54 protein-coding genes and 4 tRNA genes (1 of these 58 running past the window's edge) are annotated in these 57,671 nt (G+C 43.0%); 32 read left to right on the top strand and 26 right to left on the bottom strand.

Annotation, left to right across the window (positions count from 1 at the left end; all coding sequences use genetic code 11):
• Positions 1-257: the beginning of an ATP-binding protein gene (locus AC3WVG_RS00290; RefSeq protein WP_488796187.1), read on the bottom strand. Its footprint begins 1,456 nt before the window's first position; the window shows 257 of its 1,713 coding nt (coding positions 1-257); its start codon is at positions 255-257; the stop codon falls past the left edge of the window.
• Positions 258-931: 674 nt separating this feature from the next.
• Positions 932-1,007: transfer RNA gene (locus AC3WVG_RS00285), tRNA-Lys, on the bottom strand.
• A gap of 136 nt (positions 1,008-1,143) precedes the next feature.
• Here AC3WVG_RS00285 and AC3WVG_RS00280 point away from each other — a divergent pair.
• On the top strand, positions 1,144-2,985 hold the full coding sequence (locus tag AC3WVG_RS00280; protein ID WP_488796186.1) for a protein-disulfide reductase DsbD family protein: 1,842 nt from the start codon (positions 1,144-1,146) through the stop codon (positions 2,983-2,985).
• Positions 2,986-3,448: 463 nt separating this feature from the next.
• Here AC3WVG_RS00280 and AC3WVG_RS00275 read toward each other — a convergent pair whose 3' ends face one another.
• Positions 3,449-4,666 carry a M24 family metallopeptidase gene (locus AC3WVG_RS00275; RefSeq protein WP_488796185.1) on the bottom strand — a complete coding sequence of 406 codons (1,218 nt, stop codon included), beginning with the start codon at positions 4,664-4,666 and terminating at the stop codon, positions 3,449-3,451.
• A 14-nt stretch (positions 4,667-4,680) separates the two neighbouring features.
• Complete coding sequence (mqnC, locus tag AC3WVG_RS00270) at positions 4,681-5,706, bottom strand: cyclic dehypoxanthinyl futalosine synthase (RefSeq protein ID WP_488796184.1); 1,026 nt, start codon at positions 5,704-5,706, stop codon at positions 4,681-4,683.
• Between the two features lie 104 nt (positions 5,707-5,810).
• On the opposite strand from mqnC, the gene AC3WVG_RS00265 reads away from it, so the two are divergent.
• The 4 genes from AC3WVG_RS00265 to AC3WVG_RS00250 all read left to right on the top strand — a co-directional run bounded on the left by AC3WVG_RS00265 (position 5,811) and on the right by AC3WVG_RS00250 (position 8,397).
• Positions 5,811-6,236 carry a CoA-binding protein gene (locus AC3WVG_RS00265; protein ID WP_488796183.1) on the top strand — a complete coding sequence of 142 codons (426 nt, stop codon included), beginning with the start codon at positions 5,811-5,813 and terminating at the stop codon, positions 6,234-6,236.
• A gap of 82 nt (positions 6,237-6,318) precedes the next feature.
• Positions 6,319-6,780: a YkgJ family cysteine cluster protein gene (locus AC3WVG_RS00260; RefSeq protein WP_488796182.1), complete on the top strand. Its 462-nt coding sequence runs from the start codon at positions 6,319-6,321 to the stop codon at positions 6,778-6,780.
• 77 nt (positions 6,781-6,857) lie between these two features.
• Positions 6,858-7,604, top strand: a complete 747-nt coding sequence (locus AC3WVG_RS00255) for a DnaJ domain-containing protein (protein WP_488796181.1) — start codon at positions 6,858-6,860, stop codon at positions 7,602-7,604.
• A 37-nt stretch (positions 7,605-7,641) separates the two neighbouring features.
• Positions 7,642-8,397 carry a pseudouridine synthase gene (locus tag AC3WVG_RS00250; protein ID WP_488796180.1) on the top strand — a complete coding sequence of 252 codons (756 nt, stop codon included), beginning with the start codon at positions 7,642-7,644 and terminating at the stop codon, positions 8,395-8,397.
• A 22-nt stretch (positions 8,398-8,419) separates the two neighbouring features.
• Here AC3WVG_RS00250 and AC3WVG_RS00245 read toward each other — a convergent pair whose 3' ends face one another.
• Both AC3WVG_RS00245 and lolA read right to left on the bottom strand, forming a co-directional pair.
• A complete protein-coding gene (locus AC3WVG_RS00245) occupies positions 8,420-8,590 on the bottom strand; it encodes a hypothetical protein (RefSeq protein ID WP_488796179.1) in 171 nt (56 codons plus the stop codon).
• A 112-nt stretch (positions 8,591-8,702) separates the two neighbouring features.
• Positions 8,703-9,335, bottom strand: a complete 633-nt coding sequence (gene lolA, locus AC3WVG_RS00240) for an outer membrane lipoprotein periplasmic chaperone LolA (RefSeq protein WP_488796178.1) — start codon at positions 9,333-9,335, stop codon at positions 8,703-8,705.
• Between the two features lie 656 nt (positions 9,336-9,991).
• On the opposite strand from lolA, the gene AC3WVG_RS00235 reads away from it, so the two are divergent.
• From AC3WVG_RS00235 to AC3WVG_RS00190, 10 genes are all read left to right on the top strand, one after another.
• A complete protein-coding gene (locus AC3WVG_RS00235; protein ID WP_488796177.1) occupies positions 9,992-11,098 on the top strand; it encodes a DUF362 domain-containing protein in 1,107 nt (368 codons plus the stop codon).
• A 205-nt stretch (positions 11,099-11,303) separates the two neighbouring features.
• Positions 11,304-11,429, top strand: a complete 126-nt coding sequence (locus AC3WVG_RS00230) for a hypothetical protein (RefSeq protein WP_289510083.1) — start codon at positions 11,304-11,306, stop codon at positions 11,427-11,429.
• A 63-nt stretch (positions 11,430-11,492) separates the two neighbouring features.
• On the top strand, positions 11,493-11,804 hold the full coding sequence (locus AC3WVG_RS00225; RefSeq protein ID WP_488796176.1) for an FmdB family zinc ribbon protein: 312 nt from the start codon (positions 11,493-11,495) through the stop codon (positions 11,802-11,804).
• A gap of 65 nt (positions 11,805-11,869) precedes the next feature.
• Positions 11,870-13,165 carry an adenylosuccinate lyase gene (gene purB, locus AC3WVG_RS00220; RefSeq protein ID WP_488796175.1) on the top strand — a complete coding sequence of 432 codons (1,296 nt, stop codon included), beginning with the start codon at positions 11,870-11,872 and terminating at the stop codon, positions 13,163-13,165.
• Positions 13,166-13,285: 120 nt separating this feature from the next.
• Positions 13,286-13,852 (top strand): orotate phosphoribosyltransferase, encoded by a 567-nt coding sequence (gene pyrE / locus AC3WVG_RS00215; protein WP_488796174.1) that lies wholly within the window; start codon positions 13,286-13,288, stop codon positions 13,850-13,852.
• Entirely contained in the window at positions 13,836-14,444 is a 609-nt protein-coding gene (locus tag AC3WVG_RS00210) for a hypothetical protein (RefSeq protein WP_488796173.1), read from the top strand. Before pyrE ends, AC3WVG_RS00210 begins: the two co-directional genes overlap by 17 nt.
• 43 nt (positions 14,445-14,487) lie before the next feature.
• Complete coding sequence (locus AC3WVG_RS00205; protein WP_488796172.1) at positions 14,488-15,792, top strand: L,D-transpeptidase family protein; 1,305 nt, start codon at positions 14,488-14,490, stop codon at positions 15,790-15,792.
• Positions 15,780-16,475, top strand: coding sequence for a hypothetical protein (locus AC3WVG_RS00200; RefSeq protein ID WP_488796171.1), 696 nt, complete (start codon positions 15,780-15,782; stop codon positions 16,473-16,475). Before AC3WVG_RS00205 ends, AC3WVG_RS00200 begins: the two co-directional genes overlap by 13 nt.
• Positions 16,441-18,174, top strand: coding sequence for a M99 family carboxypeptidase catalytic domain-containing protein (locus tag AC3WVG_RS00195; protein ID WP_488796170.1), 1,734 nt, complete (start codon positions 16,441-16,443; stop codon positions 18,172-18,174). The genes AC3WVG_RS00200 and AC3WVG_RS00195 overlap by 35 nt, the downstream gene beginning before the upstream one ends.
• A 37-nt stretch (positions 18,175-18,211) precedes the next feature.
• Entirely contained in the window at positions 18,212-19,054 is an 843-nt protein-coding gene (locus AC3WVG_RS00190) for a sugar phosphate isomerase/epimerase family protein (protein ID WP_488796169.1), read from the top strand.
• Here AC3WVG_RS00190 and AC3WVG_RS00185 read toward each other — a convergent pair.
• The gene (locus tag AC3WVG_RS00185; RefSeq protein ID WP_488796168.1) at positions 19,034-19,972 is read right to left on the bottom strand and encodes an RluA family pseudouridine synthase; all 939 of its coding nucleotides are present in this window, start codon (positions 19,970-19,972) and stop codon (positions 19,034-19,036) included. The two genes, AC3WVG_RS00190 and AC3WVG_RS00185, sit on opposite strands and share 21 nt — an antisense overlap.
• A gap of 155 nt (positions 19,973-20,127) precedes the next feature.
• Positions 20,128-21,756 carry an FG-GAP-like repeat-containing protein gene (locus AC3WVG_RS00180; RefSeq protein ID WP_488796167.1) on the bottom strand — a complete coding sequence of 543 codons (1,629 nt, stop codon included), beginning with the start codon at positions 21,754-21,756 and terminating at the stop codon, positions 20,128-20,130.
• A 572-nt stretch (positions 21,757-22,328) separates the two neighbouring features.
• On the opposite strand from AC3WVG_RS00180, the gene AC3WVG_RS00175 reads away from it, so the two are divergent.
• The 3 genes from AC3WVG_RS00175 (at position 22,329) to AC3WVG_RS00165 (ending at position 25,809) form a co-directional block, all read left to right on the top strand.
• Positions 22,329-23,579: an NOL1/NOP2/SUN domain family protein gene (locus AC3WVG_RS00175; protein ID WP_488796166.1), complete on the top strand. Its 1,251-nt coding sequence runs from the start codon at positions 22,329-22,331 to the stop codon at positions 23,577-23,579.
• 116 nt (positions 23,580-23,695) lie between these two features.
• On the top strand, positions 23,696-24,463 hold the full coding sequence (locus AC3WVG_RS00170) for a class I fructose-bisphosphate aldolase (RefSeq protein WP_488796165.1): 768 nt from the start codon (positions 23,696-23,698) through the stop codon (positions 24,461-24,463).
• A 29-nt stretch (positions 24,464-24,492) separates the two neighbouring features.
• A complete protein-coding gene (locus AC3WVG_RS00165) occupies positions 24,493-25,809 on the top strand; it encodes a molybdopterin molybdotransferase MoeA (protein WP_488796164.1) in 1,317 nt (438 codons plus the stop codon).
• A gap of 369 nt (positions 25,810-26,178) precedes the next feature.
• Here AC3WVG_RS00165 and AC3WVG_RS00160 read toward each other — a convergent pair whose 3' ends face one another.
• From AC3WVG_RS00160 to AC3WVG_RS00105, 12 genes are all read right to left on the bottom strand, one after another.
• Positions 26,179-26,916, bottom strand: a complete 738-nt coding sequence (locus AC3WVG_RS00160; protein WP_488796163.1) for a class I SAM-dependent methyltransferase — start codon at positions 26,914-26,916, stop codon at positions 26,179-26,181.
• 1 nt (position 26,917) lies between these two features.
• A complete protein-coding gene (ilvD, locus tag AC3WVG_RS00155; protein ID WP_488796162.1) occupies positions 26,918-28,585 on the bottom strand; it encodes a dihydroxy-acid dehydratase in 1,668 nt (555 codons plus the stop codon).
• 231 nt (positions 28,586-28,816) lie between these two features.
• Positions 28,817-29,737 carry a UDP-3-O-acyl-N-acetylglucosamine deacetylase gene (gene lpxC, locus AC3WVG_RS00150; protein WP_488796161.1) on the bottom strand — a complete coding sequence of 307 codons (921 nt, stop codon included), beginning with the start codon at positions 29,735-29,737 and terminating at the stop codon, positions 28,817-28,819.
• 218 nt (positions 29,738-29,955) lie between these two features.
• Positions 29,956-30,795, bottom strand: coding sequence for a peptide chain release factor N(5)-glutamine methyltransferase (gene prmC / locus AC3WVG_RS00145; protein ID WP_488796160.1), 840 nt, complete (start codon positions 30,793-30,795; stop codon positions 29,956-29,958).
• Between the two features lie 3 nt (positions 30,796-30,798).
• Positions 30,799-31,869 carry a peptide chain release factor 1 gene (prfA, locus tag AC3WVG_RS00140; RefSeq protein ID WP_488796159.1) on the bottom strand — a complete coding sequence of 357 codons (1,071 nt, stop codon included), beginning with the start codon at positions 31,867-31,869 and terminating at the stop codon, positions 30,799-30,801.
• Positions 31,854-32,780 (bottom strand): DUF1385 domain-containing protein, encoded by a 927-nt coding sequence (locus AC3WVG_RS00135; RefSeq protein WP_488796158.1) that lies wholly within the window; start codon positions 32,778-32,780, stop codon positions 31,854-31,856. The genes prfA and AC3WVG_RS00135 overlap by 16 nt, the downstream gene beginning before the upstream one ends.
• Before the next feature lie 8 nt (positions 32,781-32,788).
• Positions 32,789-33,013 carry a 50S ribosomal protein L31 gene (rpmE, locus tag AC3WVG_RS00130; RefSeq protein WP_252380265.1) on the bottom strand — a complete coding sequence of 75 codons (225 nt, stop codon included), beginning with the start codon at positions 33,011-33,013 and terminating at the stop codon, positions 32,789-32,791.
• Between the two features lie 131 nt (positions 33,014-33,144).
• Positions 33,145-33,798: a redox-sensing transcriptional repressor Rex gene (locus AC3WVG_RS00125; RefSeq protein ID WP_488796157.1), complete on the bottom strand. Its 654-nt coding sequence runs from the start codon at positions 33,796-33,798 to the stop codon at positions 33,145-33,147.
• A gap of 80 nt (positions 33,799-33,878) precedes the next feature.
• Positions 33,879-34,202, bottom strand: coding sequence for an ATP synthase F0 subunit C (atpE, locus tag AC3WVG_RS00120; protein WP_488796156.1), 324 nt, complete (start codon positions 34,200-34,202; stop codon positions 33,879-33,881).
• Between the two features lie 174 nt (positions 34,203-34,376).
• Entirely contained in the window at positions 34,377-35,081 is a 705-nt protein-coding gene (gene atpB, locus AC3WVG_RS00115) for a F0F1 ATP synthase subunit A (RefSeq protein ID WP_488796155.1), read from the bottom strand.
• A gap of 3 nt (positions 35,082-35,084) precedes the next feature.
• On the bottom strand, positions 35,085-35,507 hold the full coding sequence (locus tag AC3WVG_RS00110; RefSeq protein ID WP_488796154.1) for an ATP synthase subunit I: 423 nt from the start codon (positions 35,505-35,507) through the stop codon (positions 35,085-35,087).
• Positions 35,488-35,739, bottom strand: a complete 252-nt coding sequence (locus AC3WVG_RS00105; RefSeq protein ID WP_252380260.1) for an AtpZ/AtpI family protein — start codon at positions 35,737-35,739, stop codon at positions 35,488-35,490. The genes AC3WVG_RS00110 and AC3WVG_RS00105 overlap by 20 nt, the downstream gene beginning before the upstream one ends.
• Positions 35,740-36,021: 282 nt before the next feature.
• Between AC3WVG_RS00105 and AC3WVG_RS00100 the strand changes: the two genes are divergently transcribed.
• The gene (locus AC3WVG_RS00100) at positions 36,022-38,421 is read left to right on the top strand and encodes a Lon protease family protein (protein ID WP_488796153.1); all 2,400 of its coding nucleotides are present in this window, start codon (positions 36,022-36,024) and stop codon (positions 38,419-38,421) included.
• Positions 38,422-38,435: 14 nt separating this feature from the next.
• On the opposite strand, the gene AC3WVG_RS00095 is transcribed toward AC3WVG_RS00100, so the two are convergent.
• Positions 38,436-39,755, bottom strand: a complete 1,320-nt coding sequence (locus tag AC3WVG_RS00095) for a TolC family protein (RefSeq protein ID WP_488796152.1) — start codon at positions 39,753-39,755, stop codon at positions 38,436-38,438.
• Between the two features lie 380 nt (positions 39,756-40,135).
• Here AC3WVG_RS00095 and AC3WVG_RS00090 point away from each other — a divergent pair.
• Positions 40,136-40,212: transfer RNA gene (locus tag AC3WVG_RS00090), tRNA-Arg, on the top strand.
• A gap of 574 nt (positions 40,213-40,786) precedes the next feature.
• Here AC3WVG_RS00090 and AC3WVG_RS00085 read toward each other — a convergent pair.
• On the bottom strand, positions 40,787-40,939 hold the full coding sequence (locus AC3WVG_RS00085) for a hypothetical protein (RefSeq protein WP_488796151.1): 153 nt from the start codon (positions 40,937-40,939) through the stop codon (positions 40,787-40,789).
• Between the two features lie 136 nt (positions 40,940-41,075).
• Here AC3WVG_RS00085 and AC3WVG_RS00080 point away from each other — a divergent pair, with 136 nt between their 5' ends.
• The 12 genes from AC3WVG_RS00080 to AC3WVG_RS00025 all read left to right on the top strand — a co-directional run bounded on the left by AC3WVG_RS00080 (position 41,076) and on the right by AC3WVG_RS00025 (position 55,006).
• Entirely contained in the window at positions 41,076-41,774 is a 699-nt protein-coding gene (locus tag AC3WVG_RS00080; RefSeq protein ID WP_488796150.1) for a MerR family transcriptional regulator, read from the top strand.
• Positions 41,775-42,852: 1,078 nt separating this feature from the next.
• The gene (locus tag AC3WVG_RS00075; RefSeq protein WP_488796149.1) at positions 42,853-44,781 is read left to right on the top strand and encodes a methyl-accepting chemotaxis protein; all 1,929 of its coding nucleotides are present in this window, start codon (positions 42,853-42,855) and stop codon (positions 44,779-44,781) included.
• A 14-nt stretch (positions 44,782-44,795) separates the two neighbouring features.
• Positions 44,796-46,427, top strand: coding sequence for a chemotaxis protein CheW (locus AC3WVG_RS00070; RefSeq protein WP_488796148.1), 1,632 nt, complete (start codon positions 44,796-44,798; stop codon positions 46,425-46,427).
• Positions 46,428-46,468: 41 nt separating this feature from the next.
• A complete protein-coding gene (locus tag AC3WVG_RS00065) occupies positions 46,469-47,518 on the top strand; it encodes a protein-glutamate methylesterase/protein-glutamine glutaminase (protein WP_488796147.1) in 1,050 nt (349 codons plus the stop codon).
• Between the two features lie 22 nt (positions 47,519-47,540).
• Positions 47,541-48,173, top strand: coding sequence for a HEAT repeat domain-containing protein (locus tag AC3WVG_RS00060; RefSeq protein ID WP_488796146.1), 633 nt, complete (start codon positions 47,541-47,543; stop codon positions 48,171-48,173).
• A gap of 2 nt (positions 48,174-48,175) precedes the next feature.
• On the top strand, positions 48,176-49,021 hold the full coding sequence (locus AC3WVG_RS00055) for a CheR family methyltransferase (protein WP_488796145.1): 846 nt from the start codon (positions 48,176-48,178) through the stop codon (positions 49,019-49,021).
• Between the two features lie 2 nt (positions 49,022-49,023).
• Positions 49,024-49,395, top strand: a complete 372-nt coding sequence (locus AC3WVG_RS00050; protein ID WP_488796144.1) for a response regulator — start codon at positions 49,024-49,026, stop codon at positions 49,393-49,395.
• On the top strand, positions 49,392-52,034 hold the full coding sequence (locus AC3WVG_RS00045; RefSeq protein WP_488796143.1) for a chemotaxis protein CheA: 2,643 nt from the start codon (positions 49,392-49,394) through the stop codon (positions 52,032-52,034). The genes AC3WVG_RS00050 and AC3WVG_RS00045 overlap by 4 nt, the downstream gene beginning before the upstream one ends.
• The gene (locus AC3WVG_RS00040) at positions 52,025-52,264 is read left to right on the top strand and encodes a hypothetical protein (protein ID WP_252380225.1); all 240 of its coding nucleotides are present in this window, start codon (positions 52,025-52,027) and stop codon (positions 52,262-52,264) included. The genes AC3WVG_RS00045 and AC3WVG_RS00040 overlap by 10 nt, the downstream gene beginning before the upstream one ends.
• Before the next feature lie 2 nt (positions 52,265-52,266).
• Positions 52,267-53,040: a ParA family protein gene (locus AC3WVG_RS00035; RefSeq protein ID WP_488796142.1), complete on the top strand. Its 774-nt coding sequence runs from the start codon at positions 52,267-52,269 to the stop codon at positions 53,038-53,040.
• Positions 53,041-53,064: 24 nt separating this feature from the next.
• Positions 53,065-53,436: a response regulator gene (locus AC3WVG_RS00030; protein ID WP_488796141.1), complete on the top strand. Its 372-nt coding sequence runs from the start codon at positions 53,065-53,067 to the stop codon at positions 53,434-53,436.
• 67 nt (positions 53,437-53,503) lie between these two features.
• Positions 53,504-55,006 carry a methyl-accepting chemotaxis protein gene (locus tag AC3WVG_RS00025; protein ID WP_488796140.1) on the top strand — a complete coding sequence of 501 codons (1,503 nt, stop codon included), beginning with the start codon at positions 53,504-53,506 and terminating at the stop codon, positions 55,004-55,006.
• On the opposite strand, the gene bioD is transcribed toward AC3WVG_RS00025, so the two are convergent.
• The 4 genes from bioD to AC3WVG_RS00005 all read right to left on the bottom strand — a co-directional run bounded on the left by bioD (position 55,003) and on the right by AC3WVG_RS00005 (position 57,474).
• The gene (gene bioD, locus AC3WVG_RS00020) at positions 55,003-55,656 is read right to left on the bottom strand and encodes a dethiobiotin synthase (RefSeq protein WP_488796139.1); all 654 of its coding nucleotides are present in this window, start codon (positions 55,654-55,656) and stop codon (positions 55,003-55,005) included. The genes AC3WVG_RS00025 and bioD overlap by 4 nt on opposite strands.
• Positions 55,640-56,947, bottom strand: a complete 1,308-nt coding sequence (bioA, locus tag AC3WVG_RS00015) for an adenosylmethionine--8-amino-7-oxononanoate transaminase (protein WP_488796138.1) — start codon at positions 56,945-56,947, stop codon at positions 55,640-55,642. Before bioA ends, bioD begins: the two co-directional genes overlap by 17 nt.
• 183 nt (positions 56,948-57,130) lie before the next feature.
• Positions 57,131-57,220, bottom strand: a tRNA-Ser gene (locus tag AC3WVG_RS00010).
• A 159-nt stretch (positions 57,221-57,379) separates the two neighbouring features.
• Positions 57,380-57,474 (bottom strand) — tRNA-Ser (locus AC3WVG_RS00005).
• Positions 57,475-57,671 lie beyond the last annotated feature (197 nt).

Genomic DNA, 57,671 nt, shown 5'->3' with positions numbered 1-57,671 from the left:
AGACGATTAATATCCACTTCAGGAGGCACACCCAAGATGGCTTTTTTACGTCCTATAGCTTTATCATTGACACCAAAGACTACTGTGCCTCCACCGCCATTGGCCATGCAAATGGCCATCTCAATAGTCATAGATATAGCATCCGCCATGCTGCGAGCATTCCACTCCTTGAAATCAAGGTCCTGATCTTCCAGAGCATCAGCAGGCTGATGTTCGAGTTTATCCAATAATGAACGGATTTCAGAAAGTTCGCGCATAATTACTCCAAGACGCTCCTTACCGTCCCTGGTTCAGGGCCTCTGATGAGTTTATCTATGTATTCATCAAAACATTTTTTCATTTCTGAAAGTGTTGCAGTGCACCCGCCTTTAAGGGGATACAACCAGAATCAGACGGTGGTAAAGCCCACGAGACAGGCCAATTTTCGCATGACCTGATCCTACAAAGGCTCCGCCATGTTTTGGACTCTTTGTTTTATGCTTGATAACAAATTATTATTTTGTAATGCTTCTATAAAAATATATAATAACAAATTGTAGATTATTTTACAAATTTGCTAACCGAGGATAAATTTAAAATCAATAAAACTTGGATGATGGCACAGAGCAAAATTGTTAAACAAAAAATATAAACACAGGCACGATGCATCGTGCCCCTTACCTCATGGCATGTCATCAAATTAACAATAAAATCTGGAAAATCTTTGGCCTACATCCAAATGATGCTCAAAGACAAATCAGCCACTACGACTTCAACTTATTTGAGATCGCTTAGAGGCCTTAAAGCCAAGCAGGAATGTTATAGGATAATCAGGAGTGGAAGGTTGATGAGGTGGCCAATGGAAAATAGGAATAAAAAAACGACTCCCTTTTGGCGTGCTAAAGAGAGTCGTTTAAAAAATGGTGAGTCACGCAATTTAAAGTCATGGAAATGGTGGGCCACCAAGGAATCGAACCTTGAACCTCCGGATTAAGAGTCCGCTGCTCTGCCAATTGAGCTAGTGGCCCATTTGTCAAACACTTGACTTGCTCAACGGATGGCATAAATAGACCTCTCCTTTTTTTTTGTCAAGAAAAATTATATGTAAAAGCGGATACATCAAACTCGATCGTAAAATATCAACATTCCGATAAATTTTTATTTATGAAAACAATACTCAAATTTTTCATTTTTTTTATCATCATCCCTTTCTTTTCTGTCCCTTCTGCCTATGGACAGAGCTATCCCCTGGACACCAAGTGGGAAGTGTATACCCTCGATGATACCGGGACTGATTTTCAAGCTCTGGCCATTTTATGGCTTAAGCCCAAAGAAGGATGGCACACTTACGCCCATACTCCGACTTCTCTTGGCCAACCCACAACTGTTACGGCAACACTCTCTCCCGCTGCTGCCGCTAATGCCCGACTCCAGCTTCCTGTCTTTTACCCTCCCGGTCAAAAACAGAAAGATATTTTTGACCCCGAAATAGAAGTCCAGGTCTATGAGGGCCCAACGCCTATTTTTATCCCTTTGCAGGCCATTCCAGGACAAGACCAGACCATCTCTGCTCACATTCGTCTTCTTTTGTGTTCCGACAAGAGTTGCTATCCTGTTGATACGAATCTTGAACTAAAGTTCACTGCGCATATTCTAAACAATCTTAAACCAGCCCAAAACCAAACCTGGTGGGATCAATGGCTAAAATCCATCTCGCAATCTTCCGGCATTCAACATTCAACATTCAACATTCAACATTATAATTTCTCACCCCGCTCATTTACCCCGGGGCTGGAAGTAACCAATTTGAGCAGGGCCGCCTTACTGGCCATGTTAGCCGGGCTAATTTTAAATTTCATGCCCTGTGTCCTGCCTGTGATCAGTCTAAAACTTCGGGGGATGTTGCCCAGAGAAACAGAAGGCAAAAGCTTAAGGCAAAAAAAAAGAGCTTTTAGAATCCACAACTTCTTCTTTGCCCTGGGTATGCTCATTTATTTCTCAGCTCTGGCCCTGATTATCTCTTTAACAGGCATGGCCTGGGGGCAAATTTTTCAAGATACCAGGGTCGTCTTAGTCTTGAGCCTGGTTGTTTTCGCGTTATCCTTAAGTCTATTTGAAGTTTATGACCTGCCAATTATAGACCTCAAACACAAAAGCACCGCAATCAAGCATCCGCATACGGAGGCCTTATTTACAGGCATCCTGGCCACACTCCTGGCTACTCCGTGTAGCGGCCCGTTTCTAGGCGGAGTACTGGCCTGGACCCTCACCCAGCCTCAGGATATCATCGCGCTGGTCCTCTTTTGTATCGGCCTGGGAATGGCCAGCCCGTACCTGGTTATGACACTTTTCCCGGGACTGGTTCGCATCTTTCCCAAACCCGGACCTTGGACCCTTTATTTGGAAAAAATCTTGGGTTTTTTGCTTATGGCTACCTGCATTTACCTGATCAGTCTTTTGCCTGACAGCCTGGTATTTCCCGCCTTGATCATGTTTTGGGTAATCGGTTTTGGGGCCTGGATGTGGGGAAAATGGACAAACTTAAACCAGAGCAGGCTGAAGAGATGGTCCATTCGCCTCCTGGCCATTGGACTGATCTTTTCCGCTGGTTTCTTTTTATTTATAGAGCCCAAAAGTCCAGATCCATGGGAAAATTTTGAGAGTCAAAACTTTTCTCGTCTTCTTGGACAGGAAAATTTTATTTTAGACTTTACTGCTGATTGGTGCTCCAATTGTAAATTTCTGGAAAAGACAGTACTTACGCCCGGTTTTTTAAATGACCTCAAAGTAAAACATGGCCTGCGATTGATACGCGTTGACTTAACTCGTGCCAATCCGTCCGGCCAGAATCTGCTTAAAGCCCTGGGTAGTCATAGCATCCCGACTCTGGCCATTTTTACTAAAGAAAATCCTCAAAGCCCGCTAATAATCCGTGATCTTTTTACTAGAAGCCAACTGGAAAAGGCTATTAAACAGGCGCTTGCAAATGCAGTCTCAGAGCCATAAAAGCTGATAGGAGTCTGTAGGCCAAACCCCATTTTGACTACCAGATTAGAAATCCTGGTTTCTTGAAAGCATTGCAAAGGACTGAGTAACAATCTTGACGAAGGTTATTGAACAATTTTTTTGCAGTTCAAACTTTGAGATTGCTTCGCTGCCCTCGCAATGACAGGAGCGAGATCGTCATTGCGAGGGCAGCGAAGCTGTACGTGGCAATCTCACCCATTGAGTTAAAATCGCTCAACTTAGGTATAATTAAAAGTCTATTCGTTTATCCAAAATACCCAATTATGCTCTGACCGCAAGCAAACTATAGATGAGATGTGTCCAAGTCTTTGTTAGCATTGTCCTCTTGAGTAGTGTTTGGCCACAGACTCTTATCTGTTGAGTTGGCTGGATTTCTATATACGCGCATCAATAAAATATATCTCTAATAACTTTTTAGTTCACTTTAGTCACTCATAACGAGCTAAACCAGTACCGGATTATATTCCTGGCCCGTTAAACACCTGCCTCCATTTGCGGTTACTAAAAAGGTATTTTCCACGCCTACCATGCCTACGCCAGGCAAGCCGATTTTAGGCTCCAGGGCCAAGACCATATTTTCTTCCAGAGGCTCATCAAATCCTTTGGCAATAACCGGATATTCATCAATGGCCAGTCCAATTCCATGCCCGACGAAGTTAACTTTATTTTCTCCCAGGGCCATAAAACCCTCGCTAAAGCTGCTCTTTTCAGCCATGGCAAAAACCTGTTCGTACAATTCGGACGGGACTGCCCCTGGCTTTAAATTCTCAGCCAAAAATGCCTGCACCTCTACACAAAACTTATGAGCGTCCACCACTTTTGAGCCTGGCTTCCAATTTTCAGAGAAATACACTTGCGTCTTATCAGTTTGATAGCCTTCCAGACAAAAACCCACATCTACCACTAACGGCTCGTTATCCTGCCAGGTCTTACCGGCATAGCCCATGTGCGAAACAGCAGGATGCTGACCCCTTAAGCCAACGGGGCCATTAAACACGCTTGGATAATTCGCATTATCACCAGCAGCTACATGCCCCAAAAATATCTCTTCCCCAAAATTCTGCATGCGCATCATGCCATGATGGCCGAGGGCAAAAAAGATTTCCCAAACCTTTATGGCTATTTCCCTTTCATTCATTCCCGGCCTTATTTTCTGAGGCAAAAGATGGTAAAGGGCCTGGTTGTGTCTTTGTCCTGCCAGGTCCATTTTTCTTATTTCCCATTCTGTTTTCAGAGCCCTGGTCCTGGCAATAAGCTGATCAATAGCCACAAAGTTGCGCTGAACAACTCTATTTTGCAAACTATCTGCCAGTGCCCAGGAAATACCTGTCTTTTCTACACCTATAACCTTCGGTAAAGACTGGCCAAAATCACGCAGAATACCCTCTACCTGGCCATAAGACTTAAACGGAACAATATTTTTGAGAGGAGACTCAAGTTTTGCCCGCTGTAGTCCCCGCCGGCACATAAGTATGGGCTCGCCCTCAAAAGGAATGAAGAGCAGGCCATTTCCCCAGGTACCGGTAAAATAATAGATGTTTATGCGGGAAAAAATAAATACGCCCTGACATTCAGGGCACTCCTCTTTCCACAGCCCGCGCAACCTCTTTAAGCGGCGGGCAATTTCCTTTTCTTCCATTTTCTCAAGTGGGTCAAACAACCTTATCCTCCTTATTATTTACATAAAGTATAATCCATCTTCCGCCTTCTCGGCTCAAAACCGGCACTTGAAATAAGCTTACGCAAATCCTCTTCAGGCAATCTGAAATGTACCCCTGTAGCAGCTACGACATTTTCTTCGATCATCGTTGAACCAAAATCATTAGCTCCCCAAAAAAGAGCAAGCTGCCCCACTTTTGGTCCCTGGGTGACCCAGGAAGCTTGAATATTGGGAATATTATCCAAAAAAATCCGGCTAAGAGCCAAAAATTTTAAATATTCAACCGATGAAACTTCAGATGTGGAAATTTTTGTATTTCTCGGTTGAAAGGTCCATGGAATAAATGCGGTAAATCCTCCGGTCCTATCTTGCAACTCGCGAATCTTTTCCAGGTGCTCAAGGCGCTCTTCCAGTGTCTCGATATGGCCGAACATCATGGTAGCCGTTGTTTTTAAACCCAGTTTATGCGCTTCTTCCATAACTTTAAGCCACTGACTGGCAGAGTATTTATTGGGTGAAACCTCTTTTCTCACTCTATCCACAAGGATTTCTGCCCCGCCTCCGGGTATAGAATCGAGTCCTGCCTCCTTGAGCTCGGCTATAATTCCGGCTATTGGCACCCCTTCTTTCTCGGCCAGAAAAATAATCTCCGGCGGAGAAAAACCATGCACAGCCACCTGAGGAAAGTTGGTCTTTAAAAAGTTGAGCAAGGATTTATAGTAATCAAGCCCCAGATCAGGATTCATTCCACCTTGCAGGAGGATCTGATAACCTCCTAAGTTTACTGTTTCCTGTACCTTTTGAGCCAATTGGTCAAAGCTTAGTACATACCCATCCCTATGCCCTGGTGGACGATAAAAGGCGCAAAATTTACACTCGGAAACGCAGATATTGGTATAATTTATATTGCGGTCTACAATATATGTGACTATCATCTCCGGATGAAGTTTTAGACGAACGGAATGAGCCATTTGGCCCAAATGAAAAAAATCCATTTCTTGCCAGAGCGTTCTGGCTTCTGACACACTTATTCTTTGCATGTGACACTCCGTACATCTCGCTTTTTGCGAGGATTAAATCCTTTTTTTAATATATTACGGCTCAATATTTTTCACTAGCATCAATACAAAAGAGGTTCGACTAAATGTTAAATATCGTAGATTACCAAGAAGTGAAAAAAGCTTTAAGCCAAGTCAAGACAATAGCCATAATCGGGGCTAAAGACAAATCTGGCCAACCAGTAGACGGTGTGGGACGCTATTTAATTCAAGCTGGCTTTACTGTCTATCCGGTACACCCAAAAAGGCAAAATGTATGGGGTCTTCCTACCTATACCAGTATCCTGGACATCCCTGACCAAGTTGATTTGGTCAATGTTTTTCGCGCCCCGAAATTTTGCCCTGACCATGCACGGGAGGTTTTACAGCTCAAAAAACTTCCATTAATCTTCTGGCTACAACTGGGCATCGTCTCTGAAGAAAGCCGAAAGATTCTACAAGATAAACCTGTCTTGTTTATCCAGGACAAGTGCTTGATGGTCGAGCATAAGCGACTCTTTGGTGATAGGTAAAGTGAGGCCATTTGTTGAGTTTGGTATGATTGCTTAACCTCGAAAATCAGAAAAAAATTAAACTTACAACAAGGTCAACAACATGTCAGAAAAACTCGCCTTTACCTGCCAAATGTGCGGACAATGTTGTCAGGGCCAGGGTGGCATTGTGGTAACGAACGAAGAGCAACAAGCCATAGCCAATTTTTTAAACCTGACTGTGGGAGAGTTTAGAAATCGATATATTTACACCAGAGCAGACAAAGACTTTATTCGCACCAATGAACAACGATTTTGCATCTTTTTTAAAAAGAGTTCCGGATGTTTGATTCATCCGGTCAAGCCCAAAGTATGTCAGGCATGGCCATTTTTCAGAGGCAATTTGGTTGACAAGACCAGCTGGGAAATGGCTAAAGAGTATTGTCCAGGGATATGCCATGATGTCAGTTTTGAAGAGTTCGTCCATCAAGGCCTTGCTTATCTACAAAAAAACGGCCTCATATCTAAAAAAGACAACCGGGAGGCCAATGCCCTGAAAGTTCAGGATGTTCAACAAAAAATATAAACTCATAGAGGGTTAATCCTTCTATTAACATCGCCTGTGCGGGACCAGCCTTGAGAGCCTAATTCCAAATTTTAAACATGAATACGAGTAAGTACTATGAAATTCTTGGCCTGAGACCAGGAGCAAGCCTGACAGAGATCAAAAAAGCTTACAGGTCCCTGGCCTTTAAATATCACCCAGACTTGAATAAAAATGATCCCAGGGCCGGACAAAAATTTCAGCAGATAAATACTGCTTACGTCATTTTAAGGCAAAGTCTTGAATCTTCAGCAGGCAGGAGCCAGGGTTTTACTACTCCTAAACCAGAAAAAAACACCCAAAAAACATTCTCAACAACGAAAAATCAATCCCGGGCAAAACATACGCGCGATAAATCCCACCGCCAAAAATTTTACGCCCGACAGGAGGAGATTTTAAAAGAGATCTTAAATGATCCCTTTGCCAGACAGGTTTTTGAGGATATTTTTCAAAAAATAAAAAAGCGAGCTTCTGATGCCCCTGTACTCAAACAAAGAAGATTAAAAATTGAGTGGGGAAAATTTAACCTGGACCTGGATCTATCCCAGGGGCCAATCAAAACAATAAAAAAATGGCTGCGCAGACAACTCGATGACGAACAAACCGTTTACCTGCCGGCTCGCAAAATGCTCCCGGGCTCCAATTTACGCATTCAGGTTCAACATAAATGGTCTGGCCCGGCCAAAATCGTGGAGGTAACCTTGCCCCTGGATTTTACAGTTGGCCGACCTATCCGTCTTAAAGGACTCGGCCGGAAAATCGGCCCATGGAAAGGAGACCTCTATCTGCGCTTTTTGGTCAAATGATGGGTAGATGTAAGGATGAGTGAAACGGAATTTTTAGATGAGTTCCCTTATACGTCTGAATAAATTTCTAGCCCGGGCAGGAGTTTGCTCGCGAAGAAAAGCTGACGAACTCATTGCCCGGGGCCAAGTGCAGATCAACGGTCAGGTTACTACAGAACTGGGGCAAAAAATTGATCCGGACAGGGATAAAGTGACAGTTGCTGGCAAAATCATCTCCCCTGACCAAGTACTAAATAAAAAATTTACCTATGTCCTGGTGAACAAACCTATTCAGGTAGTCACAACTTTAAAAGACCCCCAAGGCCGAAAAACCATTGTTTCTCTTCTACCTCGAAGCCTGCAAAAGCAAAGGCTCTTCCCTGTTGGCCGTCTGGACTATTATTCCCAGGGGCTCATTATTTTAACTGACGATGGTGAACTAACTTTACGCATGACTCATCCCAGATGGGAACATCCCAAAACTTATCAGGTCCTGGTCCGGGGCAAAATCACAGCGCGCAAACTGGATACTATGTCCAGGGGTATGGTTTTGAGGGAAGGAGAAAAATTGGCCCCGGTTAAAGTAAGAGTCATCTGGCAAAAACCTGACCTTGCTCTTCTGCGAATGACCCTTATTCAGGGCGTAAACAGACAGATCAGACGCATGTGCCGTGACCTTGACCTGACCGTATTAAAACTTGAGCGCACCCACCAAGGACCTGTCAGCCTGGGCTCACTAAAACCAGGCCAGTGGCGATACTTACACCCCAAAGAAATCAAGGCGTTGCGTAAAAGTGTGGGGCTTCTTTCTTGAGACGCACAACCATGCGTCTTTGCTAATCAAAATTACGAACAATAACCTGTTCCCTACGCAAAGGACACCAGCTAGGTGCATCCCCGGTTTCAATGATCCTGTATTTTGGGGTAGCCACACTACACTTAGGCTTTTCCCCTGGGACAATTGTGCAAAACGGACATTCATTGCAATTTTTGACCACAATAATCATCGCTGACCTCTTTTATTAGTTAAGCAGTTTATTGGTTCAATGATTTACTATGCATACGCAGCCATTCAACCTTTCAACCACTTAACAGAAACAACCCCCTCTATAACCCAAATCACTCCTGAGTATTATCCTGTATTTGCACTCCCTTAGGTGGATTAAACCTAAACAAGCTATCCTCTAACAAAGGATTTAGCTCTAGGTTTTTAAGTCTTACTTCATTGCCATTGCCAAAAAAATCTACCAGCAAAACCTTCTTTAAAAGAAAACTCTCTCGGTCCACCCAAATATAGGCTAAAACCAGATCTGGTTCCGGATTCTTAGGTATGAGCTTGAGCTTGAACAAACCCTGGTCCAGTCCCTGGTTTTCTACTATAAAATCCTCTTTGAGATTGGCCTGCCCAGAAATAAACCGGATCATGGTTTTAGAAGATAAAACTGTTTGCACAGGGTATTTATAAGCGATCTCTTCTTCGACAAAATAGTTCCAAACTATATCCTGCCCTACAATCAACAACTCTGCTTCTGGGCTAGTGGTTTCCCAGCGAATTAACCTGGGTTTTTTAAAATAAATTTTACCGTAACGCTGCTCCTGTTCTTTGGTGGCGGCATTGGTCAAAATTTGCTCGAATTCAGCTTGAAATGCTTTCAGACTTTCGTACTGTCCTTGTACCTTACCGACAATATCCTGAGCCCAGACAGCGGAAGAGAAAAAAACAAAAAAAATAACCACCACTCGTAAAAACATATCTACTCCTTTAACCGTGAAACATGAAGATCAAGACGTGAAGAAAGGACTCGGGGCTTTACACCCACACCAATATCTATTTACCGTACAAACAGACTTTCTTCAATACCCATTAAATCAGCAAGCAGACCTTAAAAAGATAGCCGCATTTAGAACAGATTCCGGATGAACCGGGTAATAGACTTGTGCCCTTCTCATTTTTTGGGCAAAGTCAGGCTGAGAGAAATCAATGAGTCTGTGGCCCAACCCTATTTTAGCCGCTGATTGAAAGGCTTGTTTTCTGAAATGCATTACAAACGGCTTGGGTACCCCATCTTAGGGAAGCTTGCGGAAAAACAGAGCATCGGGATGAATAGGCTAAATATTTTGCTATACTGCTCAATAACTATCGATAATAAAAAGGATACTCATTTACCCAAAATATCCCATTATGCTCTGTCCGCAAGCAAGCTTAGATGGGTCCAAGTCTTTGTACCAGCATGAAAGAAACCAAGACTGAAATAAACTATGGAAATTGAGTTGATATAAAATAAAGGTTCGGCCACAGGCTCTACAATTATAACCACCCATCAGGGATGAGTACTTCGTGCCTGTTTAATACTCTGAGACTGGGAACATAAGTACATAAAATTTTCAAGACAATTTAAGGGGGCAAAATGGCGAGTAAAGTTTTTTTCTGGAACTTAAGAACATCACGAAAACTGCCCTATGAATTGAAATTAAAAAAATTACTCAAGTCCTTAGGGATTGGACAAATACTAGAACCCGGTCAATTGGTGGCCCTGAAAATACATTTTGGGGAAAAGGGAACAACCGGGTTTATCTCTCCACTCTGGATCAGGCCGATCATTGAGTTCTTAAAAAAAGTCGGGGTTAAGCCTTTTTTGACTGATACCAATACCCTGTATGTAGGCGAAAGAGGGGAGTCGGTTTCTCATTTGCTTCAGGCAGCCAGACATGGATTTGATCCAAATCTTTTGGGCGCTCCAATTATCATTGCCGATGGATTAAAAAGCAACAACGAGCGCTGTATAGAATTTAAGGGCAAACATTTTAACCGTTTTTACCTGGCCGGAGACATTGTGGATGCAGATTATCTAATCTTTTTAAGCCATTTTAAAGGTCACGAACTGGCAGGTTTTGGTGGGGCTTTGAAAAATGTTGCTATGGGGTGCGCCACAAGACAGGGTAAAATGCAGCAACATTGTGGGTTTGGGCCCAAGATCATTGCTAAACTTTGTCAAGGGTGCGCGGCCTGTGTCGAGGTCTGTAAGCCAAAAGCTCTCCAATTGGTTGAAGGGAAAGTAACCCTTGACCCTGAAAACTGTGTAGGCTGTGCTGCCTGTCTTCTGGCCTGTAAGACTAAAGCGCTCACAGTTAACTGGAAAGTGGATATTAAAATTTTTCTCGAAAGAATGATGGAATATGCAGCAGCGGTTTTGCTCTCGCGCAAGAAGCCGAGTCTGCATATTAACTTTGTGCTTCGAGTCAGCCCGGATTGTGACTGTGTTGGTTTTACAGATGCCCCTATCTGCCCCGATCTTGGGATACTAGGATCTTATGACCCTGTGGCCCTGGACCAGGCATGTTTGGACCTGGTCAACGCGGCCCCTCCTTTACATCCAAGTTGCCTGCCTGAAGATATAAAATCTGGAGAGGATAAATTCAGGGCTATTCATTCGCATGTCCAGGGTGATTATGCCCTGGAATATGCACAAAAATTGGGTTTAGGAAGTCGAGACTATGTGTTGGTGAAAGTGTAATATCTGTCAAACTCTTTGTTCCCATTGGGAAAACCCTCGGGCCGGAAAGCTGATTCAAGTATTAAATCAGCCAAGTTGCGGACGAAGAATGTCCTAAGTTCTTCCGCTCACCAGATTCTGCTCTTCTTTATTCTGGACAAGGTGGAACTTTTTTGTTTAAAAAACTATCTTTTACAATAAAACGATGAGTAAGGAGGTTGGTATAATGGCCAGGCATAAAAAGATCGAGCGACGCAAAGAACTGGACAGACGCCGTCGTCGCCGGGAGAAGAGATTAAAACAGAGGATCAAAGAAGCTAAAGAAGCAGCCAAAAAAGCAAAGTCAAAGTAGTTGACTTAGTAAAAGCTGGTCTTAATATTTCTTGCTCAGAATCTTTAGTTGTGGAGGTGTGCGATGCCAATATATGAGTATCGGTGCAATGAATGTCAGCAGGTGTTCGAAGAGTGGCAAAAGGACTTTGAGGAGAGAGATGTACCCTGCCCTATTTGTGGCGGGAGTGCTACCCGTCTTATCTCTCATTCTGCCTTTATTTTAAAGGGTAGTGGCTGGTATGTGACGGATTATTGCAATCGAAAATCTTCATCTAATAACGGCAAGAAAGAAAAGACCACAGATCAGAAAGGGCAGACAGCAAAAACAGCGTCAGCGACTGCATCCAATACTCCCGCTAATTCCTCTGCAACCCAAAACAGCAGTGGCTCTTAATGTTTAAAGGCAGCCTGGGCTGCCTTTTTTTTTAGGAGGAATTTAAACTATTAAAGTAAGAAGCTATGATTGAACGCTATACAAGAAAAGAAATGGGCGAAATCTGGACCCTTGAAAATAAATTCAGGGTCTGGCTGGAAGTAGAACTGGCCGTATGCGAGGCTTGGTACCAATTAGGTCAGATTCCGGAAAAAGAAATACAGGAAATCAGGAACAGGGCTGATTTTGATGTGCAAAGAATTCTTGAATTAGAAGAAAAGACTAAGCACGACGTTATAGCCTTTTTAACTGCTGTAGAAGAAAAGGTCGGTCCTGCTTCAAGATTTATACACCTGGGGTGCACTTCTTCAGACATTGTAGATACTGCCAACGGAGTTCTTTTATATCGCGCAGGCCTTTTAATTTCCAAGGCCCTGGACCAACTTTTAGACACGCTGCATGGTATGGCCCATAAATTTAAAGGACGTCTGGTCATGGGCCGCACCCACGGCATTCATGCCGAGCCAACCAGTTTCGGCCTGAAAGTAGCCAATTTCTACGCCGAATTTAAGAGACACAAAGAAAGATGGGAGCAAGCCCTGGAGGGCATAAGATATGGGAAGATTTCCGGCGCAGTAGGTACTTATGCACATCTGGATCCCAGAGTAGAAGAGATAGCCTGTAAAATTCTGGGATTAAAAGTGGACCCTATTTCCACCCAAATAATCCAGCGAGATCGTTATGCCCATTATTTTACGGCCCTGGCTCTTATGGCCGGAGGAATAGAGCGTATCTGTGTGGAACTAAGGCATCTGCAACGCACGGAAGTCCTGGAAGTGGAAGAAGGTTTTTCTGCCGGCCAAAAAGGTTCCTCAGCCATGCCACATAAGAAAAATCCCATATCAGCAGAGAATTTAACCGGACTTTCCAGACTGGTACGGACCAATGCCATGGCAGCTATGGAAAACATGGCTCTCTGGCATGAGCGAGATATCAGTCACTCGTCGGTAGAACGGGTGATCATGCCTGACTCGACTATCTTGATCCATTACATGCTGCATAGACTGAACAACCTGCTATCAGGACTAAGAATCATACCTGAAAATATGGACAAAAACCTAAATCTGTCCATGGGGCTATTTTTCTCCCAACGTATCCTTCTAGCCCTAGTGGACAAAGGCCTCAAACGTCAGAAGGCCTATGAAATGGTTCAGAAAGTGGCTATGCACTGCTGGGAAAGCAAGGTCTTTTTCCCTGATGCCGTGCGCGAAGATAAAGACATCTGCTCCTATCTCGACAAACCAGAGCTTGATGATCTCTTTGATCCCGCTTATTACTTAAAGCATGAAGAATTGATTTTTTCCCGTGTATTTGAAAGTTAGGGGTAAGAATTAAGCGGTAAGAGATAAATCAAAGAAAATAATCTAACCAATCAGTAATCCCATTTAATTAATAAACTACTTAACCAAAATAAACCTGTTAACCACTCAACTCAACAAAACATGAAAGAACTAAAAAAAAGATTAGCAAAACTTCTGTATGCTAAATCCTATAAAGAGGGTGAATTTATTTTAACCTCGGGCAAAAAAAGTGATTATTATTTTGATTGCAAACAAACTGCCCTGGATCCTGAAGGCGCCTACCTTATTGGCCGTATTTTTCTGGATATGATTATAAACAGTTCCAGACCCATCCAGGGAGTTGGGGGGATGACTTTGGGCGCTGACCCATTGGTATGCTCCGTGACTGTGCTTTCTCACTTGCATAATTATCCTTTGCCTGGCTTTATAGTCCGTAAAAAAGCAAAGGGTCATGGAACCAATCAGTATCTGGAAGGTCTCAATAATTTTGTCCAGGGCCAAAAGGTTTGCCTGCTCGAAGATGTGGTCACCACAGGCGGAACCCTTTTGACAGCGTGCAAGCGGGTTCAAGAGGCAGGTCTGGATGTGCAAGCCATTTTCTGTGTTCTGGATCGAGAGGAAGGCGGCAGAGAAAACCTGGCCCAGGCCGGCTATGAGTTAACCTCAATCTTTACGCGACAAGAATTAATCCATGTTGCCAAAAATTAAACCAATATACCTTCTGGCTTTAGCCTGGATGCTCTTTTTAGCCGGATGCAAACTGGAACCAGCCAGTAAACTGTTATGGCCGGATTTAAGTGATCCTTATTTCCAACTGACTAAAAAGTGGACCAAAAGAGGTGTTATTTACTCAGGAATTGATACAGAAATAGAGGTTTACGCTACTTTAAAATCCCTCGAATGGAGAAAAGCCTATGTGCATAAATGGGCTAAAGTCTATTCTTTAAGCCAGAATGAAGAAAGAAAATTACTGGCAGATGAACTTAAGGCGGCCCAAAAAGAGACAGAAATTTTTCTGGCCATGTATAGCAACAAACCGGAACAGGCTGAACTTAAATTTAATAGCCCATTATGGTCAGTGTTCCTGGAGATAGAGAGTAAGAAAATTTATCCTCTTGAAATCAGGCCTCTGGACTGGCCTTATGCAAAACTTAAAACCTTTTTCCCCTTTGTTCACAAGTGGCAGAAGAGCTATATGCTACGCTTTAAAAAAATTGAACTCCCGCAAACGGGACCCTCTGGTAGTCCTATCCGCCTGACTCTTAGCGGACCTGTGGGAAAAGTAAGCCTTGAGTGGTAGAGTTTACAAATCTGCTAATTTACCTATCTGCTACAAACTTATTATGAACTACGTACTGCGTGCTACGTGCTTTTTTTTCAGTTTAAACTTTCTCTCGGTCGTCTTTCTTCTCCCTTCAGTATCAAGTGCCTGGGAAGCCAACTTCTCAGCAGACCCCTCTGCTCCTGAACTATTTTTAGCTATTGATAAAGATCGACAAAAACTCTTTATCCTATCCAACAAAAGCCCTTTGCAAAAGTTAAAAGAATTCTCTTGTTCCACTGGACAGGTTCGGGGAGATAAGCAGAAACAAGGCGATCGCAAAACTCCGGAAGGTATTTATTTTTTAGAGAAACGCTTAACTCGAGGGCTTAATTATGATTTATATGGTAAACTAGCTTTTACCTTGAATTATCCCAATCCGGTGGATCGTATTAAAGGGAAAACAGGTTACGGTATCTGGATCCATGGGCGGGGACATAAAATCACTGAGTTTGAAACCAAAGGTTGTGTAGCCCTGAATATGTCTGACATCACTGCCCTTGAACACGGAATAATTCTACAAAAAACTCCGGTGGCCATAGCCAGAAAAGCGTCTTGGCGGGATGACGAAACCAATCCCGGACTTGAGTCAGAAATCGTTCGCTTGACCCGTGAGTGGGCCAAGTCTTGGGCAAAAAAATCTGATGAATTTTTCTCCTTTTACCATGGGGAAAAGTTTACGTTAAGCGGTCAAAACTTCAAAAGATTTACGAGGAGAAAAAAAAGACTTTTTCAAAAGTATTCCTGGATTGATGTTTATGTTCACCAGCCCAAGGCTTTGGCCGGACCGGGATACGTGGTTAGTTTTTTTGGACAAGTATACCGGACGTCATCTTTTTTATCCACAGGGATAAAGAGACTTTACTGGCAAAAATCTGAAAATAATGAATGGAAGATTGTGGGCAGCGAATGGCGACCAGGCGCTGCCGCTATGGAAAAGGAACTAAAAGGCAAGTACCTGGAAGCAAGAAAAGAAGAACTGCTCCAGTGGATTGAAAAATGGCGTAAAGCATGGGAAAAGGCAGATCTTGAAACCTATGCCCGATTTTATACGATTGATGCGGTACAAGGATCGATAAAAGGAATAAAAGCTATCCTTGCAAATAAAAAGAAAGTCTGGCGCAAAGTAGGCCGTCCCCAAAAAATAGAGTGCAAAGATTTTGATATTCGATTGGATAAAGAAGGCTTCCTAATCTCTTTTGTCCAGAAATATACGAGTGAGCAAGGTTATAAGGATACTGGGATAAAACAACTAAAGGTTACACCCTTACCGTCCGGCTGGCATATCATCTCTGAGTCCTGGAGAAAATTGTCATGGCCAAGGTAAAATATAATGTAATTTTTATGCGCGATGATGCTCCAGTGAAGCGCTGGCGCATAAGTTCATGGTGCATAAAGTTATTTATATTTATCCAGATTGTTCTAGTTGTAATCAGTATACTTGGCACATATATGGCTGTTAAATTTTTTCAAGAAAAAGAGAAGTTGCACTTATCTTTAATGCAAACATCAAAATTGCTTAACGATACAAAGTTCAAATTAAAACGTCTGGAAAATGTGCAAAAGATTTTGGACAGTTATAATAGTGAACAATTGCAGACTCTTCTAGTAAATCAAAAGTTCAATACACCAAGTATGCCCCCTATTGATCTTAATGAAATTTTCCAATCAGTAGACCTGCACCTAGTTGGGATAGAAAACATCCAAGCCAGGTATTTTAAAAATAAAATGCAAGTTCAATTTGAAGTGAATAATCTCACTTCTAGTCGGACTGTCAAAGGTCGGGTCGATTTATGTCTTATTGGCCGGGATGGCCTGGAAGTAGATATAAATATTAATGATAAAAACCTACACTTTGAAATAAACCGCTTTAAGCGCATAAAAGCAACATTTATCTTGCCCAAATCCTTGCCCAGATCAGAAATTTTTGCACTGCGTCTCAAAATCACTGACAAAACAGGAAAATTAATCTTCTGTGAGACTTATCCCCTTGCTCATATCCTTGTTTAGTCTTGTCCTGGTCTGCAGTACCTACCCAGGACTTGCCGCAACTCGAGCCACATTTCTGGCTCGAACATACTACCCTTTGGAAATTTACTTTCTGCAAGGAGAGGAACCCGGTCCTACCATTATGGTACAGGGAGGCATCCAAGGAGATGAGCTTTCCGGGATAATTGCTGCCCAGATTTTAACCAAATCTTTGGTCAAAAAAGGCAATCTGATTGTTGTTCCACGTGCTAATCTGCCGTCCATTTTTGCATTTAAGCGGCGGATCAATGTCGATTTGAACAGGCGTTTTGATCAAGATTACAACCAATATTATGAAGATTACTTGGCTCGAGCCATCAGATATGTGGTCAGCAAAAGTGATGGTCTGATTCACCTACATGAAGGCAGCGGTTTTTATTCCCCTACATTCGTTAATCAGCTACGCAACCCCAAACACTTTGGCCAGTCTATAATAATTGATACCCATATTTTTGAGGACAGGATTTATCTGGCTAATTTGGTCCAAGGCGTTCTGGGTAGGGTTAATGGGGATTTAACTCCTGCCAAATACTCTTTTCAACTTTTTAATATGAATACCTTTGCTGCTGGCACCCTTTATCCGGAGCAGAGAAAATCCTTGACATATTATACGCTGCGGGAGTTAAAACTCCCTGCCCTGGCTGTGGAAGTAAGCAAAAATATTCGCGACTTATCCTGGAAGGTAAACTGCCATTGTCGGATTGTTAAAGAACTACTCAGCCAAATGGGAGTAGAGCTTGAACTTCCTGCGGGGATCACCAAGCTGGTTAAAGAATGGTTTAACGATAGCATAAACATCAGAATAAATGGTCAGGACGTTGCGAAGTCTTCGCAAATAACATTAACTCCTTATAAAGAACTCAAGATCCAGCTAGACCAAAATGCTGACAAATCCGAACATAGATGGGCTGTGGTCATACCGGATATCCCATATCTAAATCTAGTAAACACAGAATTTGTTTGCCTTAAACCTTTCCCGTACCTGGACATCGTGCTGGATGGCAAAAAAATAAAAAGAATTAATATCAACTGGAAAGGAACCTGGTTCCAAAAAGATCTTAAGCTTCCTGTTTTGGTTTACTCTCAGGATAGAGAAATTAAGCTGGCCAGACCAGGTACACAAATTTCAGCCTATGAAGGTCAGACAATTCTTTTACATGGTCTTTGGCTGGAACACGGCCAAGAAGTGCTCAATGTAAAAGGATTTGTGACCAACAAAATTACAAACGATGGTCAGGACAAAGGAGTTCCTATAGTCTTGGCTAAAAACGGATTTATGTCCAAGTATATTGAAGATAATGGTAAGGATTGGTCTTTTATGATCCAGAGAGAAACCGAACGAAAGGTTAGATATAAATGGAAGGTAAAAGTTCAGAATGCAAAATTTTCCGGGTTGAAACTGGTCAAACTTGTCCGACCTACAAAGCAGATAGGTACAAGTACAAAAGACACCAAACAATACTTTTTATTTCCAGGAGACAAAGAATACTCTCTGGAGAGAGGAAGGTATACACTAAAATCTTTTGGCACGGATGAACATTTTATGTGTTTTGTAGGCGACCATCCCCTGCCCATATACCCTGATGAAGAGCTAAATTTGCATAGTGGCAGATATACTTTACATATATTTGAAAGTAGAAGTTTTGCCAACCTGGGACAGATAAACCTTAACATCCAATAATCTTTAACATAATAAAACCTTAACAGGTGTGTCCTATATGAGCAGTTTTTTTGTCAATCTTCCGTTAAGATATATTGCCAGAGAAAATGCTTATCTGGATTTATTCATTGAAAACAGGATAAATCCTGAGTTAGGTCTGGAAGCCTGGAGCATGGACAAATTGGACCTTGCCTGGCATGAAAATGTAGCTGAAAAAATCCAACGTGCTGGTTTGAAAACCGCCATTCACCTCCCATTTTTGGACTTGATGCCAGGCAGCATCGACCAATATATCCTGCAGGCAACAAGAAAAAGGCTAGACAAAGCCCTGGAGATAGCCAAAATTTATGAACCTTGCCATCTGATTGGCCATCTGGCCTATGATTCTGGCCTTGACGATGATTTTTACTCTTTTTGGCTAGAAAATTCTGTACAAACCTGGCAACAACTAGTGGAAAAAACTAAAAATACCTGTCCCATTTTTCTGGAAAATGTACGTGAACAAGATCCAACTATTATTACCGACCTTTTGAGCGGGTTGAACGGACAAGTTGGTTTTTGTTTTGATCTTGGCCATTGGTTTTCATTTGGTCGTGGAAGAGAAAATAATAATCTGGGTCATTGGCTCCAGACGCTGGCCCCTTATATCCGTCATCTGCATTTGCATGACAATCATGGCCACTTAGATGAACATCTGGGCATGGGGCAGGGGAAAATTCCTTTTGTGGAGTTTTTTGCTGGCTTAGAATCTTTGGAATTGAAGCCAGGATTTACCTTAGAGCCACATTCTGCCGAAGATCTGGCTCACAGTTTAAATTTTATGCACGGCAACCGGTTCTGGTTTTCTCTACTGGGAGTGAAAAAAAATTCCGTTCGTGACTTAGCCTTTAAACTCAAATAAGTCGGGGTTTGAAACCCACTTTGCCGACACTTTAAATTCCTGTGGCCACTTAGGCAAAGAAGTAAAATTATAACCGGGCCAAGATAGCTGCCAGGCATGTAAAAGCAGTGGATATGGCTCATGATGACCATAACGAAAGTCCCCAACAATGGGATGGTTCCTCGTGGCCAATTGGACCCGCAACTGGTGAGTACGTCCCGTTTCCAGCCTCAGAGCAAGTAGACTATAGCCTGAAATTACGCGTAACAAAAAAGCCCTGCTCCTGGCCTGCTTTCCTTTTGAAGAAATCACCACTTTTTTGCCTGTGTAACTGGCAGGTTCTTTATTTCCCTGCTTCTCAACTTCCTTTCGTACTAATAACCTATTTTCCAATTTGACCCACTTTCTGTAAGGCCAAACCCCTCTTACCCAAGCCAGATAAAACTTATTCACCTTACTTGACCAAATTTTTTGCATAGCCCGTAAAAAAGAAAAAGACTTGGCCACAAGAAGCAATCCCGATGTATCCTTGTCCAGACGATGGACAGGAGTCGGAGGGAAGTGAAATTCTGCAAACTGGGATCTTAAACGGTGGACGACTGAATCTTTGTGCCCACTGCCAGGATGGACAGGCAGACCGGATGGTTTATTAATGACTAGAAACTGGTCATCTTCATAGACAATATCCAGTTTCTGATGTGATAAAATTTTATTTTCTGATTCTAAACCAGAGTCATGAGGTGGTATGCGCACCTTTTGACCTGCTCTCAAACGCCCAAAAGGTTTGGCTCTTTTACCATCTATTCGGACTTGGCCGGTCCTTATCCAGCGCATTAGAGCTGAATAAGGGATTTTTTTCCTAGTTTTGCGCTGCAAAAAAGAAATAAGTTTTTGCCCGGCCTCTTCGGGCTTAATGAGCAGGTATTGCACTTCAGGCACTTTTCTTCACTCAGGCTGTACAAACGCATCTGCTAAAAATCAAAATTTACATTCTAGAGACACTAGAGAAACGGGGAAGCGAGGAAACGGAGAAGCGGGGAATTTATTGTTTTTTTCCAATTCTGCCCGTCTACGATTCCTCGTTCCTCGTCTCGCTACTTACCACCGGAAGGAGTGGTTAAATCCAATGTATAGGAGACAATAATTGTTTTTCTCTTCTTAAAACCAGTCATACCAGGATGGGTATTCACACAAACAACTAATTCTTTGTGTCCGTCCGCGTTTAGATCATAAACCCCATAGTCCACAATGGATCCTTTGATGCGCCTGGTTTTCCAAAAAATATTGAGGCCGATCCCATCCCAGTACAGACAGTGGATTTCACCTTGGGGGAAAAAGCGGTAGCGGCTAAAAAACTGAGAAGAGACAGATATAGGTCGGCTGACCAAAAGTTCATAGCGATTATCTTTATCCAGGTTGATAGGCAGAAGCCTTGCGGGAATGTAATAAAAATCGGGGTCAGTGTCTTTGCTCTTACCCAGGCCGGGCATGGTTTCGTCCTGAACCAGCCCCAGAGAGGAAGCCGCATACACTTCATCGGTTGAAGCCTGCAGGGCCTTGGTTGACGAATAAACCCGCAGATGGTCCCCATCGTCAGCAACAATAATTTTATAGTCAGCACCTTGCGGGAGGTAAGTAAAATTAAAGACATTTGTTTTTTCCGGTACAGGGATGTGTCGCCCTAATTGATACTCTCCTCCCATTTTTACTACTTCATAAACACTGTCAGGCATAAAAAGACGTCCTCTGCCTAGTCTCTGTCCGATCAAGGTTGGCATATATTCAGGTGGAGTACGGACAACATTGAGGAAATAAGGTATCTTCTCTGCTTTTACAGAGAATTTTTTGTCTCCAAAGTTGAGGATAAAGGAACGCACAAATTCATCCTGAATGGCCGAAACTATGATTTCCTGGTAGCCATCGCGGTTTAGATCCATGAGGTTGATGTTTAAACATTGATAACTGACAGGAGTCTTATACTCGGCAAGAGGGAGAAGACGGTTGTTGACCAGAGCATAGGCGTAAACCGTGCGGTCATCCAGGACAAAAATTTCATTCTTGCCGTCATTGTCAGCATCGCCCACGACCATGCCAATAGCAGAAAATTGCAAGGCTTGGCTACGCCAGCGACCAGGTGTATTGGGTGAGCCTCCATACCGGAATTGAGGATTTAGATAAAATTCCTGGCTAGGGGCATCCTCATTAAAAATAAGTTCCGGGTTCATGCGGTTGATAATATTGTTTTTGGCAACACTTTCCTGTTTTTTTTCAGACCGTTTAAAAATTTGCCCGTTTATTTCCCGGGCAATCTTTTCTAGGGAAGGAATAAGCTCATCCAAGGTAGTTTGCACATTATAAGGATTAAGGTTTCCTTGCCGGTCTATGACCTGGACATCCAGGCTGCATTGTTTGCCCATGATGGTAATGGAGCCAAAAATCAGATAGTCTGAACCAATCTTTTGCAAAGCATCCCTAGCCTGTTCTTTGGACTGTGGGGAAACAAGTCCAGCTCTTTTAATCCTTGACTGGTCAACAGGAATAAAGTGCTCAGGCCAGGTAAGTCTTGTAGTTAGCATAGACTGAGTTCCCATGGACAAATACTGGTATTCCTGAGGACCAAAAATCTTAAACGGCAATACTGCAAAGCTTTTTTGCTCCCCGGCAAAAGCGCAAAAAGTCATGACCAATAGAGCCAGAAGAGTTAAAACAACGCGTTTAAGCATAAGGACTTTCCTCCTTTTTGAGTCTCGAGTAAGCTTAAGTATTTAGAGTGCCTAATGGTTAGAGTTCGTAAAATGCTTATAGCCTCGTTGCCGATGGATCTATTTCTTATTTTTTGACATACTTAAGGTTCAAGACTAGAGTCTTTTATGTCAGTTCGTCAAAGGCTATCTAGCAGTTTCTTTTTTGCTAGGCAAATACAATTCACTTTAGTGCCTGTGGCCGAACTCCATTTTAACTGCTGATTGAAAGTCTTGGTTTCTGAAATGCATTACAAACGGCTTGGGTAACCCATCTTGACGAAGCTTGCGTAAAAAACAGAGCATCGGGATGAATGGGCTAAATATTTTGGATGTTGACCATAACTATCGATAATAAAAAGAATATTTGTTTCACCAAAGTATCCCATTATGCTCTGTCCGCAAGCAAGTGCTAGATGGGTCCAAGTCTTTGTACCAGCATGAAAGAAACCAAGACTGAAATAAACTATGGAAATCAAGTTGATAAAAGGTTCGGCCACAGGCTCTTTAAACACTTCTTCTAAATTTAAGACACCTTATAAGTTCACCTCACAATGGATAGACGCTATTTTCGTTTAGTATGCTCAAAACAGGATGTGCCCCTGGTAGAAGAGCTCCTCTTAGCAGAAGGTTTTGAATTTGAACCCGTGGAATTCTTCCCTCTGGCTCGTAAATTGGTCAGGGCCCCGTTTAGTCTGGGGAACTCGATAGCTGCTTTTTTTGGACTTATTTATATCCAGGATAAATCCTCGATGCTCCCTCCTCTGTGCTTGAATCCCCCAAAACAAAGTGTGGTTTTGGATTTGTGCGCCAGCCCGGGAAGTAAAACCGGCATGTTGGCCCAACTAGTTGGAGAAGAAGGTTTGGTAATAGCTAATGAACCCAATGGGTCAAGGCTGGCCACCTTACGCCAGAATCTATTGCAGACGAATCTCTTGAATGTAGTCACCACCAGGTATCAGGGCCAGGAATTCCCTTTAAATATTTGCGCCTTTGACTATATTCTTTTGGATGTACCTTGCAGTGGCTGGGGCACCGTGGAAAAACACCCTAGTGTAATCAAAATCTGGACAGAAGACAAAATAGGCCCACTTATAAATTTGCAAAAAAAACTTTTAGCTCAGGCGGCCAGCCTCCTGTTACCAGGAGGAAAGTTAGTATATTCCACTTGCACAACCAACGTTTTAGAAAATGAGGCCCAGATTGAATGGGCAGTAAAAAATTTGGACCTTGAAATCGTACTGCTTCCAAAAGTTAAAGGGTTTGGCTATGAGGAGGAACAAAATGGATTTGCCGCACAAGATACTTTACGCATAGACGGACAGAAATCTGACAGCCAGAGTTTTTTTATCGCCTGCTTGCAAAAAAAAGGGGAAAAACAAAATATAGACAGTATTCCCAAGAAGGTTGCCTGGCAAAGGGCCAGTGAGAAAGAATTTTCAACCTACACTTGGCTGGACAGACCTAAGTTCGGCTCTTTTTATAACTTCGAGCAAAAGGTCTTTTTTTTGCCAGACAAGGCAGTTAGCCTGCTAGGCGACAAAATAAAATGGCAGGGGACTTATGTCGGTAAAAACAAAAAGGATAAAATAATTATACATCCCCGCCTGCGCAGGCTAGCCCCTAGTTATGAAAAAAATAGGGGGTTGAATATAAGTGAGATAAAAACCATAAAAGACCTAATTTCCGGACAGAGTTTGATTTGTCCAGGACAAAATAGAATGGCTTTGCCCTTTTATTGGAAAAAAATGCCCCTGGGATGGCTTAAACTAAAAAAAGAACGTTGTTTCTGGTCGGAGAGATGATTAGCAGACTATAATGTTCGATAGGTGTGGTAATGAAAACGAATGGATGAACAATTTTTCAAACTTCCGTTCTTCTCAACTTAACGAGTTCTCATCTTCTTTATTTGGAGGCATTAATGGAAGGATGTAAAAGGAGAGTAAGGCGACTTTTTTCTGACCAGTCAGGTAAAACTATTCTTTTACCTTTAGATCACGGGGTAACAGAGGGCCTGATCCCAGGACTGGAGGACATGAAAACCCTACTCAAAGAGCTGACTCCCGAACTTGTGCAGGGAGTAATTTTACATAAAGGTTTTGCAAGAGAGTTTGGGCATTTTGTAGATACGCGGCAAAATTTGATTGTTCATCTCTCAGCCGGGACCAAACATGGTCTGCCACCATACAACAAAAGTTTAGTCTGTTCTATCCAGGAAGCATTGCGTATCGGAGCAGATGCCGTGTCTGTACATATCAATATTGGCAATGACCTGGAAGACAGGATGCTTTCCGATCTGGGAATGGTAGTAGATGAGGCCCATCAACTGGGCATTCCGGTCCTGGCCACGGTCTTTGCTCGGGGCGGACAGATAGTTAATGAACTCGACCCAGCATTGGTAGCCCATTGTATTCGGCTTGGCGCAGAGTTAGGTGCGGATTTGGTTAAGGTCCCATTTCCTGGCGCCAAAGACAATTTTACCAAAGCGATTGCGGCCTGTCCCGTGCCAGTGCTTATTGCCGGAGGTCCGCGCCAGCCCAAAATTGAGGCCTTTGTAGACATGATCAAACAAGCAATGGACATCGGGGTCAAAGGTGTAAGTATTGGCCGAAACATTTTCCAGCACCCAGAACCTATTAAGGCATTGGAGATAATCGCCGATGTAGTCTCGCGCTACGGGCGGGATTGAGTTCACTATTGAATTTGTTGGGATAGCTGATGGTAGAGCTATACTTCGACCACCAGCTATTATTTATCACCCATATACCATTAATTAAAATTGGATTGGAAGATTTGCCCATGCAAGACTTTTTTCAAGTAATTTCAGTTAAAGAGTTCATAAGTAAGCTAAAGGATTTTTCTCCTGTCGGCACAGTAGAGCTTCCTCTAACTCAAGCCTTTGGCCGGGTTTTGGCCCAAGATATTGTGGCCAGTGAAGATCTACCTCTGGTTCACCGTTCCTGTATGGATGGCTATGCCCTAATGGCTAAAGACAGCTTTGGGGCTAGCGAGTCAAATCCCGCTTATCTTGAAGTAGTTGGCGAAGTGCATATTGAAAAGATTCCCGACTTTACATTGGGACCGGGGCAATGTGCGCGTATTGTCACGGGAGGAACATTGCCCGACGGGGCCGATAGCGTGGTTATGATTGAGCATACCCAAGACTTGGGCGCCGGGACCATAGAAATACGCAAGCCTGTTGCCCCGCATGAAAATGTTATGCTTAAAGGCGAAGACTTTCATGTCCATGACCTGGCCTTAAGCAGCGGAACATCTATCGATTTCAAGCAGGTTGGTATCCTGGCCGCACTAGGCGTAGCCAATGTCCAGGTATATCAAAGGGTCAAGGTGGGAATAATTTCCACAGGAGATGAGCTTGTGCCTGTCCACAAGGTGCCAGAACCAGGTCAGGTCCGTGATGTGAATAGTTATACTCTTGCCCAGCTAGTGGATAACGCTGGCGGCAAATTTAAACTTTATGGAATTGTCCAGGATGAGTTGGAGGATATTACAGCAGCATTAGAAACCGCCATACAGGAAAATGACGTGGTTCTTATCTCAGGTGGAAGTTCCATTGGTACCAGGGATCTAACGGTTCAGGCCCTGGAGAGTATTCAGGGCGTCGAAATTTTAGCCCATGGAGTAGCTATAAGTCCTGGGAAGCCAACAATTCTAGCCCGCAAAGGAAACAAAGCCATCTGGGGGTTGCCCGGCCAAGTGGCTTCAGCGCAAGTAGTTATGCTGGTCCTGACTTTACCATTTATGAGATATCTAGCTGGGCAAAAAAATGCCTTTGCCGTAGAAGATAGGGTTTATGTTCAGGCTGAGCTTGCAAGGAATATCGCCTCAAAATATGGCCGGGAAGATTATGTTCGAGTGAAGCTGGATGACACAGGAGGAAAATTAAAGGCCATTCCTATTTTAGGAAAATCCGGGCTCTTGAAAACCATTGTCCAAGCTGATGGTTTGTTAAAAATACCCGATAACTTAGAAGGGTTGGAAAAGGGTACAGAAGTTCAAGTGTGGAAGATATAAAAGTCTGTGGACAAACCCTATTTTGACTACCAGATTAGAAATCCTGGTTTCTTGAAAGCATTGCAAAGGGCTGGGTAAGCCATCTTGGAGAAGCTTGCGGATAAGCAGAGCATCGGGGTGACAAAGCTAACTATCTGGGACTATTTGCCATAACTATCGACAATAAAAAGAATATTCGTTTATCCTAAATACCCCATTATGCTCTGCCCGCAAGCAAGCTATAGATGGGTCCAGGCGTTTGCACCAGCTTGAAAGAAATCAGGATTGAAAAAAATATGAAAATTTGTCCTCTGAGTAAGGTTTGGTCACAGACTTATAAGAGGTAAAAAGGCTAAAAGGTCAAAAGAAAAATTAGCCTTTTAGCCTTATTTAATTAGCAGGTTCGGATCCGAAAATCATCAGCGGGGTCTGAATGGTAGCCGTTTTGATCAGGTCTAGACGCATACCAATAAATGAACCGACAAAAGGTGGCCATAAGATTTTATGTAAATATTTAAGCCCTGCGCAGTCACGCCAGAACAAGGGAGAACCGGGCAAAACCGAACGGGAACAAGTTTTCTGGGGGCCCAGGGTTTTATAAATAATTTTACGCATCTCCAGCCATGAATACCAGCGGGCCTGTCTGAGTAAGCTTTTCCGCGCTCCAGGATAGTTTAAACCGTGAGTCAAATAGTAGAGGGAGTACTTATTTAAAAACCCAATAACCATTCCTTTGCGGGCTACCCTGGCTGCTTCTTTAATCACGGTTTCAGGGTGCTCACAAAACTCCAGGACAGTGATGATGGCCACAAAGTCAAATTCATTGTCTTCAAAAGGAAGGTCTTCCGCCCGCCCCAGATGTAATTCTACCCTATGCCCCAGTCTTTTTCTTGCCCTGGCCAGCATTGCCTTGGAACTGTCAATTCCGGAGACATCAAAACCTGCTTCCCAGAAAAATTCCAAAAAAATACCCGTTCCGCAGCCAAGCTCCAATAACTTTTGTCTACGTCTGGGCCAGGTAGAAACCAGTCGTTGAATAAGCCTCTTTTCTTGCTCCAGGACAAATTGGCCTGATCTGGTCTCGGCCCAGGAATCATATTTTTTGGCAATCTCTTCTGACCAAGGCATGTTAGTCCTTGAACATGGCGCCAGAGGAGGCTGAACTGGCCAGCTTACTATAACGACGCAAAAAGCGTGAACTGATTGGCTTTTCTTTTTTTGTCATTTTTTTCAATCTGGACTCCAGTTCATCCTCACTGATCAGAATATCCAGAATTCTGTTAGGGATATCAATGCGGATTTTGTCCCCATCTTCAACCACGGCAATAGGACCACCTTCTGCTGCTTCTGGCGAGACATGGCCTATGGCAGCCCCCCTTGTTCCTCCGCTAAAACGACCATCGGTGATCAAAGCTACATCTTTATCCAATCCCATGCCGGCAATAGCCGATGTAGGGGTAAGCATTTCTCTCATTCCCGGCCCGCCTTTTGGGCCTTCATTGCGAATGATCACAATATCCCCTTTGCTAATCTCTCCGCCCAGGATAGCAGACACGGCATCTTCTTCAGCCTCAAAAACCCTGGCTGTGCCTGTACGCTCCATCATTTCTGTAGCCACTGCTGATTGCTTAACCACTGCACCCTGTGGAGCCAGACTGCCCTTTAAAATGGCAATGCCTCCTTCCGGACTGTAGGGATCATCAATCGGGCGGATGACATTATAGTCAAGTACTTTTGGTTTCAGCTGGTTAAGATTTTCACCTAACGTCTGACCAGTCACTGTTAACACATCCAGGTTGACTAAATCTTTTTTGGAGAGTTCTGAGATGACCGCTAAAATTCCTCCAGCTCGGTTAAGGTCTTCCAGGTGATCCTGACCAGCAGGTGATAAACGGCACAAATTTGGAGTTGTCTTACTCAACCTATCAAAGATATCCAGATCTACATTCAAGCCTGCTTCGGCAAATATGGCTGGCAAATGAAGGACTGTATTTGTTGAACAGCCCAGGGCCATGTCCACCCTTACAGCATTGGCTATGCTTTTTTTAGTTACAATCTTGCGGGGGGTAATATTTTTGTCCAAAAGTTTTATTATCTGCATGCCTGCCTGTTTGGCCAGATGGATACGGTTACTAGAAACTGCCGGAATGGTTCCATTTCCTGGCAAAGCCAAGCCAATGGCCTCAGCAAGACAGTTCATGGAATTTGCAGTAAACATGCCAGAACAGGAACCACAGCCTGGACATGCCTTTAATTCCAATTCTGCCAGGGTATCTTCGTCCATTTGGCCACTCTTGACCTTCCCCACGCCTTCAAAAACAGAAATCAGGTCAACTGGTTGACCTTGAAATTCTCCCGCAAGCATAGGCCCACCACTGACGAGAATAGCGGGAATGTCCAGCCTCAGCATAGCCATAAGCATTCCTGGCACCACCTTATCACAATTGGGGATCAGGACTAAGGCATCAAATGGATGGGCAGTAGCCATAATCTCTATGGAATCAGCAATTAGTTCCCGACTGGGTAAACTAAAACGCATGCCTTCATGGTTCATGGCCAGGCCGTCACAAACACCAATGGTCGGAAATTCAATGGGTGTACCACCGGCCATACGTACTCCAGCCTTAACCGCCCTGGCTATCTGGTCCAAATGTAAATGACCGGGAACGATCTCGTTTGCTGAATTAACAATACCGATCAGGGGGCGATTCATTTCCTCTCTGGTCAAGCCAAGGGCATGAAGTAAACTACGATGCGGGGCCTTTTCCAGTCCTTTGGTCATTTTATGACTTCGCATAATTACCTCTCAACAATAAAAGTTAGAAATTTACAGTTCGAGAACGGGATGCACTCTATGATATAAAGCCAATTGAGCCTTAAATCATTATCTCAAACAAAAATATACTTTTTTTCTTTTGAAGACAAATTTTTAACTGGCAAAAAAAAAGGCACCCGAAGGTGCCAACTGTGAGCTCTCAAAATTTTTAATTTCAAATCTCAGATTGTCTTTAATCTTTTATCTTCCAAACTAAGCAAGGGCTGGTTCTGGCTGAGGTATAAGAATTTGCTCGGACTGTTTGGACTGTTCTTGCGTTTTAAGCTCGATCAACTTGAGAAAGTCATCCTGGTGTTTGTGCACAAAACGAAGAAAAGCATTGTTGAAAGCATGTCCCGAACAATGCACTTCAAAATCTCCCCATAAAGGCAACCCCATAACAGCCATATCACCAATGAAATCCAGAACCTTGTGGCGAACCAGCTCATCCTCAAAACGTAAGCCCTCAGGGTTGATAACGCCATAGTCGTCCAGGACCACTGCATTGTCCAGAGAACCACCCAAAGCCAACCCCAACTGCTGTAATTTCTCAACATCTTTAAGAAAGCCAAAGGTCCTGGCTTTGGCTACCACTCTTATAAAATTTTCCGGGCTGTGTTTAAACTCGAACACCTGTCGCCCAATCATGGGGTGATCAAAAACTATGATGTATTTTACTTTAAAACCCTGGTATGGTTGGACTTTGATCCACTTATCGCCATCTTTAAAGTTGACCGCCCGAGTAAAAGCAAGAACTTTTTTGGGCTTACCTTGCTTTCTAATTCCGGCTGAGCGGAGCAAGAAGACAAAAGTTGTCGCGCTCCCATCCATGATAGGCAACTCTTCTCCGCTAACCTCAACATATAAATTATCTAAGCCAAGCCCATATACGGCCCCTAAGAGATGTTCCACTGTGGCGATAGGCACACCATTATGCCCTATGGTCGTGGCCAGGCCAGTAGAGATAACTTTGTCCGGTGACAAAGAAATAACCGTTTTCCCTTGCTCTCCCTTGTGCACAAAAATGATGCCTGTATCTTCGGGAGCTGGTCTCAAAGTCAGAGTGACCTTTTTCCCACTATGCAGCCCAATCCCTGAACAAGATATATCTCTTTTGATTGTCTTTTGTCTCATTATCAGCCTCCGTTTTTCTCACAAGCAACAATAGTGCCAGAGGCAACTCACTGATTTTATTAAACTTTCATCAAGCGGTAATCATTATTTTTGTTGTTTTTTTTTCTATTGTTGTTTTTAAACAACAATAGATGGGTCTATTGAGCAAAAGGTTAGTTTCTTTTCCTTTTGACCTTTTAAGCACTTTGCCACCTAACCTTCTTTGTTATCGCAAAAACTTAAACCCGGGCTACCAATACCCGGTCATGCCCAGCCAGATCCTTTACAATCTGAACATCAGACCATGATGAAAAAATCTTCCGGATTTCTTTACTCTGTCTATAGCCCATTTCAGCAATAAGAATACCCTTTGCTTTTAAACACTGCTTGGACTGCCTTTCAATGGCTGCATAAAATTCAATACCTGTGGGACCACCCAGCAGAGCTTGTTGCGGCTCGAACTTAGCTACTTCATGACTTAAATTGGAAAATTCTTGTTCAGAAATATAGGGAGGGTTGGTGACCATAAGATCTAGAGAACACGGCTTGAGAATTGTTCCAAGGTCTGCACAAATAAATGCTAGCCTATTTTGAACCTTATGTTGGGAGGCATTTAACATTGCGATTCTCAATGCCTGAGTACTGATATCAATAGCCAGTCCTAAGCTTAAAGGATATAGATAGGCTATGGTGATGGCCAGGCATCCGCTTCCGGTGCCCAGGTCTGCAAAAATTATTTTCTTCTCTTTGGGAAAAAAATCGCAGACCAGGTCAATAATAGTTTCTGTCTCTGGTCTTGGGATAAGTACGTGGGGATTTACTTTAAAATTAAGGCTATAAAATTCTTTTTGACCCAAGATATAAGCCACAGGCTCCCCTTGGGCCCGGCGATCTATTAACTCAAAAAAAAGTTTGTACTCGTCTGGATTTAAGAGGCGGTCAGGGCGGGTATAAAGGTCAGTGCGACTGCACCCTAAAACATGAGCCAGCAGGAGTTGGGCTGATAGCCTAGGGGAGTCAATGTTTTTGATACTTAAATAAGACTGAGCCTGGGCCAGAACTTCGGATATGGAGCGCACAAGTTAAACGGTCACACCTTCTTTGATGGCTTCAGCCTGAAAATGTTGAATTAGAGGGTCGATAATATCATCCAGTTTACCCTCTAAAATGGCATCAAGGTTATAAAGGGTCAGGTTGATACGGTGATCCGTAACCCTCCCCTGGGGAAAATTGTAAGTACGTATTCTTTCTGATCTATCACCGGTTCCTACCTGGGCCTTGCGACTGGCATCCAATTCCCTCTTTTGTTCCTCTTCCATTATTTTCAAAAGTCTTGAGCGGAGGACCTTCATGGCTTTGGCCTTATTTTTATGCTGGGATTTCTCATCCTGACATGAGACTACAATTCCTGTAGGAATATGTGTAATACGGACAGCTGAATCTGTTGTATTTACACTCTGCCCTCCTGGCCCAGAAGCTCTGAACACATCTATGCGCAGATCAGAAGGTTCAATTTTTACATCTACTTCCTCAGCCTCAGGCAGTATTGCCACGGTTACAGCTGAGGTATGAATACGACCCTGTGATTCAGTAACCGGAACACGCTGTACCCGATGTACGCCAGATTCATATTTCAACCGACTATAAACTTGCTGACCAGATATGGAAGCGATTATCTCCTTGAAACCACCTGTCCCGGTTTCATTGGCATCCATTATTTCTACTTTCCATCTTTTGGATTCAGCGTATCTACTGTACATGCGGAAAAGGTCCGCCACAAACAAGGCAGCTTCTTCGCCTCCCGTACCAGCCCTGATTTCCAATATAATATTTTTTTCATCCAGAGGGTCTTTGGGAATAAGTAAAATTTTTAAACGTTCTTCTAGCTCTCTCTTTTTTTCTTTAAGTCCATCGAGCTCGGCTGCTGCCAGGTCTCTGATCTCAGGATCGTTGTCTTTTAAAAGCTCTTTATTCTCCTCTATTTCAGACAGAACTTTTTTGTATTGACGAAATGTTGTGACTATTTCGGTTAACTCAGAATGAGCTTTTGAAATTTTTTTATACTTTTCATGATCATTAAAAATGTCTGGCGAGCTAAGCTGTTGCTCCAGTTCGATAAATTTTTGTTCGATACTTTCTAATTTTGCGAGCATAAGTCATCCTTACCTAAAGCAGCACGAAGAGCCGCTATGGCTACTTCTAATTGATCCTCGCTTGGCTCTTTTGTAGTCAGAAGTTGCAAAAATAGCCCGGGCAGACAAAATAGTTTACACCACATCTCATGATTTTTTTTACCGGCAATTTTGATAATTTCGTAGGCTATACCACTTATAGGTATCATGAGTAGAAATTTTACAAACAAAATTAATATGTGTTTAAAAACAGTGGAGCCCGGAGTATAAAAATTTAAAAATAAAGGTACAATAAATGTAAAGATTATAATGCTTATTGAGAGGACAAAAAGCAGAAAAGCTGTCCCGCATCTGGGGTGAAGGCGGCTAAAGTGTTTTATCTCAGCAGGTATTAATTTTGCTCCCTGTTCATAGGCATGAATCACTTTGTGCTCTGCCCCATGATATTGAAACACACGTTTAATATCGGGCAAAAAAGATATCAAAATGATGTACGCCAAAAAAAGAACAAATTTAAAAAGACCATCCCATAGGTGAAAGGAGAGGCTATTAACATCACCACCCAAATGCAAGGCCTTCATTCCAAGGGAGAGCAGATGAGGCAGAATAACAAAAATACCCAGAGCCAGGACAACTGACAAGCTGACGGTCAAAAAAAGTGCCCAGGGCTTTATCTCTCCGCCTTCTTCCTCATATACTTTTTGTGCTGAGAAGTTTAAGGCGTTTATTCCATTGACCAATGTCTCTAAAAGAACAAAAAATCCACGTACAAATGGTTTTTTTTGCCATTTAAAGCGACTGAAACCAAGCCACGGTCTACACTCAACACAAATCTTCCCACTTGGCTCACGCACAGCAATAGACAGCCTGTCTTGAGAGCGCATCATCACGCCCTCCATGACTGCCTGCCCGCCTATGGATAATTTGGACATAAAAAATATTATTCAGACTCTTTTTCTTGGGCAAACTTTGCGTATTTCTTTTTGAAACGATCAATACGCCCGGCAGAGTCGACAAATCTCTGTTGGCCAGTAAAAAAGGGATGGCAATTGGAGCAGATTTCAACATGTATTTCTTTACCAGCACTAGACTTGGACTCAAATTGGTAACCGCAAGAACATTTAACTAAAGTGTCATAGACTTTGGGATGAATATCTTTTTTCATACTTACCTCCTTAAATCTCAAAAGACCGACATTTATAGCCCAGAGGCTTAATTTTGACAAGAGAAAAAAAAAGGAAAAAAAATTTGGGATAATTCTCTAAAATAAAAAAACTTTTTAAGGGCAAAATGTATTTATTTGAATTTTCCCTTGCTTTGATTGAGAGAAATTTGGAAGGCAACAGAAAAAAGATGGTGGATAAAGTCTACATATTCAACTGCGACATTTTCAGGAGCACTTATCCTCGCAGGAGCAAAATTTACTATACCTTTGACACCAGCTTCAATAAGATAATTGGCTGCTCTTTGAGCCCGTTCCTGAGGAGTGGTAATAATGCCGATTTCTATATTTAATTCTTTAACCTTTTCTGGAAGTTTGCTGGAACAGATTACTTCCAAGCCGGCCACTTCTTCGCCAATTTTAAAAGGGTCGCAATCAAAGGCTCCAACAATGACAAACCCTCTTTTACGTAAAACATTATGGCGTAAAAGGGCTCTCCCGAGATTTCCTACCCCGACCAGGGCTACATTCCAAATCCGGTCCAGACCTAAACTCTGCTTGATGGCTTCTTTGAGTTCATGAACATAGTAGCCAACACCCCGGACACCAAATTCTCCAAAATAGGCCAAATCTTTACGGATTTGTGATGGATTTACCCCGCATGATCTAGCCAGTTTCTCAGATGAGACGACCTTTTCACCCTGCTGCTCCAGTACTTCAAGTTCTTGGACATAAAGAGCAAGCCTTGTAATGGTCGCCCGAGGTATTTTTTCTTTTTTTATCTGCATAGTGAGTGAAATTTAAACCTTTTTTTACAGAAAAAAACGGGGGGAGACCCCTGCCTCCCCCCGTTTTTTACTTACCTTGATTATCCAAGGAATGGGTTAGCAAAGAGAAGAATCAGGTTAACAACCAAGGCATAAATAGCCAGAGACTCAATCATGGCCAGACCGATGAGCATGGTAACAGTAATTTTACCACTGGCTTCAGGATTGCGGGCTGTACCTTCACAAGCAGCCTTCAGACCAAGACCCTGGCCAATACCACAACCAGCAGCAGCCAAAGCCATGCCCAAAGCTGTAGCAATAGAGGTCAAAGAGATTACCTCAGGGGCAGCTTCGCTAGCGAAAGCTACACTGGCCAATGCGATGAAAGCAACAGTGTTTAGGATAGTAAAAAGAGCCTTACGCATGATACAAAATCCTCCTATTATATAGTTTTTCGGTCAAAAGACCATTTCCCCCGACATAATGACGTTGGTGAATAGTTTATTCGGTTAATTCGGTTTATTGGTCAACTCGCTTAGACGGGAAGGATCGTCTTTCAATTAAACCATAAACCATTCAACTACTCACCAATTCAAAAATTAATGTGCTTCTTCAAAAGCTCCCTTGAGATAGAGCATAGAAAGCATGAAGAACACGAAAGCCTGAATAAAATCAGCTAACATGAACAAGAAATACATGGGCAAGGTTGATACAATTGGAGCCAGGATAAAAAGCAGGGCCAGAACTATATCTTCACCCATGATGTTTCCAAAAAGCCGCAATGTAAGAGACAGTGGACGGGCCAAATGACTTACAATTTCTATGGGGAACATGATTGGAGCCAACCACCAGTATGGACCCATAAAGTGCTTGATGTACTTTATTCCGTGTAGCTTGAAGCCCCAATAGTTGTAGTACAAAAAGACAAACAGAGCCATTGAGGCATTCGTATTGATGTTGGCTGTAGGTGCATCACCGCCAGGAATTAATCCGCCAACATTACAGCAAAAGATATATATAAAAAGTGTGCACAGGACAGGAAAAACCTTTCGTCCCTCTTCCCCCATGTTAGTGACAACAAAATCTTCTAACGACCCAATAATAAACTCAAAAAAGTTTTGCACCCCTTTAGGGACCAGAGAAATCTTCTTGGTTGCCATCCAGCCAAAAAAGATAAGCACGGCCATTATTGCCCATGAATAAAGTACATTGTTCGGGATAAGACTATTACCGTGGGCATCGACCAACCCCAGGAATTTTACCGCCTCTTCCAACAAAAATACCGGATGTAATCCACCTGCCATTGATTATGCCTCCTTAAATTTTTGACCAACTAAAGTTGCGCCAAAGATTAAAATATTGACTATTACTACACTTAGCCCAGAAAGCAGGGCTACAATATTCGCTTTAAAAAAGACAATGACTGTATACAATAGAACTCCAGTAAACAAAAGGCGGAAATAAAAACTGACCAACAGAGAGACAACGGCCCCACGTCTAACAAAGATCAATTGTTGAACAATCTTTGCCAGGGCGTAGAAGTTGATCCCTCCCAGCAGGGCACCAACGATAAACTCAAAGGCCCAGCTGGTCAGACCAAATATAAGGGCAATTACAATACCCGTCCATGTCAGATAAATTTGATTGCGCAAGAGAGTGCGTATTTCAGGAATCTCCACCCCTCGTTTATAAAAGAAGCCCTCAATTTTTCTATTTGCCCGGGCGAGCATCTTTCTTCTCCGCATCCTGGATTTTTTTTACTTCTTGATACATATTTTTAAATCCAGCAGCTATGCCAAAGACCAGGAAAGCGATTAGGAACCATGGCTTGGTGCCCAACCATTTATCCAGGTAGAAACCTATGAGCAACCCCACAAAAGTGCAGGTTACCAAGTGAATCCCGATCAGACTTGCCTTGCTTAAAGTCTGCCACAAGGCCTTGTCTTTCAATTTAAAGAACATTTAAATAAGCTCCTTCGAGCTAAAGTTAGTTCGTTCATTCATTCACAATGTGTTCAGCGCTTAACACAGAAATTTTATCCAAGTCAATGAGTGTTTTGGCTTTTCCCGAATTTTTTTAAAGTTTATACTTGGTATCTTCACCACTCGATTAACTTAAAAAATGCGGACTTGCGTCTAAAAAAAGTTATGCTTAAAGAACTAAGTCTTCGAGTGCAAGGGACCAAATCAACGAGAAAAAATCCCGGACTCACGAACTAAGGTTCCTAAAATTTGAGGAGAAAAATGATCATTAAGAACACATTAGGGCCCACATCCTTACGTGTGAAGTTAAACCCCAAGAAAATTAACTTTGCAGAGAGCACAAAGCCCTCTTACCCATCAAGCGTTGTCTATCAGCAAAGGGCATTGGAAGCCTTAGAGCTTGCACTATATATTCAAAAAAAAGGTTACAACGTTTATCTCTCAGGTGAACCAGGACTGGGGCGGACTTATTTTGTATCCAGTTTTTTAAAACCTAGAGCTTTGCAAGGAGAAACCCCAGTTGATTGGATTTACGTGTATAACTTTGATGATCCGGACAGGCCCCTAGCCATAAGTCTTCCTCCCGGCCAGGGCAAGGAACTCAAACGTGATTTAGCAAAGGCGATCAAAAAAATTCGCCAAGCCATACCTGTTGCCTTTGAACAGGACAACTACGTGCAGCGTCATGATCGCCTGATCAAGGAATTTAATGCTGCCCGGGATAACTTGCTAGACCGCATGGAAGAGCATGCCAATTTGAGTGGCTTCAGTTTAAATATGGAAGATGGTGCTCTGACCCTTTATCCGCTTATGGAAGGTAAAGTTTTAACCCCTGATGAATTCGAGCGCCTCGACCCGGACGTTAAGAAAAAACTAAAAACCCAAAGTAATAAAATTATGGAGGCACTCCTTGCGCTCTCTAGGCAGATTACCAAAGAAGAACAGGACCTGCGCGAAAGTGAGAAAAAGCTAGACCAAGAAATTGCAGGAGAAAAGATTGATCTTATTTTAAAAAAAATTAGAAAAAAATACGCTGGTATTCCAAGGCTTAAAAAATATTTTGATTCTCTAAAAAAAGACATCCTGGACAATCTGGATCAGTTCCGGCCCAAGACGCAGTCTCAAGAACACGCCCAGGAAATTTTAGGCGGCGGAGAAGATTTTTTTCATCGCTATGAGGTCAATTTATTTGTAGATAATTCAAGTCAGAAAGGTGCCCCTATTATTATTGAAGACAACCCCTCTTATTTTAATCTACTAGGTTGTATAGAAAGAGAAACAGAACTAGGTACCTATTATACGGATTTCACCCTGCTCAAGGCCGGAAGTATCCACCGGGCCAATGGCGGTTATTTAATCGTTCGGGCAGAAGATATTTTGTCACATCCATCGACATGGGAAGGACTGCTTCGCTGTTTACGGGCAGGAAAGTCCAGTGTGGATGAACCGGCTGAACACTACGATCTAATCCGGACCAAGACCATCGAACCAGAGGCTATCCCCTTAAAACTAAAAGTAATCATCATTGGCTCGGACGAACTGTATGATCTTCTATTAGAAAATGATGAACGCTTTCGAAAATTATTTAAAATCAAAGCCCACCTGCAAGACAATGTAGTCAGGAACGATGAAAATATCCAGAAGTATGTACAAATACTGACACGCATGGCCCGTGAAAATCAGCTAAAGCCTTTTACGCGAGATGGGCTTGCTGTCTTGGTAGATTACTCCTCGCGCCTAGCCCAGGATCAGCAAAGGTTATCACTACATTTTTCGGAGATGCGGGAGGTAATGGTTGAAGCAGATGCCTACGCAGCTCTTAAAAACAAGAAAAAGGTAAATGCCAAGATGGTACGCAAGGCCTTAAAAGCCAGGGAACACAGGTTAAATCTTTATGAAGAAGAGTTTCTTTCTGATTATGACCGCGAGTTGATCAAAGTACAGACAAAAGGGTCTGCTGTCGGGCGGGCCAATGGACTGTCTGTGACTTCTATTGGCGACTTTGTCCTTGCCCTGCCTCACCAGATTTCCTGTACAGTTGGGGTCGGCCATGGAGGTATTATAGATTTGGAGCGGGAAGCGGAGTTGGGAGGTCCCATACACACCAAAGGGATGATGATCTTAAAAAGCTATTTGCAAAACCTGTTTGCCCAGGACAAACCTCTAGTCCTGGCTGGCAGTTTGTGTATCGAACAAAGCTATGCCCAGATAGATGGCGATTCCGCCTCAGGAGCCGAACTGGCAGCACTCTTATCTGCTCTGGCAAACATACCCATCAACCTTTCACTGGCCTTTACCGGGGCAATGAGCCAATCAGGGGCAATCATGGCCGTAGGAGAAGTGACCAGGAAGGTGGAAGGTTTCTTTGAGGTATGTAAACGCCGCGGGCTCACCGGAGAGCAGGGAGTTATCATCCCCAAAGATAACATTACTCATTTGATGCTCAAAGAAGAAGTAGTCCTTGCTGTAAAGGAAAAGAAATTCCATATTTATGCAGTAGAAAATATAGAGCAGGCTATGGAGATTCTGACCGGGGTTAAAGCTGGCCGACGTTTGAAAAAAGGGGGATTTACTAAAGGATCTATATACTGGGCCGTAGATAAAAGATTACGCGAGCTGGCTTATCTGGCAGAAAAAAAGGTAAGACGGAGGGCTGGTTAATTGGAACCAACTTCTCATCTTCCCAACTTCCCAACTTCTTCTCCCATAGCCAGGTGAATATTGGCTATAGCCTTAAGGTAATCGGCAAGGGCTTGGGTCAGGTTTGCCTCGCTCCTGGCCAGGTCGGCCTGGGCATCCAGGACATCCGTACCTGTCCCTACCTGTGCCTCATACCTGACCCTGGCCATACGATAACTCTCTCTGGCCTCTTCCAAGCCCTTCCTAGCCACAATGATCCTTTGGGCAGACTCTTTTATCTTTAAATAAGCAGCCTTGACCTCAAAAGAAGCCTGGTTTCGTAAATTTTTGGATTCGGCCTCTAGTTTGAAAATTGCGTGTCTTGCCTGCTTATAGGTATGATATGTTTTTCCCCATTCAAAAAACTTCCATTGTAAGTTGACGCCGGCCTTCCATTCGCTTGTACGCTGATATTTACTGCCAGAAACCGTGAAATCATCCCCATAACGATAATAATCTAAGTCCGCTCCAATCTGAGGGTAAAAGCCACTGGCTACAATCTTACTCTCTTTGCTTGCGATCAGAATGCTTTTCTCGGCAAGCTTCAAGTCAGGTCTATTTTTTCTGGCTTTTTCCAAGCACTCCTCAAGAGTAAAAGTAAAGGGCAAAAACTCAAGATTTCCACTATAACGGACATCTTCGTTTACATTTATATTAAGTAAAGAGTTGAGTTTCGCCCTCTGGGTAAGGACAGCATTCTGGGCTGCCAATAAATTTTGCTCTGCCTCAGCTACTTCTACCTGAGCCTGAAGCACGTCCAATTTGGGTTTCAGCCCAACATCATAAAAGGCCTGGCTGACTTTTAGGTGCGATCGCAACCGCTCTAAACCGGCACGTGCACTTTTAACATTTTCTTTGGCCTTTAACAGGTCAAAAAAAGTGTTTCGGATATCAAAGCTGAGCTGCAGCCTGGCCTGTTTGAGGTTCAATTGGGCCTGATCCCTGGCTAAAAGTGACTTCTCATAGTTACTTAGCAGATTAAACCCGGTAAACAGTGGCTGGTGAATATTCAAGTTTAATACCGCGTTCTGTCTGGGCCCATGATCCAACTGTGTGTAAGTATAGCTTCCACTTAAACTTGGTCCAAACGCGCCTTTGGCGGACTTGATACCTTGCTCAGCTCCAAGTAAAGTTTCCCTAATGGCCTGTAGGCTTGGATTATACTCGAGTCCCCTTTGGATTGCTGCATCCAGATCAAAAACCTTACCTGCCCACGCGACTGAAAAATAACAAGAAAAGAAATTAAAAAAATTAGAAATCAGGAAAATGAGTAAAACCAGGACTGCTTTCAAAAGATTGTTGTAGAAAATTCTCATTTAGAACTCCTTTCGGTTCCGGGCCAGGAAAATTCATGGCTCCTCAAAAGTATGAAAGTTTTGGCTATAGTTCAAGTTTCTGTTTCGTCATTTCTCTATAATTATTACTTCAGCTTCCGGAGTTGATTAACGAGCACGTTTGGCGACCGGGCTTGTTCAAGTCTTGCGGCTCTGTCAACTAAGAGAAAAATTATTGCATTGGGTTTAAAATCGGCTTATAGTTGTTTGTGAACAGAGTTTGGTAGTTAAAAATTTATTTAAAACAAGGGGGGCAATATGTTTTCGGGTGTTATTTTAGCTTTAGGCCTGGCAGTTGTAGGTATTATAATTACTATTTTCCATATAGAACACGGTCCTGAAAGTGAAGAAGGCTAATACTTCCGCCCTTAGCTCAGCTGGATAGAGCGCCGGACTTCGAATCCGTAGGTCGCACGTTCGAATCGTGCAGGGCGGGCCACATAAAAAATAAGGGTTTACGGCCAATCTCCGTAAACCCTTTTTGCTTTTTTGACCATTTTATCCAACTCCTGTCCAACAGTTAAGCGGTAACTCCGAGGAAAAAGAGTAATACTCTAGGGAGTTACGACCTTGCAATGCACTTTTAAGCACTCCATCAGTTCGTCCACATTATAGGAGCCTATGGCCAAACCCTATTTTAACCGCTGATTGAAAGTCCTGGTTACTGAAATGCATTACAAACGGCTTGGGTAACCCATCTTAGGGAAGCTTGCGGAAAAACAGAGCATCGGGGTGAATGGGCTAAATGTTTTACGGGATTGACCATAACTATCGACAATAAAAAGAGTTTTTGTTTACCTAAATATCCCATTATGCTCTGTCCGCAAGCAAGCCTTTTACCCAGTTGAATCCAGCGAAGCTGGGCTGGCTTTGCCAGTATTCAACAGGGGTAGATGGGTCCAAATCTTTGTACCAGCATGAATGAAACCAAGACTAGAATAAACCATGGAAGTTAAGTTGATAAAAAGATTCGGCTACAAGTTCTTTAGCAAAATTTTATCATAATTCAGAAATCAAACCTGTGCAGTGGTAATAACCCGGACTCTGGAGCCAATCAGGGAAAAATTATACTTCGGAATCCCATATCCACTATGCTCCACCTGCATTGACCAAGTTTCTAATGTCTCAAAAGTCATTTTCATATCACCCATCTCCACCCTACTCACCTTACTCTCCCCACTCACCTCACTCAACTACTCAACCAAAGTGCAGCCATCGGATGCACCCCCTTCCCTTGGTTTACTAAAAGTATAACATAGGTTATTCTTAAGTCCAAACTAATGGACCAGGAACATCTATATTATGTCTGATGAACTATTAACCATCAAAGAGATAGCCCATAGGCTAAATGTACCTGAGAGCAATATCCGCTACTATCGAGATAAATTCGAGCGGTTTTTGCCCTACATTGGTCAGGGCCGCAAACGACGTTATAAACCAGAGGCATTGGAAGTCTTTGCCTTAATTGTTAATGAATTTGCTCAAAATAAAAATAGCGAGGAAGTGGAAAAAATTTTGTCCCGCAAGTTCCCACAAAATCCCCAGTTAAGCAACGAACAGAAACAGAAAGAAGAATTTTCTCCATCTGTACTGGTTGATCAGCCCAATGATTTTTTTATGGAATTGGTCAGATCTCAATCCAAGGCGCTGGAAAAGATGGCCGACGCCATAAGTATGGAACAAAAGTTGCGCGCGGACATTGCGGTTCTGGACCGGGGATACCGAAAAATGAAAAGAGCTTTGTGGCTCATTTGGCGGGAGCAGAAGAAACAAAACGCAAACCCGGATAGACCATACAACGATATTTTAAAAAGGGTTGAAGAATTGGAAGCGAGCCTGCAGACAGTTCTAGATCAGCAACAAAAATTGGAAGAACAACTAGTCCGGGAACTCAAAATTTTAAAAGAAAAAATGAGCAAATGCCAGTTTTGGACTAAACGAATTATGCTCCAATTCTCACCGAAAAGTTTAAAAGAAATGGAGGAGGAAGATGATTATTAGGGACATAACAAATACATGGACAGAAATACGAAATCCCATATCCCCTCTGCTCCATCTGCATTGGCCAAGCTTCTAAAATCTCAAAAGTCATTTTCATATCATCCATCTCCACCTTACTCACCTACTCAGCCCAAGTGCAGCTATCGGGATGCACCCTAGGGACAACAATATCATATGGTTCCAAGTTAAGCCAGGACTGCGATTTTCTCTTTACAAACCCGCCAAACACATCCGGACAAATATAGTCCTCATACATTTCGTATAAAATCAACTAGATGCACATGGCCATTAAAGTAGGCCTGAAAATCTTTAAGCTCAACTTGACACATAGCCCTTGCAAGTTTAAAAATCCATTTTAAAGTAAGTAATAGATATTATTTATTTTTTGGCGCAAAATTTGCTTTATAGTTTTTGGTGAGCCTTTGAACCATCCTAACCTGAATATCTCAGTGAAACGCCTGGGTTATATCCTCACATCCGTTACTCCCGCTTTTGAAAAAGGTCCGGGGAAGAAAGGCGAACCGTGGTTAACGTGGCCTCAAACCAAAAAATTCTAGCTTATTATTAACTCTCACGATAATCATCAAACAAGTTTAAGTTTAACCTAAACACTCATAACAAGAGATTTTGTCATCCCCCCGGCTTAAAAAAGTAAGATGGGTATTTTCACGGTAAATTAAGTAAGTTCCAGTTGACTTTACATTAAACATAGCAGTGACAGGATGAGCGCTAAATCATTGCGAGGGGCGTCAGCCTTGACGCAATCTCAAATTTTAAACTGCAAAAAATCACACGAGTTAAATCTTAACTAATTGATAAGTTTATGCTAGAATAAATAGTGTCAAAATGCTGAATTAATAGCGTAAAAAAATCTAAACTTTAGTTTGAAAATAAATGATAAAAAATTATTTATTTTTCATGCCATTTTTTAGTTTGCCACCAGCTCAAAATAATTTACTAATTTTTTTGAATAAAAACGGTCTGTGGCTTTCTGAGCTACAGGCCGTTTTTTATTTTTGATTAGAATAATAAGCACTAAACACAAACTGCAAAACGTAACACAGCGGGAGGATTAATTATGCCTTTAAAAAAACAAGTATCAGAGTCAAAAAGACGGCTTAATTCCGATACGGTTAAGCAGGATACTTCTGCTGCCCGAGCGAGAAGAGAGGCTGAAGAAAAAAGACGTAGGGCCAGGACCTTGGCTAAACAACAACAAGCGGCAGAGCGTATTGCTATGGCCTCAACAGAATTGGCCAGCGGTGTTACCCAGGCTTTAACGGCTGTAGAAGAATTAGCCAAGGCCATGGAACAGATCGCTGGTGGAGCAGAAGAGGCAAGCGGGGCAACGCAAGAATCTCTCGCTGCCATGAACCAGATAGTGAAACGGGTTAAGGAACAAGCAGACAATGCTGAAGAATCCAGGACTCAAGTTAAAAAATTACAGCAGCTTCTTGAAGAAGCACGGGTAGAAATTGGAGCCTTGGTGGATAGTGTTGTTCTAGGAGCCGAAAGGCAATCAGAGTCTGTAGAAAAGATGGCTGAATTAGAAAAGCAGGCGGACAAGATAAATGAAACAGTTAAGGCCGTAATCAAGATAGCGGATAAAACCAATCTATTGGCTTTAAATGCAGCCATAGAAGCAGCGCGGGCAGGTAAACATGGAAAAGGTTTTGCGGTAGTTGCCGACACAGTACGTACATTGGCCGAAAAGACCGAAAAAAATGCCGTCAATATTGCCCAGCTGGTGGAGCAGATCCAGACTCAGATGCAAGCCCTGAGTAGGGGGATAAATACTTCAGCGGAAACAGTCAAAAAAGAGGCCGATAAGGGAACTAATATAACTGCACAGCTCGAAGAGATCAAAAATGGTATGGGAGAGATCTATCAGAGTGCAGAGAACATTGCCCAGAATGCTGTAGAAGTGGAGCAGGCCTCTGTTGAGGCACAAAAAGGAGCGGAAGACATTGCCGCGGCAGCCGAAGAACAAGCAGCGGCCTGCGAAGAGGCCTTAAATAATGTTGAGCAACAAAAGATTGCTCTAGAGCAAAGTGAAAAGGCTGCTCAAGAACTGGAAGAGTTGGCTGAAGATTTAAAAAACAGCACAGATATAACCAAGAGTGCTGAAGAAGTCGCTGCAGCAGCCGAGGAACTGGCCGCTGCCATTGAAGAAAATCACCGCGCCAGCCAGGAAATTATGGCGGCTATAACCCAAATTAGCAAAGGAGCTGACCAGCAGAGTGCTGCCGTACAAGAAATTGCGGCCAGCATCAGTCAGATCGAAAAAAATGCCCGGGTGACTGAAGATAACGCCAAAGAAGCCATGAACAAAGGCGAAAACATGGCAAACTTTGTAGCAGAAAACATCGAAGCCGTGAAAGAAATGATAGAAGGCATTAAGAACAATCTGCAAGAAAGCTTAAAAAATCGGGAAGCCATGCAGCAATTGGATAAAATTGTGCGGCGTATGGATAAAATTGTGGATACCATTGCTACTGTGGCCATCCAGACAAGCATGCTGGCAGTCAGTGGGGCCATAGAGGCTGCTCGGGCCGGGGAGTACGGGAAAGGTTTTGCTGTAGTTTCTACAGACATTCAAAACCTCGCCAGTGATGCGGCTGAAAACGCAGAGCAGGTCAAGGAGTTGGTCAAAAGTATTCAGGATCAGATCATGTACGTAAGCAACTATCTAGCAGAAATTGTGAACGCAGCTATGGAGGAAGTGAAAAAGGCGGAAGGCACTACGCAGAAGCTGGATGATATTTCCTCCCAAATGAGAAATGTAGTCAATGGCAACCAAGTTATTTACGATGCCAGCATTGAGATCGTCACTGCTCTCTCCCAAGCCAAAAAAGGCATTGATGAAATCGCGGCTGCGGCTGAGGAGGCCGGGTCAGCAACAGCTGAAGCAAGCACAGCAGCACAAGAGCAAGCCAAAGGAATTGAAGAACTGGCTGCAGCCACAGAGGAGATCGCTTCTGTCGCAGATGAACTCCAGAGTTCATAAAAGAGGAGGATGTAATGGCGATGCAAGCAACGAAAATGTCAGCGGACCATTCTCCACCTGAAGGAGAAGGTTTGGACTTGATAGAAGCAGAAGATCTAAATCAATACATAACTTTTTATATTGGGAAAGAGTGTTTTGCCTTTCCCATGCATACAGTCCTAGAAATTATTTGGGTCCCGGAAACAGTTAGTGTGCCCTTGACCCCGGCAAGTCTTATGGGGTTGGCAAATTTGCGGGGGACTGTCCTGCCTGTGCTAGATTTACGTCTTAACTTAGGCCTGCCAGCCTCAGAACTTACTGAGACTAGTAGGGTTATCATTATTGATTCTGGCCACCCCATTGGTCTGGTGGTGGACCGGGTAGACCGTGTATTAAGCGTAGAGCCAGACAAGATTGAGGATGTTGACTCTGTCCAATCAACAGTACGCGTAGAATTACTGAGCGGAGTAGTTAAAGACGTTGGAGGACACAGCCTGATTCAACTTTTAGATGTCCGCTCCTTAATCCAGAAAGAATTTTCATCTCTTTTGGAGGAGGCAGACTCAGAGGATCAAAAAAGGGAGAGCCAGGGTTTTATAGAACGGAAAGAAAGTGAAGAGGAAGAAAACGACAGTGCCCGCCAGCTTGTAAGCTTTTTCCTGGACAACCAGGAATATGCCTTTGAGATTTCTGAGCTCAAAGAAATCGTACGCGTTCCAGAAGAAATCAATCATGTCCCGCAGACAGATCCTCATGTCTTGGGGTTGATTAATTTTCGTCACCAGATGCTGCCCCTAGTTAGTTTGCGTCGGATGTTCGGATTAACTAATGCGGAAGTGGATGAAAGTAACCGTATTCTGGTCGTTACCTTGGACAATGGGGCTGTCAGACGTCCACAAACTGTTGGCATCGTGGTAGATCGAGTACAGGAAGTCTTATATGTTGCTGAAGAAGACTGGGAGCAGATGCCTGGTCTACTCGCAAACAGTGGAGAGGTAGATGAAATAAAGGCGGTTTGTCATTTAAATGGAGGAAAAAGGCTTATTTCTGTGCTCTCGGCAAAAGATCTTTTTCAACATCCAGCCATGCAGGCCGCTGTTGAAACAGGACAGGAGTTTGAGGACGGGGAGGAAGATATGAAGACAGCTGATCTAAATCAAAAAAATACAGAAGATGAAGAAATTCAGTTAGTTGTATTCCAACTGGCTGATCAGGAATATGGCGTAATGATTGATGCAATACAGGAGATCATCTTGATTCCTGAAGAAATGAATGTTGTGCCCAAAACGCCAGACTTTATTGAAGGAATGATCAACTTGCGGGGTACTGTTTTACCTGTAATTGATATGCGCAAACGTTTTGGCCTAAAGGCCATTGAACGTAAGGATAGCCAGCGGATCATTGTCTTTAATATTGATGGATTGCGCAGTGGATTTATAGTGGATGCTGTATCTGAAGTATTGCGCATTCCAAGCCAGGTGATTGAAGACTCACCAAAGCTATCTGCAGACCAGGCGCGAATAATGGGTAAAGTGGCCAACCTGAAAGATCAGAACAGGATGATCTTGATTCTAGACGTTAGTAAGTTGTTAGACGAACAGGAAGTATACGAGCTAGAGGGTGTGAATGAAAAAAATAAGGAACCGGAAGCGTTAGCCGGTAGTTAGCCCTCTCTATAACCTAAATTTTCAAAACAGTGGAGGAAAGGATGCTGCGCGTTTTAGTTGTGGACGATTCAGCCCTGATGCGCAAATACATTCGGGAAATGCTGGAAGAAGAAGGTGATATAGAAGTTTTTACGGCCAGAGATGGACAGGATGCTTTAGACCAAATTCCCAAAGTAGACCCCGATGTCATTACCCTAGACATCAATATGCCCGTAATGGACGGGTTGACTTGTTTAAGTCACATCATGACCGAATTCCCCCGTCCAGTGATCATGGTTTCCTCATTGACCGAAAAAGGGGCTCTGGCCACATTTGAGGCCCTGGAGTTGGGCGCAGTGGATTACATTCCCAAGCCCGGGGGCACAATTTCCTTAAGCATCAAGGATATTCGGCCAGAACTCATTGCGAAGATACGGGCTGTGGCCCGTTCACGAACGCGTTGGTCCAAACTGCGTATTCATAGGGCAAAGCCCGAAAAAGTCACTATAAAAAAAGCTAAACCCAAAATAACTAAAGATATTCCCGGCCTCGTTCTAATCGGTTGCTCTACTGGCGGCCCTGGGGCCCTGGAAGAAATTCTAACCCAACTACCCCCTGACTTCCCCTTGCCTGTACTGGTGGCCCAACATATGCCGGCACGTTTTACCAATGTTTTTGCCAAACGCTTGAACCAAAGCTGTCAACTGGAAGTACGCGAGGTAAACCGTCCCTTGCCCCTGCAGGTCGGAGAAATTCTTATTGCCCAAGGTGATGCGGATGTCGAGGTCAGACGAAAGTTAGGGCGAAAGGTTGCTGTAAATCTCCCTGTGGACAATCAACTTTTATGGCATCCCAGTATAGAACGAATGGTGCGCTCTGCTCTCAAGTGTCTTGATCCCAAGGATATCATTGCTGTCCAACTAACTGGCATGGGGTATGATGGAGCAGAAGCCATGACAGAATTACATCGTCTGGGAGGAAGAACAATTGCTGAATCTGAAGAGACAGCTGTAGTCTTTGGCATGCCTAGAGAACTTATAGAGCGCGGCGGTGCAGATGTGGTTCTGCCTGTACATAAAATTGCTGACCGCCTGATAAAATGGACCATGTAAAAACCGAAAGGGAGAGAAAAACATGGCCTTAAAAAAAGCAAGAGATATACAAAAATCAAAACCTAAAGAAGAACGAAGGTCTTTGAAGCGTAATTTTCAGGGTCTTATAAATCAGCTTAATGATCCTGATATACAGATTCGACGGTGGGCTGCCAGAGAACTAGCTGGTTTTGAACAGGCTGTAGAACCGTTGTGCCGCCGTCTTCAGAAAGAGCAGGTGTTAAGTGTGCAAGAGGCCATTCTTAATAGCTTATTAACCATTGGCGGCGAAGAGGTTGTAAAGAATCTCATTCCTTTTTTACGCAGTGATGATGCAGGGCTTCGCAATAAAGTAATAGAAGTTCTTCAGGCATTACCCGAAGCCGTAGCTCCTTATATAGAGAAACTCTTGCGCGACCCTGATTCTGATGTACGTATCTTTGCTGTAGATATTTTACAGGTTCTTCCACATGCCCAGGTGCCAGAATGGCTTTTACAGGTAATCATGACCGATAACCATGTTAATGTGGTGGCTGCTGCCTTGGATCGCTTGGCAGAGGTAGGGACTCCTGAAATGATCCCTGCTCTTTTAGAGGTCAAAAAACGTTTTGCCAACGAACCATATATTGCCTTTGCCGTAGATACTGTTATTGAACGGACTAAGAGTGAAGCATAACCATGTCTCAAATCAAGATTTCGGATACAGATTTTGAACGCTTTCGCGACTACTTTTATCGTAAAACAGGTATATATTTTGGGAATTCCAAACGCTATTTTGTGGACAAAAGATTGATCGAACGCATTAAAGCTACTGGCCATAGTAACTTTCGTTCTTATTTCACCTTTATGCGTTTTCAGGCCTCAGGCAAGGAATTCCAAGAGCTAGTCAACTTAATGACTGTTAATGAGACCTATTTCTTTCGGGAAGAATATCAACTAAAGTGCATGGTTGAATCTGTATTGCCGGAAATTGTCCAACGCAAAAAAGAGGATCTCATTCGTATCTGGTCCATACCCTGCTCCACTGGTGAAGAACCCTATTCTATTGCCATTTACATTTTGGAATACTGGCCTCTTATTGATGAAGTAGATGTAGAGATTGTTGCCTCTGATATTGATACCACAGTATTAGAAAAATCCAAACAAGGAATATATAATTCTCGTTCCGTACAATATTTACCTCGAGAAATTTTAAGAAAGTATTTTAAACAATTATCAGGTGGCCGTTATCTTATTGACCAAGATTTGCGCGAAGCCATTGATTTTAGACAGATAAACATCTGTGACTTTGAGGATACAAAAAAAATGCGAGACTTTGATCTTATTTTTTGTCGCAACCTTTTGATCTATTTTGACGATGTATCCCGTCGCAAGGCTGCTGAGGCATTTTACGATAGCTTAAACCCTGGAGGAATTATCTTCTTAGGACATTCAGAGTCCATGAGTCGAATAACTTCCTTATTTAAGGTGCGAAAATTCCCCCAGGCCATTGTCTATCAAAAACCCTTAACCACCTGGAGATAGTCATGAAACGGGTATTGATAGTTGATGATGCAGTTACAGTCCGCATGTATCACCGTCAACAAGTAGAAGAAATAGGACTGAAAGCAGAAGAGGCAGCAAATGGAGTAGAGGCATTAGAAAAGATGATGCGTGATAATTTTGACTTATTGCTCGTAGATGTGAACATGCCCAAGATGGATGGGTATCGTTTTTTAAAAGAAGTACGCCAGAATCCGGAGTTAATGTCTATCCCGGCCATTATGATCAGCACAGAAGCCGGCGAGCAAGATGAAGCACAGGCCTATGAGGCCGGGGCAAATTATTATCTGGTTAAACCCGTGCAGCCAGAGGTACTCCAAAGTATCGTTAACATCTTGGTGGGAGGGACAAGATGAATACGCTTTTACAAGAGTTTATAAACGAATCCCGCGAACTCCTAGAAGAAGCCAGCCAGGCTTTTCTGCACCTGGAAAATAATCCGGATGATTTAAACATACTAAATAGTCTCTTCCGAGCTATCCATACCATTAAAGGCTCCTCTGGCTTATTTGATATTGCTCCCTTAACCAATGTAGTTCATGCTGCCGAGGATGTATTAGATATAGTTCGTGAAGGCCGCCTAAAACTATCTCCAGATATGGTGGATATCCTTTTAGATAGCTTGGATCAGGTAAATACTTGGCTGGACGACTTGGAAGCAGAAGAAAAGTTGTCGCCGGATGCAGAAGAGATAAGTGAAGAACTAAAAACAAAGTTAAGGGGCATGATTACTAATTTTGCCCAGGAAGAGGGAGGACAAAAAACTGACAATGGCCATGAAACTGAGTTGGCTTCAAGTATTGATTGGCTGGCCAAAATCAGTGAAGAGGATCGCCAAGGTATTGTACGGCAAGCCCAAAATCTAAATGATACATTGCTGACTATAACCTATATACCAGACGAACAGTGTTTTTTTAATGGCGATGATCCCCTTTATACCATGCGTCAAATCCCTGAACTTTGTTGGTTTGGCATAGAAACAAGAGAACCGTGGCCGGATATAAACGAGTTTGATCCATTTACCTGCCTGGTACAATTTTATGCTTTGACTAGGGCTTCCCTGGAAGAGATAAAGGAGCTTTTTACCTATGTTGAAGAAGAAGTACAGCAGACCAGAATTTCCGTACAAGACTTAATTTTCCCGCAAGGAGATGTTGGCGATAACGAACCCTTTGGCTTGTTTGTTCAGGACGCCACAAAGTTAATTGATGACAAGGACTGGTCATCTCTGCTCAAAGTTGTTGATGTGGCCCTAGAAGTGGCTGGTCCAGACCTTTTCCAGGCCTCGGCCCTGCGCTGGTTAAAAGTAGTTTTGGAGCATCCAAGCGGACCAAATGAAAGCCTGATAAAAAATCTGGTCCAAGCCGTTGCCACTGGCATAATGCCAGAAGGAGAAGTTGTTGAAGAACAAGAAGAAAATAATATTGACTACCCACAGGAAAAAGAACAAAAAAATGAACTTACCACTAAGTTGGCCCTCGACATTTTGCGCACTCAACAAAAGTTGCTCCAGCTTCCTTGCACTCCTGAGCTATGGACAGGACGTTTATTAAGTATTGGCGAAGTTTTAAAACGCAGTCTGCCTTTCTCTACAATAGAGAAAAGCACGGAAGAAATTTCTGCCCTTATAGATAAGGCTCAAAAAGAAAAAAATTTTTCTCCCCTTCTCTCTTTTATAAACGACATCTTATCATCCAAGGACAGTACAGAGCCAGAACCAATCCGCAAGGAACCGGAGAAACAGGCCCCTGTTCAGCAAGAAACAGAAAAAAAACCAGTTGTAAAACCGAGCCCTCCGGTTAAGCAGACGATCAAGGTATTAAAGGTAGACCAAAAACGCATAGATGTCCTAATGGACCTTGTAAGTGAACTGGTAGTGGCTAAAAACAGCTTGCCTTTTCTGGCCAAAAGGGCTGAAGAGGTTTTTCAGAGTAGGGAGATGGCTAAGGAACTTAAAACACAATACGGAGCTATAAATCGTATCTGTGAAGAGTTGCAAACAGCTGTGATGCAGGTGCGCATGGTTCCCGTATCGCATGTGTTTCAACGCTTCCCTCGCCTAGTAAGAGATTTAAGCCGAAGACTAGGCAAGAAAGTCAGATTGATTATAGAAGGAGAGGAAACAGAAGCGGACAAAAATGTTGTTGAAGACCTGGCTGAGCCACTGGTACATCTTCTGCGTAACAGCATCGATCACGGCATAGAACCCCCAGAAGAAAGAGAGACTTTGGGTAAGCCTATAGAAGGAGAAGTCCGTTTACGCGCTATCCACCTAGAGGATCAGGTAGTTATTGAAATTAGTGATGACGGCCGAGGAATTGATCCGGAAATAGTTAAACGCAAAGCCTATGAAAAGGGACTAATCAATGAAGAAAAGCTGGACCAAATTACAGAAGAGGAAGCCCTTCAACTTATTTTTGCCCCGGGTCTGTCCACGGCTGAACAGGTATCTGATGTTTCCGGTCGAGGAGTAGGCATGGATGCCGTCCGAACCATGGTTGAAAAGGCCGGTGGAAGCATCTCCATTAAAAGCGAAAAAGGGCGGGGTACAGTCATCAGCCTTTCTCTACCCTTAACCATGGCTGTAACCAGAGTACTCATGATTGAGGTTGGAGGAGAAATCTTTGGAGTACCCATAGAAAGTGTAATGGAAACAGTACGCGTGCCCGCAAATGACATCCATCTGATCAAAAATAAAGAGACCGTTATTTTACGAAATCGTCTGATTCCTTTATGTCGCTTAGGTGATGTTCTTCAACTCTCTACCCAAGAAAACGCTAGGAAAGAGACTGAAGAAGAGGCGATATTAGTAGTCAATACTGGCAGGGAGGAATTGGGCCTGATTGTGGACAAGTTTCACGAGGGGGTAGACATCATTTTAAAACCTTTGGAAGGCCTGATGGCTAAATTTCGCATTTATGCCGGAGCCACCTTGCTTGGCGATGGACGAGTACTTCTGGTTCTTAACCTTAAGGAGTTGGTCAAATGCCTATAAAAATTACCGAAGATACAGCTATTTTTTCAGATATTTGCACGGTGGAAGAGGCCGAGCCTCTCCTTGATTGGTTAAAAGAGCACCCTGCTGGCAAATTAGACCTTAAGCAGGCACAGCACATTCACACAGCCATTCTTCAAGTTTTGATGGCCCTGCAACCGGAAATTGCTTCCCCTCCGGAAGACGAATTTTTGCAGACAGTACTTGCAAAGGTAAGACATAAGGCCTGAAAATGATTCAACATACACTGATCGTAGCCATAGCTAACCGTAAGGGTGGAACAGGCAAGACAACTACTGCCGTAAACCTGGCTGCGGAGTGGGCAAGGCAAGGCAAAAAATGTTTACTAATTGATCTAGACACCCAAGGTCATGCTGGTTGGGGGCTTGGCTTTAAAGACATAAGAAAATTCGGCCTTTATGCCCACGACATGTTTCATGACCCTCAATTTCGTCTGCACACAGCAGTCCATAAAACGGATTTCGAAAATCTCTATTTCGTGCCCGCAAATTTAGATTTTCAAACAAGCAAAGCTGATCCTGACAACTTGATTTTAAAACGCCAGTTGGCTGATCTTCTTGCCCACCAATCTTTTGCCCGTATTATCCTGGACACACCACCTACTTTAGACCTTATCCTGGTTAATGCTTTGGCTGCTGCACATGGGGTATTAATTCCTTTCTTGCCCCATTATCTCGCCGGAATTGGCGTACGCCAAATGGCACGCTTGTTTTATCAAGTGGCTACTAATTATAATAAGGAGTTAAGGCTGATAGGACTTTTTCCGGTTATGTTTGATCGACGAATCAAAATGCATCAGCAGGTAATCAGAGAACTGACCGCCCAATTTGGCCAGCAACGTATTTTGCGCGGCATCCGTACTAATGTGCGCCTAGCAGAGGCCTTTGCTGCTGGCCAACCGGTTAGTCATTATGCTCCCAAAAGCCCTGGGGCCATGGACTACCACCTGTTAGCTGAAGAGTTAGAAACTTTGTGGAAACGATAATTTTCGTAAAAAAGGGGGATAACTATGAAAACAATTTTGCTCGTGGATGACTCAAGCACCTTACTTTTAAGTATGACTACTATTTTAACCAAAGCCGGCTATAAGGTTGAAAAGGCAGAAAATGGCCAGAAGGCGCTTGACAAAATAAATGCTGGGCTGAAACCTAACTTGGTTATTACTGATCTTAATATGCCGATTATGGATGGCATGACTTTGATCAAGGAACTGCGCAAACTACCAGGATTTCGCTTCGTACCTATTCTTATGCTCACCACAGAGTCCCAGCAGGCTAAACGCCAGGAGGCCAAAAAAGCCGGGGCCACTGGCTGGTTGGTCAAACCAGTAAAGGCCCAGGATCTGTTAGCGGTGATCAAGAGGGTCTTGCCAGGAACCTAACAAACTGAAAAAGTTATATAAAGTCAAAATAGAGAACAAATTGGACCCTGCTTATGGGAGGAAAGAAATGAAAAAAATTCCAAGGTGGCTAAGCCTGTGGCTTGTTTGTCTACTCGCCGGGGCGGGCGGATTTGGTCTGCACTGGGTGTTTGCTACATCGAGCGGGCTAAATATTGCTCTGTCTATCCCTGCCTTGCTGCTCATTACCTGGTTATGCTCCTTTATAGGACAATATTTCGGACAAGAAACAGAGCTTCAAAAAAAGAAAGAGTTAATTCAATTAACCCGCCAGATTAGTCGTGAGGTTACAGAACTAATAGAGACTATGCACCGGTTGTATAAAGAGTTAACCAAACTAAAGGGAAATGAAAATATGACAAGCCTCTCTGTTTCTTTGTCACAAATTAGCGACTTTAATTCAGTCGACGATACTGTGTCTTTTCTTCATGAATTGTATACAACTTTAACAAATATTTCTCATAAACTAACAGCATTGGTTGACGAACTAAACAGTCTCACCTTGGCTGAAGAAATCTCAGAGACAGATACAGCAGTAGATGATGATTTAACTTTAGAAATTCATCCACTTTTTGTAGAAAAAGTGGAAAAAAGTCTACAAGAGTTTTCCCTAACTAATAAAATTATTCAGGATCAATTGTATACAGTAACTAGAGATACAGAAGATGCTGCTAAAGATATTGTTGAACGTCTAGATCACGTAGATAAATCTGTTCAGGAACTTTTACACGTTGTAACAGAATCTATGGATCAAGTAAAACAACTAACAGAAGGGTCAGACTCTACTCATTGGAAGGATACTCTTGAATCAATGCAAAAGGGGGCCGAAGAGCGCCTTGTTGAGGCACAGGAAAATGAAAAAAATATGCGTCTTGTTTTAGATGATATAAAAAAATTAGTAGATTTAATTACTTTGGTCAAAGGAGTAGCAGATCAAACCAAGCTCCTGGCTTTAAATGCAGCTATTGAAGCAGCTCGCGCCGGTGAAGCAGGACGAGGCTTTGCGGTAGTTGCTGATGAAGTGCACAAACTTTCTACAAAATCTCAACAAGCAGCCGATGAGATGCAAAAACAAATTTTTGGATTAGTTAAAAGTGTCGAACGCCGTTTTGCATCTACATTGGACAAAGAATATAGCCTCAAACAAAAACGTAACTTTGATCAGTTGAACAACCAGCTTTTTGATCTACTTCATGCCTATGATGAGTTGGATAGAATCCACCAAGAGATGCTTGCCAAAATGCACACTAAAACACAGGAAGCTGCAAATTTGCTTATGGAGGCCATGAGCAACATTCAATTTCAGGATATTACTCGTCAAAGAATAGAAAATGTAGTGGAAACTTTAAATAAAATTAACTCGCATACTCAAAAATTTTTGGACATAATCCACAAAAATGACCAGGAGCAGCTCAAGGACCTGCAGCATTTTAAGACTGAAGAAATGGTTACCGAGTACAAAATGCATAGCGAACGCCAAGTACATGAAAACGTAACGGGAAAAACTCTAACAACAGATAAAGACGAAGGTCCTCAAATTGAATTGTTTTAAGAAGGGGTGGATAGTGCATTCTCCCCTTTTCCCCCAAAATATCGTCTAAATGCCTCTTGTACCCCCTGAGGCGTAAGCTCAGGTAAAGGCTCCACTTCAGCCAATACATTAACTTTTCCATATTTTTCTATGGCCTTTTTGTTCTCAATATTTTTAGGTCCATTTAAGACCACGCCCATGATCTCAAGCCTTGCTAGGCGGAGTTTATCAATGGTCAGGAGAGTATGGTTGATGGTGCCCAAAGTGCTTCTGGCAACAACCAGAACCGGGAGCGCGAGCCTTTGCATGAGATCGAGCATAAACTGCTCTTCATTTACCGGAACCATAATCCCTCCAGCCCCCTCAACGATGAGCGGGCCTTGGGTTTCAGGAAGGACAATCTGGTCTATGTCTATACTTATACCTTCTAGCCTAGCAGCCAGATGCGGGGAAAGAGGGGCCTTTAGTTTGTAAACCTCGGGGAAAATATATTCTTCATCCAGTCCGGTCATGTTTTGAATTTTTTGGGCATCAGTGCCCTCTTCTGTGCCGCTTTGTATTGGCTTCCAATACTTGGCTCCTAGCCCCAGAACAAGGAGGGCAGAAATAATTGTTTTGCCCACATCCGTATCTGTACCTGTGATGAAAATCTTTTCAGGAAGACTTAGCATTAACTTTCCTGACAACAGAAAAAATAGCCTGAGTTAGCCTGCTTATCTCGTCTGTGGAAATGATATACGGCGGCATGATATATATAAGGTTCAAAAAAGGCCTGATCCATACCCCCAGACGTACAAACTCTTTTTGCATCCAGGCTACATCAATGTTTTCTTTAACTTCAACAACGCCAATCCCCCCTAAAACACGAACTTCCTTGACTGCCGGCAAGTCCTGGCAAGGGGCCAGCTCTTTTTTTAGCTGTTTTTCGATACTCATAATCTTGTCCTGCCAGACAGAATTTAGCAAAAGCCGGACGCTGGCCCTGGCCACTGAACACGCCAGAGGATTGGCCATAAAGGTTGGACCGTGCATAAAAACGCCAGGCTCGACTCCCGAAATCGTTTCAGCTACTTTATCCGTACATAAAGTGGCAGCCAAAGTCATATATCCACCAGTCAAGGCCTTGCCCAAACACATGATATCAGGACAAATCTGACTGTGCTCACAGGCAAATAGTTTGCCTGTGCGACCAAAGCCCGTGGCAATTTCATCTGCAATTAGAAGCACTTGATACTGGGTACACAGTTCCCGAACCCGAAGTAGATACTGAGGAGCATAAAAACGCATGCCACCAGCACCTTGAACAATGGGCTCCAGAATGACCGCGGCAATCTCTTCATGATGTTTTTGAAGAAGAGTTTTAAACTCCGCAATGTATTTTTCATCCCACGAAGCATCAAATGAACATTCTGGTGCTGAAACAAAGAAATTTTTTGGTAAAAAATGGGTAAATAGTTTGTGCATCCCGGTTATGGGATCGCAAACAGACATGGCCCCAAACGTGTCACCATGATATCCTTTGGCCAGGCTTAAAAACTTCGCTTTGCGTGTTTTGCCCTTAGCTTGCCAGTACTGGAGGGCCATTTTCAGAGCTACCTCTACAGAGACAGAGCCAGAATCAGAAAAAAAGACTTTTTGCAACGGCTTGGGAACAATCTGGATAAGCAGGTTAGCAAGCTCAACCGCAGGCTGGTGGGTGAGCCCACCAAACATAACATGAGCCATTTTTTTTAGCTGTGATTCCAAGGCTTCATTAAGGAGAGGATGATTATAGCCGTGAATTACCGCCCACCAGGAGGCCATGCCGTCAATGAGTTCCCGGCCATCTGCAAGTTTTAAGCGTACTCCCCTAGCCTCTACCACTGGGTAAACAGGCAGAGGGTCCAACATGGATGTGTACGGATGCCAGATATGCTCGCGGTCAAATTGGAGAAGCTGTTCCCAGTCCTTTTTTGAGTTCATAGATTTATTTGGATTTAAGATGAAAGGTTTTAGGTGTGATATATAAAATCTAGGGTTTTTAAAAGCTAATAGGTTAACTTTTAAATCCCTTTCTTAGCCTTTCGAGCTTTTACCTTTTTACCTTTCGCCTTTCGTTTAAACTATACAAAAAAGCCCACCTCGGAGGTGGGCTTATAAACATGGTGGCGGAGGGAGAGAGATTCGAACTCCCGGACCCGGTCAAGGGTCAACGGTTTTCAAGACCGCCGCCTTCAACCACTCGGCCATCCCTCCGCATAAGTCAATCAAGCAGAAAATATATAAAAAGTTTAGGAGTATTAGTCAAGTCCTTGCATTTTTAAAAAGTATCATGCCTGTTGTAAAGTAGACAAAGAAAATCTCTTCCCAAAATAAAAAACCCGGACGCAAAAGTCCGGGAAGTATTATCATCTGTGGCGGAGAGGGAGGGATTTGAACCCTCGATAGAGGTTTTAGCCCCTATACTCGCTTAGCAGGCGAGCGCCTTCAGCCAACTCGGCCACCTCTCCGTGAAGAATCCTCATTTAACCAAAATGATTTTCCCCGTCAACCTAAGAATTTTTATATTTCCTCGAAAACAACTTATTTTTACCACCATCTATTGACATTAGAGCTGGTTATTGGTCACTTGGACTATATAATTAGATTAAGAAATTTGACTAAATAACTTTTTGATTTTTACTTAGTGTTCATTTTTACCCGCTCT

It is taken from the genome of Desulfovulcanus sp., from assembly GCF_982781345.1.
Note: the sequence above shows the minus strand (reverse complement) of the source record. Positions and strands in the feature narration are given on the sequence as shown.

Bases quoted from the DNA above. Each gene is read 5' to 3' on its own strand.
- AC3WVG_RS00280 (WP_488796186.1), top strand. From the start codon at position 1,144: ATGAAAACAATACTCAAATTTTTCATTTTTTTTATCATCATCCCTTTC.
- mqnC (WP_488796184.1), bottom strand. From the start codon at position 5,706: ATGCAAAGAATAAGTGTGTCAGAAGCCAGAACGCTCTGGCAAGAAATG.
- AC3WVG_RS00265 (WP_488796183.1), top strand. From the start codon at position 5,811: ATGTTAAATATCGTAGATTACCAAGAAGTGAAAAAAGCTTTAAGCCAA.
- AC3WVG_RS00260 (WP_488796182.1), top strand. From the start codon at position 6,319: ATGTCAGAAAAACTCGCCTTTACCTGCCAAATGTGCGGACAATGTTGT.
- AC3WVG_RS00255 (WP_488796181.1), top strand. From the start codon at position 6,858: ATGAATACGAGTAAGTACTATGAAATTCTTGGCCTGAGACCAGGAGCA.
- AC3WVG_RS00250 (WP_488796180.1), top strand. From the start codon at position 7,642: ATGAGTTCCCTTATACGTCTGAATAAATTTCTAGCCCGGGCAGGAGTT.
- AC3WVG_RS00245 (WP_488796179.1), bottom strand. From the start codon at position 8,590: ATGATTATTGTGGTCAAAAATTGCAATGAATGTCCGTTTTGCACAATT.
- lolA (WP_488796178.1), bottom strand. From the start codon at position 9,335: ATGTTTTTACGAGTGGTGGTTATTTTTTTTGTTTTTTTCTCTTCCGCT.
- AC3WVG_RS00235 (WP_488796177.1), top strand. From the start codon at position 9,992: ATGGCGAGTAAAGTTTTTTTCTGGAACTTAAGAACATCACGAAAACTG.
- AC3WVG_RS00230 (WP_289510083.1), top strand. From the start codon at position 11,304: ATGGCCAGGCATAAAAAGATCGAGCGACGCAAAGAACTGGACAGACGC.
- AC3WVG_RS00225 (WP_488796176.1), top strand. From the start codon at position 11,493: ATGCCAATATATGAGTATCGGTGCAATGAATGTCAGCAGGTGTTCGAA.
- purB (WP_488796175.1), top strand. From the start codon at position 11,870: ATGATTGAACGCTATACAAGAAAAGAAATGGGCGAAATCTGGACCCTT.
- pyrE (WP_488796174.1), top strand. From the start codon at position 13,286: ATGAAAGAACTAAAAAAAAGATTAGCAAAACTTCTGTATGCTAAATCC.
- AC3WVG_RS00210 (WP_488796173.1), top strand. From the start codon at position 13,836: ATGTTGCCAAAAATTAAACCAATATACCTTCTGGCTTTAGCCTGGATG.
- AC3WVG_RS00205 (WP_488796172.1), top strand. From the start codon at position 14,488: ATGAACTACGTACTGCGTGCTACGTGCTTTTTTTTCAGTTTAAACTTT.
- AC3WVG_RS00200 (WP_488796171.1), top strand. From the start codon at position 15,780: ATGGCCAAGGTAAAATATAATGTAATTTTTATGCGCGATGATGCTCCA.
- AC3WVG_RS00190 (WP_488796169.1), top strand. From the start codon at position 18,212: ATGAGCAGTTTTTTTGTCAATCTTCCGTTAAGATATATTGCCAGAGAA.
- AC3WVG_RS00180 (WP_488796167.1), bottom strand. From the start codon at position 21,756: ATGCTTAAACGCGTTGTTTTAACTCTTCTGGCTCTATTGGTCATGACT.
- AC3WVG_RS00175 (WP_488796166.1), top strand. From the start codon at position 22,329: ATGGATAGACGCTATTTTCGTTTAGTATGCTCAAAACAGGATGTGCCC.
- AC3WVG_RS00170 (WP_488796165.1), top strand. From the start codon at position 23,696: ATGGAAGGATGTAAAAGGAGAGTAAGGCGACTTTTTTCTGACCAGTCA.
- AC3WVG_RS00165 (WP_488796164.1), top strand. From the start codon at position 24,493: ATGGTAGAGCTATACTTCGACCACCAGCTATTATTTATCACCCATATA.
- AC3WVG_RS00160 (WP_488796163.1), bottom strand. From the start codon at position 26,916: ATGCCTTGGTCAGAAGAGATTGCCAAAAAATATGATTCCTGGGCCGAG.
- ilvD (WP_488796162.1), bottom strand. From the start codon at position 28,585: ATGCGAAGTCATAAAATGACCAAAGGACTGGAAAAGGCCCCGCATCGT.
- lpxC (WP_488796161.1), bottom strand. From the start codon at position 29,737: ATGAGACAAAAGACAATCAAAAGAGATATATCTTGTTCAGGGATTGGG.
- prfA (WP_488796159.1), bottom strand. From the start codon at position 31,869: ATGCTCGCAAAATTAGAAAGTATCGAACAAAAATTTATCGAACTGGAG.
- AC3WVG_RS00135 (WP_488796158.1), bottom strand. From the start codon at position 32,780: ATGTCCAAATTATCCATAGGCGGGCAGGCAGTCATGGAGGGCGTGATG.
- rpmE (WP_252380265.1), bottom strand. From the start codon at position 33,013: ATGAAAAAAGATATTCATCCCAAAGTCTATGACACTTTAGTTAAATGT.
- AC3WVG_RS00125 (WP_488796157.1), bottom strand. From the start codon at position 33,798: ATGCAGATAAAAAAAGAAAAAATACCTCGGGCGACCATTACAAGGCTT.
- atpE (WP_488796156.1), bottom strand. From the start codon at position 34,202: ATGCGTAAGGCTCTTTTTACTATCCTAAACACTGTTGCTTTCATCGCA.
- atpB (WP_488796155.1), bottom strand. From the start codon at position 35,081: ATGGCAGGTGGATTACATCCGGTATTTTTGTTGGAAGAGGCGGTAAAA.
- AC3WVG_RS00110 (WP_488796154.1), bottom strand. From the start codon at position 35,507: ATGCTCGCCCGGGCAAATAGAAAAATTGAGGGCTTCTTTTATAAACGA.
- AC3WVG_RS00105 (WP_252380260.1), bottom strand. From the start codon at position 35,739: ATGTTCTTTAAATTGAAAGACAAGGCCTTGTGGCAGACTTTAAGCAAG.
- AC3WVG_RS00100 (WP_488796153.1), top strand. From the start codon at position 36,022: ATGATCATTAAGAACACATTAGGGCCCACATCCTTACGTGTGAAGTTA.
- AC3WVG_RS00095 (WP_488796152.1), bottom strand. From the start codon at position 39,755: ATGAGAATTTTCTACAACAATCTTTTGAAAGCAGTCCTGGTTTTACTC.
- AC3WVG_RS00080 (WP_488796150.1), top strand. From the start codon at position 41,076: ATGTCTGATGAACTATTAACCATCAAAGAGATAGCCCATAGGCTAAAT.
- AC3WVG_RS00075 (WP_488796149.1), top strand. From the start codon at position 42,853: ATGCCTTTAAAAAAACAAGTATCAGAGTCAAAAAGACGGCTTAATTCC.
- AC3WVG_RS00070 (WP_488796148.1), top strand. From the start codon at position 44,796: ATGGCGATGCAAGCAACGAAAATGTCAGCGGACCATTCTCCACCTGAA.
- AC3WVG_RS00065 (WP_488796147.1), top strand. From the start codon at position 46,469: ATGCTGCGCGTTTTAGTTGTGGACGATTCAGCCCTGATGCGCAAATAC.
- AC3WVG_RS00060 (WP_488796146.1), top strand. From the start codon at position 47,541: ATGGCCTTAAAAAAAGCAAGAGATATACAAAAATCAAAACCTAAAGAA.
- AC3WVG_RS00055 (WP_488796145.1), top strand. From the start codon at position 48,176: ATGTCTCAAATCAAGATTTCGGATACAGATTTTGAACGCTTTCGCGAC.
- AC3WVG_RS00050 (WP_488796144.1), top strand. From the start codon at position 49,024: ATGAAACGGGTATTGATAGTTGATGATGCAGTTACAGTCCGCATGTAT.
- AC3WVG_RS00045 (WP_488796143.1), top strand. From the start codon at position 49,392: ATGAATACGCTTTTACAAGAGTTTATAAACGAATCCCGCGAACTCCTA.
- AC3WVG_RS00040 (WP_252380225.1), top strand. From the start codon at position 52,025: ATGCCTATAAAAATTACCGAAGATACAGCTATTTTTTCAGATATTTGC.
- AC3WVG_RS00035 (WP_488796142.1), top strand. From the start codon at position 52,267: ATGATTCAACATACACTGATCGTAGCCATAGCTAACCGTAAGGGTGGA.
- AC3WVG_RS00030 (WP_488796141.1), top strand. From the start codon at position 53,065: ATGAAAACAATTTTGCTCGTGGATGACTCAAGCACCTTACTTTTAAGT.
- AC3WVG_RS00025 (WP_488796140.1), top strand. From the start codon at position 53,504: ATGAAAAAAATTCCAAGGTGGCTAAGCCTGTGGCTTGTTTGTCTACTC.
- bioD (WP_488796139.1), bottom strand. From the start codon at position 55,656: ATGCTAAGTCTTCCTGAAAAGATTTTCATCACAGGTACAGATACGGAT.
- bioA (WP_488796138.1), bottom strand. From the start codon at position 56,947: ATGAACTCAAAAAAGGACTGGGAACAGCTTCTCCAATTTGACCGCGAG.